The sequence below is a fragment of the Anabaena sp. CCY 9402-a genome (genome assembly GCF_963920945.1).
GTDB lineage: Bacteria > Cyanobacteriota > Cyanobacteriia > Cyanobacteriales > Nostocaceae > Trichormus > Trichormus minutissimus.
This window is the reverse complement of the sequence record NZ_CAWUDL010000002.1, coordinates 113698-164242: the sequence shown is the minus strand read 5'-3', so window position 1 is coordinate 164242 and position 50545 is coordinate 113698. Positions and strand designations below refer to the sequence as shown.

The following is a 50545-nucleotide window of genomic DNA, read 5'->3' as shown; positions in this document are numbered from 1 at the left end:
ACGACCTATATTCATCAATTCACTATTTTGTTATTCTGTCAATGCGTAAGTCCTAGTCAACTGTTGTTGACTAAATTGTTACAAATTCGTTACATTAGTTTATATAAAGTAATAACTTGACCTGACAAACTAAAGACTTACTCAACTGCTCATCATTAAGTAAGGCAGTGAAATTGACTCAACTAAGCAAAAAGGGTTATACACTCAGTTGTCACCAAAATCAGAAATGTTTCTTGTGCAGTTAGTTCATCAAGGCTTAATTCAGTATTACTATCTTTCATTGACATTTGGACTTCTCATAATCACCTCGGTTTAATTACCGAGGTTTTTTGTTGGTTTAGCAGGCTATATATTTTAATAAGTTTTTACATTTTTTGGCAGTATACATTAAATTATCTACTTGTTATATCAATATAGGAAATATTTTCCCAAATAAAGTTAATATTTGTGATTGGTATTTTTCCAAATCTAGCTAAAGTAAATATTTTAACGCTGAAATTTGATATTTTATAACAGCGATCGCTCGTCAATCAGGAAATGATATTTCTTTCCTTGTAGTATTTTAATGAACACATTTCAAGTAACTGGATCAATCAAATAATCATACCCTTTAAAATTGGTAAATTTCCCAGTTTTTGTCAGTATTTTTCACATATTCTAAGTTTATCCTGATCAGTCGCAAGTATCAGTGAACCCGTTATTTATAACTCTGTTGATGCGTAAATCTGAGAAATTTTGAATAAAAACCAGGAGTTTTACATATAAATATATGCAAACAGAGACAGTAGCACTGATTTTAATTGTGGATAATAATCTGGATAATTCGAGATTTTTGTCTACCTTATTAACAGACTCAGGGTTTAGAGTTTTGGCCGCTACTAGTGGACAAGATACCTTCCAAAAACTAGATCATATTATTCCTGACTTAATTCTGCTAGAAGCGATGATGCCTGGAATAGATGTTTTTGATCTTTGTCGTCGAATTAAAATTGATCCGATATTGCAAAAAATTCCAGTCCTTTTAATGATTGCTAGTAATGAAATACAAAGTAGATTTTTAGAATTGAATTTAAAATCAGTTGATTATATAAATAAATCATTTATGCCAGCAGAGCTTTTAATTCGTATACGTTTGAATTTGAACTTACTTAACTTAACTCGCTCTCTTGATCAAAAAAATAGTCAACTTAATCAAGAGATTGTGGCTCGTCAGATAGCAGAAGCACAATCATACCAACTCAGCCAAGATTTAGAACAAAGAGTAATTGAGCGTACTCAAGAACTTACCTTGGTAATAAATGAGCTACAAGCACGAGAGGAGAAACTAACCTATGCAGCCTTTCATGATTCATTAACAGGCTTATTTAATCGTGCTTGGTTAATGCAATATTTATCAGACATTTTTGCACAGCAGCCACCACAACAGGGATACGCAATTTTATTTTTGGATCTAGATCGCTTTAAGAGTGTTAATGATCATCTAGGACATCTTGTTGGTGATAAATTATTACAACAAGTTGCCCATCGCCTGAAAAATTGCATCTCTCAGAGAGATAAAATTGTTCGGTTAAGTGGGGATGAATTTTTAATTTTTCTTGTCAATCAAGATGGCATTCAATCTGTTGAGGTAGTTGCAAACTTTATTTTGCAACAATTACATATACCTTTTGAGATTGACACGTATCAAATTTCTATTGGCGTTAGTATTGGTATTTTACCTTCTACTCTCAGTTATCAACAACCAACTGATATCCTCAGAGATGCTGATGCCGCAATGTACCAGGCCAAACGAGCCGGAAAAGGTTGTCATATAGTCTTTACGTCAGAAATGCAGCAGCAAACATTGCAACGCATTCAGCTAGAAAGTGAACTACGTCAAAGCATAGAAAAAAATGAGTTTTGCCTTTACTATCAACCTATATTTTGTTTAGCATCTCAAAAGCTAGTTGGTTTGGAAGCTCTAATTCAGTGGCAACACCCACAAAAGGGACTAATCTCACCAGATAAATTCATCAAAATTGCTGAAGAAATGGGCATCATTTCAACCCTGGACTTACTAGCATTACAGTTAGCGTGTCAGCAACTATATCTGTGGCGACAAGAATTTCCAATTGCGAATTCATTAGTAATACATATCAATATATCTGCCGTACAATTGCAACAGTTAGATTTAGTAGAACAAATTAAAAAAATTCTCAATAATAATCATATATCACCATCAGCAATGAGGTTAGAAGTTACAGAAAATGCTTTCATTAAAGCATCTAGTATTGTCAATCAAATTTTAGAAAAAATTCATACTCTTGGGATGAAACTATGTATAGATGATTTTGGCACTGGATACTCTTGTTTTAGCCAATTGCATACATTTCCTGTTGATACAATTAAAATTGATCGTTCATTTACCAAAAACTTAAATACTAATTCTAAAGGAACAGCTATTGTGCAGAATATGATTTCCTTTGCTAATGCTCTAGGAATTTCTGTTGTGGCTGAAGGTATTGAAAATCAAACACAGTTAAAAAGTTTGCAAGAATTTGGCTGTGAATTTGGACAAGGCTATTTATTTTCTCGACCTTTACCTAGTGAACAAGTAACTAGTTTTTTAAAATTACAAAATTTTTGAAACCAAAGAAATACTTCCCTTCTATCTCGTTCCCTATCACCTTTTACCGTTCGGACGTTCGGCGTTCTCTCAGTTCCTTGCCGGACGCTTACGCGTAGCACAGTGAAGCTTGTGACTTATTCCTTAAAAACGTAATTATATCAAAAACTCATCTAATGGTAGATACATAGAAAATTCTTATATGACATAATTATAGCTAGACAATTACAACAAGCAATCATCAACCTCAGATATTATGGCTCGGCTAGCTCAAGTTATTCAAAATACATTTATTCGTTTGGTAGCTTTCTTATCGTTTTTTTTCAAAAGAACTTTTGACTTTATTAGCAGTTTATTTAATGGTTTTGCTAATTTGTTTGGATTGAATAAACCTAGTTATTTTTTAGAATCTGAAGAAGTACAAAGTACAAAGAAATATTCAGATCAAGAGTCAATCACAACACAGCTAGATACTAAGCCTGAAATCTTGACTTCTGTTCGTCGCCGTCCTAACACCAAGATGGACTATTACGTCAAAATGGCGCGTGAAATTCAAAACAAATAGCTGAAGTCAAAGATAGTAATTTGGAAGAGGGGGTAGTGAATGCTGAGTCAACTGATATTCCCTACACCCCTCCTACCCTGGGTCTAATTCCACGACATTGGAGGTAAATTTAACTCACTTGATTCTAATGTGGTGAGGTAGTATTTAAACCATTGACCTGCTAATTGCCCTACCTCTTCAATTGCACCGGGTTCTCCAAACTGGTGAGTTGCACCGGGAATAATGTGTAATTTTTTGTGTTGTGCAGAAATTTGCGCGATCGCATCTTCATTCATGGCTATAATCGGGTAGTCATTTTCACCCACTATTAACAAAGTCGGTGCTTGTACCCAGGGTAAGGTTGCACTTACTAAGTCAGTTTGTCCACTACGGGAAACAATTGCTTTCACAATCATTGGACGTGCTGTAGCCGCTAATAATGCTGCTCCACTACCCCTATTTACACCAAAGTAGCCAACTTTGAGATTTTGGGTAGCAGGGTTTTCAGATAGCCAATCTGTTACAGCTACTACCCGTGTAGCTAAAAAATTAATATCACAGCGAAAATGCTGGGTACGTTGGTCTATTACTTCCTCTTCTTTAGTCATTAGGTCAATCAAAAAAGTTGCTAGTCTCCCTTCCTGACGCAAGATATGGGCAAGATAGTGGTTGAAAGTGCTATATCGACTACTGCCACTTCCTTGAGTAAATAGTATAATTCCCTCTGCATCTGTCGGTATAACTAGCTCTCCCTTTAAATGAATTGAGCCTAGTTCCAGAATGACTATTTGTTCTTCAACGTTCAATAGTGTGATTTTATTCATTGTTATAGCTTAAAAATGGGTTTAATCAGGGTTTAGAGATAATTTATGAGGAATTCTCACACCAGTTAAAATAATTATTAGATGAGGTCTTTCTCATTTCATTGATGAATCAAAACTGTTGATGCGGAGTTTAATTAACACAATTATCAAGATATATAGAATAATGATGATAGTTTCAATTTATAACTAAAATTTGAAGAGCTTGTTAGTCCTGATTTAAGATGATAGCTAGCTTAACAAAAATCAGGACGATACCTGTTAATTTTTCACTCTTTTATTTTATCTAGACTTATTTTATCTATATTAGCTTTATATAATCAATTAATTCAACTATCAAATTTAAGAATAATCATGAGCAAATATCTAAGAAATATATTTTTGTTAGATAAATCTAGTGAGTAGTATCTATTCAAAAGCCTTTTAAGTAAAATGGGAGACTATTAATTATGTATCACCGAATTTTAGTTGCTATTGACCAATCAGAAATGGGTGAATATATTTTCGAGCAAGCTGTATTTTTAGCTAAATCGACTGATGCAGAAATCATGTTGCTCCATGTTCTTTCTCCATTGGAAGACCCTTATCTCAGCCCTATATTTATGCAGCCTGATACCATGTATCCCACTGTACCAGCAGAACCAATGGACAGTTATATTCAACAGTGGGAAAAACTTAAACAAGAAAGATTAGAATGGTTGCGATCGCTCATGAATAAAGCTATCGATGTAGGTGTAAAAACTGGGTTTACTCAAAATATGGGTGATGCAGGTCGGATTATTTGTGAAGTAGCTCGTAGTTGGCCAGCTGACTTAATTATGCTTGGTCGTCGTGGTCGCGCTGGACTCAGTGAGTTTTTCTTAGGTAGTGTGAGTAATTATGTGATTCATCATGCTACTTGCTCAGTCATGGTTATCCAAGGCAAAATTCCTAGCACATCTGAGGCTCTTCAGTAAAAATACATAATTAATGTTTAAATTATACCGTTAAGGGCAAATTCTTAAAATCAGAATTTGTCCTTGATTTCTTGTACGACCCGATAAAAAATTTACATAATACTTTACAAAAGGGAGCTTTTATCAGTACAAATGATAAGATGAGTTCTAAATTTTACAATGACTAAGCTATGCCTTAGTTACTTTTTCACTATGGAAACACTTGCTTATTTGCATCTAGCCGAGAGTTACGAAGGATTTGCCAATTCAGAACAGCAAAGTCTTACTGATGCTATGTGCTTTCTGAAACTAGCATGGATAAAGAAGCACAGTCGAGTTTTTATCCTACTAACTGTTTCCTTTGCTATGGGTTCTATAAGTGTATCGAATCCAGCTATGGCTCTCAAAAGAGGTGATAGAAGCCCTCAAGTTATATCTCTTCAGCAAAAACTGCAAGCAGTGGGGTACTTTCAATCCAAACCCACAGGATATTTTGGCTCGGTGACAGAAACCGCAGTGATCAAATTTCAGCAAGCTCATGGCTTGAGGGGTGATGGAATTGTTGGTTCTAAGACACTGGCGGCTTTAGAGTCTAATTCAGGGTTAGGTGAATCAGCCGCATCAAACACCGAACATAGCACCGCGTCTTCAGTTGTTAATGATCCTCAATTACAGGTAACATCAAAGCGATCGCTAAAAAGAGGCGACAACAGTTATCGTGTGATGTCCCTACAACGCAAATTGCAAGCATCTGGATACTTTAATGCACCCATTACAGGTTATTTTGATGAAGCAACGCAAGCATCAGTAATCAAATTTCAACAAGGTAAGAGACTGACTATTGATGGTATTGCCGGGAGACAAACATTATCAGCTCTAGAGTCTAATTCTGGAGATTTCAACGCTGCACCTTTTTTGGCAACTTCTCCAGAACCTAAAATTACAGATAACTCTCCAGAGTCCAAGAATCAAGTCGAAATCGAACAACCACCAGCGAAAGTTTCCATTCGTCCACAAAAGATGAAACTGGTAAAAACAATTTCTTCTAGTAAAATTTCGCCTAAATCGGTGGTTTATTCGGGTAATGGCCTATTTTTTGCCCAGAACATGATGTATAACCACTCCATTACTGTTTATAACCGGGATTATGAATTAGTCAAAGTGATTCCCGATGAAGTAGATTTATCAAAATATGGTTATACCAAAACCCCAGGTAAATATAGAGGCGCACCAGTTGAGGCTAGTTTTTCCCACAATGGTAAGTATGCTTGGGTGTCTAACTATCAAATGTATGGCCCTGGTTTTAACAACCCTGGTAGTGATAAATGTCATCCATCTCAAAAAACTGACAAGAGTTTTTTATATAGAATTAATACAGACACTCTAGATATTGATAGAGTAATTCAAGTTGGTTCAGTTCCCAAATATGTAGCCACATCAGCTGATGAGCAACTGATATTAGTCAGCAACTGGTGTTCTTGGGATTTAAGTATTGTAGATGCCAATCAAAATCAGGAAATCAAACGGATTAAACTAGGAGCATACCCTCGCGGAATTGCCGTTGATACCAAATCCGAAAAAGCCTATGTTGCTGTCATGGGTTCTCAGAATATTGCTGAAGTCTCTCTGAGAGACTATTCTGTCAAATGGCTGAAAAATATAGGCAGTTCACCACGTCATTTGAACATAGATCCTACTGGTAAATATCTCTATGCTTCTTTAAATGGGGAAGGAAAAATTGCCAAGATTAGTTTATCCCAAAGAAAAGTAATAGATAAAGTCATCACAGGAAAAACGCCGCGTAGTATGGTGTTATCAGATGATGGTCAAATACTTTATGTTGTTAACTATAAAGAACATACTGTCAGTAAAGTTCGGACTAGTGACATGAAAGTGTTACAAAAAGTAAATGTAGATGCTCATCCCATTGGAATTACTTACGATCCACAAACTAGGGAAGTTTGGGTGGCTTGCTATTCTGGAAACATTATGATTTTTCAAGATTAGAGAAGATTGAATTTATTGGGTAAATATTAGGACTCCTATTTGATTTTTGTTGGCGTAGCCTGTGCTTGCGCTTAAGCACTCCGTACAGTCAAACAGCCCCCTTTTTTACTCCCTACTTCCGGATTACACAAATAATTATGGCTACGCTTCCGTAAGGGATACAAAAATCACAGATCATTACTACCTATTTGGTAGATATTTTCGGATAAATCTCTTATTTTGCTTTTAAATCAATGAATTAGCTGAATAACTTTAAAAAAATAGAGTAAAGCTGTCGCGATGAACTTTACCTTTCATCTTGCACCTCATGATTAAAATCGCGGCTACACAAGCGTTTCTGCCGGATGGCCTACTGACCCAGGCTTAAAAACCTGAATTTTGCGTTAAGTCGGTGGGTGGATTTATCTACGAGATGCTACGCGAAGAGTTATATAGCTACGACTTCCAGTCGTTCGGGCTTGATGCAAGTTAAGAGTTCTGAAAAGATGTAAGTTTTGTAACTAAATTTTATTTTTTTAAATTCTTCGACACAACTCATAAATATTTCTGACTCATAGGATTTTTATTGGCAATAAAAATCAGAATTTCCACGGATATAAATCAAATTAACAATCTCTAAAATAGTTACATCTAAATAAAAGCGTTTTAATGTTGGAGCATATAGTGAAGTGTAGCAATTCGATTTGATTCGTGAAAAAATTAACCGTAATTTATACTAGCTTGAGAACAATTTGTATCGTACATACTCAATTGCTGTATTTTTGCAGTGTTTTTAATTAACCTATTTTTTCATGATCAAATTAATTTTGTAACATTACAAAACATAAAAAGATAAAAGTCTACTATTTAAAACAGTAGCCTCAATAAATTTATCAACATTAAACAGCTTTCTTAGGGTATCTGAATAGATGAGCTATTGAAAAAGCTGGCTTGTGAATTAAAACACACAGTATGAACACCTGGAACTGATGGTATCAAATAACATTTTAGATGAATTTAAAAACTGCACTCAACTGCAATATAACGGGCAGTTGATTCTTAGTAGTCCAAAAGAACATCAATGGACTTTCTACTATCGATTAGGAAGGATAGTTTGGGCGGCAGGAGGAACGCATCCTTTTCGGCGATGGCGTAGACTTATGGCTCAACATTGCCCGCAAATTGATGTCGATAAAATCCAATTACGTAAGCAAGACGTAGCAACTAATTACTGGGACTATCGTCTTTTGGAAGTTTTGTATAAAAAACAAAAAATTCAAAGAGAACAAATTCACGCTATTGTAGAAAATACTTTAGCAGAACTTTTATTTGACCTAGCCCAGCAGACAAAGTTTGTTGCAGTCAAGTGCGATCGCAATCAAGGGGTGATCCTAGAAACACCCATGAGTTTTACTAGTGCAGATGTGTCGATGAAACAAATGCAAGACTCATGGAATGTTTGGACACAAGCTGGTTTAGCAAATGTTTTTCCTGACTTAGCACCAGTCATTAGAAGACCAGAACAACTACAGGCTCTAGTCAGTCCGCCAGTATACAAAAACTTTGTAAATTTGATTAATGGCAAGCTGACACTGCGAGAGTTAGCCGCCAAAATGAAGCAAAATGTCTTGCCTGTTTCTCGTTCCTTGCTTCCTTATGTCCTCAAAGGCATCATCGAATTAGTAGAAGTAACCGATTTACCTTTAGTTTTGACAGAACCTGCAAATAACTCTATATCTGCACAGCCGAAAAAAGCTTACGCTCCATTGGTAGCTTGCGTAGATGATAGCCCTCAAGTCTGTAAAATGCTGGAGGAGATTATTACCTCACACGGACTGAGGTTTATCAAAATTCAAGATGCTGTACAGGCTTTACCAATTCTGATTCAGGAGAAACCAGACCTGATTTTTTTAGACTTAATTATGCCTGTTGCTAGTGGTTACGAAATCTGCACACAGTTGCGACGAATTTCTACTTTTGCTAATACTCCTGTAATTATTTTAACGGGCAATGATGGCCTATTAGATAGAGTGCGCGCTAAAGTAGTCGGGTCTACGGATTTTCTCACTAAACCTGTGGCTACAGATAAAGTTATGAGCATTGTACATAAGTATTTGCCTATAACCTCTTCATCTACAGCCAAAAGTAAATCCCATTTAGAGGTTTTTCAACAAGGTATAGCTTGAGTTATAAGCGAAGCAGTATTGGAATTAGCTTGAGCATATTCTCAGGCTTAAATTATGCTTTGGATTTTTAAATGATTTTATTGTGAGAAATAATATCAGATTCGTAATTAGTTATGTTTCCAACAGTCATGGAATTCCACCCCATCCTCGTGAAGGGGGTGGAGTTCTTCGGGTTTCATACGCAATCAATTGGAAATAATATAACAATAAAAAATGTAACATTAGGTAGTTTTTCTGAGCCAGATTTAGCAGTAAACAACCACAATAACAACAAACTAAAATCCTGGTTGTGTCTGGCTTAAATGACCATTTAATTTATATTGGCTAAGTTATCAAAATTTACAAAGGGATACTATGGCTACTGTTTTAGTTATTGAAGATGGCTTGACTGATATGGAAATCCTCACCCGTTATTTACAACAGGCAGGTTGTTCTGTCATTAGTGCAACAAGCAGCGAAGAAGCTCAAATTAAAATGATGGATAATAATAGGCCAGATTTAATCTTTCTAGATGTAATTTTGCCGGGCAAAAGTGGCTTTGAAATTTGTCGAGAACTGAAAAATAACCCTGATACCAGCAAAATACCTGTAGTGTTTTGTTCTACTAAAAATAGTGATGTAGATAAAATCTGGGGAAATATGCTAGGTGCAGAAGCTTATCTTTCTAAACCCATCAATCAGGAAGAGTTAGCATTAACACTGAAGAAATTTTTTAATTAAGCATTGTAATCAAAGGATTAATCATCTTGGAGAAGCCGCAAAAATTTTTAAGTTTTAATTTGGGAGTTCGAGATACAGCAGTAATTTCCTTGGAGCAGATCACAGAGGTTTTGCAAATATCTTTGGGGGATATATGTGGTGTGCCTCAAATGTCTAGTTATATTTTGGGTGTTTATAACTGGCGTGATGAAATGCTGTGGTTAGTTGATTTAGATGAGATGCTCGGTTATCCCCCATTGTCACAAACAGCAAATATGCTGGTTAAAATGATGGCAATTGTACTAGAAGAGAATGGTAAATATTTAGGTTTATTAGTAAGGCAGTTGATGGATATTGAGTGGCTATATACTCATCAAATGAAAGCTCCATCTGCGGAATTATTTTCTCCATCAATATCACCTTTTTTACAAGGATATTTTATTAATGATGATGAGAAGATGATGTTCAATCTTGACGCTGAGGCTATTATTCATTCTCCTGTGTGGACTGGTCATAATTAAATACAAGGGAATAGAGACAAATCAAGTCAAAAGTCAAACTTGTACTCCTAGGTTGTTCGCGGTAGCAAAGCAATCTACGCGCTAACTGTACACAGTGAAGAACTCCTAGGGATTGAGGATGGAGGCTGGGTTATCATTCGGAAATTGCGGAATGGCTTGTATAATTCAGTCCATAATAATTTATTAAATTCATAGTTTATTTGAGGTTAAAAAATGGCAATCACGTATCATAAAAATCATGGAAATGAGCCTTCAGTAACTAAAGTAGAATCAATAGAAAATACAAAAGAAAATGTTGATTTAGATAATCAGGAGATATCTGATACGATCGCGCAGGAATTTAAAGCTTGGCGGCTACAGCTACAGGATATTATCACTCATATCCGGCAAGCATCTAATCTAGATACAGTATTGAAGGTGACTGTTGCGAAAGTTAGAGAGAAAATTAGCTGCGATCGCGCCTTAATTTATCAATTTAACTCAGCCGATGCTGGCACAGTTTTGGCAGAATCTAGAAACTTGGGTTGGACTCCTACTTTGGGTGAAATTCTCCCAGGTATTATGTTTGGTTTACATACCAATTATGACTATGTAGAACCCGTAGCAATTGAGGATGTTAATCAAGTACAACTAACTCCCTATCAAAAACAACTGTTAGATAAATTTCAAATTAGAGATAGTTTGAGTTTACCTATTATCGTCGCTGGTAAAGTTTGGGGACTACTGGCTGTTAATAGTTGTACTTATTCGAGGCAATGGCAAGAAGCAGAAATTACCTTACTATCTCAAGTTATAACAGAATTAACCTACAAGTTGCAGACATTTGACTTTCATCGAGAATTGCAACTACATACCCAGTCTAAACAATCATTAGGCAAAGTCATTGATAGTATTTTGCGGACATCAAATGTTGATAAAATATTTCAAACTACTACTCAAGAAGTCCGCCAATTATTGAAATGTGATCGCGTAGGTCTTTACCGCTTCTACCCTGATTGGGGTGGAGAATTTGTGGCTGAATCTGTAGGTCATGGTTGGGTAAAACTAGTAGGACCAGGGATTAAAACAACTTGGGAAGATAGCTACCTCCAAGAAACAAAAGGGGGACGTTATCGCCATCAAGAAAACTTTGTAGTTAACGATATATACAAAACCACTCATGCTCCCTGTCACCTAGAGATTTTAGAACAATTTGAAGCCAAAGCTTATATGATTGTTCCTGTATTTACCGGGGAAAATTTATGGGGTTTATTGGCAGCTTATCAAAACTCTGGTTCTCGTGAGTGGCAATCCTGGGAAGTTGACTTTTTGAGTCAGATTGGCTTGCAATTTGGTGTTGCCATTGCTCATGCAGAATACCTAGAACAAATGCGGGTGCAATCTGAACAACTGATGCAAATTGCGGAAAAAGAAAAATCCTTCACCAAGATAGTTAACCGCATTCGTCAAGCCCAAGATGTAGATAGTATCTTTAGGGCTACTACCCAAGAAGTCCGCCAATCCTTAAGATGCGATCGCGTAGTTGTTTATCAGTTTACGCCAGACTGGGGTGGTTTGTTTGTAGCTGAGTCAGTTGGTCAAGGTTGGACAAAATTAGTCGGGTTTGATCTCAAAACTGTTCTCAATGATACCTACCTCCAAGATAATCACGGGGGTCGATATGTTAGGGGGGAAAACTCCATCGTCAATGACATCTATAAAGTAGGTTTTAATTCTTGTCATATTGACATATTGGAAACATTTCAAGCCAAAGCTTACATCATAGTACCCATCTTTTTCGACGAAAAATTATGGGGCTTATTAGCAGTTTATCAAAACTCTGGTTCTCGTGTATGGCAATCGTGGGAAGTTGATTTTCTAACTCAAATTGCTGGACAATTTAGCCTAGCTAAATCTCAGTTAGACTATCTAGAAGAAGTGCAAATAAAAACTGAAAAATTAACTCAGATTGCCGAACAAGAAAAAGCCTTTACTAAAATAGTCAACCGTATCCGCCAAGCTTTAGATTTAGAAGAAATTTTCAAAATTAGTACCCAAGAAGTCCGGCAATTATTGAAATGCGATCGCGTTGTTATTTATCGCTTCAATCCAGATTGGGGTGGGGTATTTGTCGCTGAGTCGGTTGGTCATAATTGGGTTAAATTAGTCAGCCCCGATAACCAAACAGTTTGGGAAGATACCTGCATCCAAGAAACTCAAGGGGGTCGATTTGTTAAAGGTGAAAACTGCGTTGTTAATGATATCTATCAAGCTGGTTATGCTGCCTGTCATTTAGAGATATTAGAGCAGTTTGAAGTCAAATCTCACGTCATCGTTCCTATTTTCTTTGGTGAAAAACTATGGGGACTATTAGCAGCCTATCAAAATTCCGCTCCTCGTGATTGGGAAGAATCACAAGTCACCTTGTTAGCCAGAATTGGCGACCAACTAGGACTAGCATTACAACAAACCGAATACTTGCAACAACTCCAGACGCAATCTACCCAACTTGCAGAAGCCGCCGCACGGGATAAAGCAGCCAAGGAACTACTGCAACAGCGTTCTATTCAACTACTGATGGCAGTCCGACCTGCTCTCAACGGTGATTTAACAGTACGTGCGCCGATTACAGAAGATGAATTAGGCACAATCGCCGATGCTTACAATAATACACTGCAAGCACTGCGGCAAATCGTACTGCAAGTACAGACATCTGCCGGCAAAGTTGCCCAAACTTCTAGTACAAGTAATACTTCCCTAGCAGGGTTGAATAATTTAGCCCAACAACAGTCTGACGAAATTAATCTGGCTTTGAGTGAGATTCAACAGATGCTCAATGCTACCCAAGCTGTGGTAAGTAGCGCAGAGTTAGTGCAAGTAGCAGTCAAACAAGCCAACCAAACTGTTGAGTCTGGTGATGCAGCCATGAACCAGACAGTGCAAGCCATCCAAGCAATTCGTGAAACTGTAGCTCAAACCAGCAAAAAGATTAAACGCCTGGGTGAGTCTTCCCAGAAAATCTCCAAAGTAGTGAATTTGATTAGTAACTTTGCGACTCAGACAAACGTACTAGCTTTGAATGCTGCCATTGAAGCCACACGCGCCGGGGAATACGGTAAAGGCTTCGCAGTGGTAGCTGATGAAGTCCGTTCCTTGTCTCGCCAGTCAGCCGCCGCCACCATCGAAATTGAAAAACTAGTCCAGGAGATTCAAGAGGAAACAGGAGAAGTGGCGGTAGCAATGGAAGCTGGGATTCAGCAGGTAGTAGAAGGTACGAACTTTGTCAATCAAACTAGGCAAAACTTAAATGCGATCGTTTCTGCCACTGCGGAAATTAGTCAATTAATTCACCAGATTACTGATGCGACACAAAAGCAAATGGGGCAATCGGTAACTGTCACTAATTCCATGAAAGATGTAGCAGAAATTGCTAACAAAACTTTTGGCGAATCCCAAGAAATTGCTGCTGTATTTCAGGATTTATCGAATATGGCACAAGATTTATTAACAACTGCTAGTAAGTTTAAAGTGAGTTAAATAATAGGGAAATAGGGAATAGGAAGAGTAGAGAGTGAAAAATTTTTAATATTACCCATTCCCAATTCCTCATTTCCCATTTCCAATTCCCCATTACCCACTCCCCTATATTATGATTACCGACATTAAAATTCGTGAACAGGGCTATATTTATTTTCTAGCAGAAGCCCCTGAATTACTAAAAATTGTTGAGCAAGAACTGTTAAGTTTATCAGAAAGTCATAGCACAGCTAAAGTGCATAACTTAATGCGGGCAACTCATACAATTAAAGGGGGGGCTGCTACCATTGGGCTAGAATTAATTAATAAGATATCGCATTCTCTAGAGGATATATTTAAATCTCTATATAGTCCGGATATCCTTATAGATTTTGAATTACACACACTCTTATATCAAGCTTACGAATGCTTAAAATTAGCACTAAATTCAGAAATAAATAATATTGTAATTAATGAGCAAGAACTTTTACAAAGAGCAAATTTTATATTCATACAAATTCAAGCAAAATTGGGTGATCATTTCGGGAAAGATACTTATATTCCCACATCTCAAGAATTAGGGTTTGATATTGTCCAGTCTATTTTTGAATCCGGAATAAAGCAACGTTTAGAAAATATTCGTGATGCTATTAGCAATATAACAGATAATATTGAATTTATTGACTTTTTGACTTCTCAAGCTGAAGTTTTTATTGGTTTGTCTGAATCTTTAAATTTACCCGGTTTTGAGGAAATTTCTCAAGCGATTTTAGCAGCATTAAAAACTAATCCAAGTCAAGTGCGTCAGATTGCAGAAATTGCTCTAGTTGATTTACAGCAAGCACAAACAGATGTATTAGCAGGCGATCGCACTCGTGGTGGTAGCCCTTCCACTGCTTTATTAAACCTGATAATTACAACAAAAGATCAGTTATCTACAGCAATACAAACACCTGCTAAGGAATTAATTTATACTGAATCATCAGATGTAAAAAATGAGTTTTACCAATTCTTAATTACATCAGAAAACAATACAAATCAGGGTATTAAACCAGAAACTGCTAAGTTTTATTTAAAAGTAATTCATTACATATTTAGCTGGTTTAATCATGAAACGGAAATTCCAGTATCAGAAATGGATATAGATATATTAATTTCCAATCATGAAAATGAAAATTACTTGAATTATGTTGAAAATTGGTTGAATAAATTTTTAGAATTTATCCGCAATGATGATGATAGCGAAAGTCTTTGTCTTTATCGTCAAGGAATGATCTTAATTATTCTTTTTGCGGTTGCCAAATTTCAGTATTCTCGTAAAAAAACTGATAATCGTATATTTTTTATAAAAGCACTACAAAATAAAATTAGCTTATTAGCTACAGAATATAAAAAACATCCTCCTGTAACTCCTCAAGAAAAAGATTGGTCTGATAGTCCAAAACTACAAAAGTTACTGGTTATTCAACCTATACAAAAAACAAATAATGCTGTAGATTCTAACCTTTTAGAATCAATTTGGGGAGGGGAAAACAACCAGGATTTAGCAGATGAATTAGTAAATGATCAAATTCAGCGAGACGATGAAATTAATGATAATGCCCACCCTGAAAAATATTTATCTGTTATTGACCAAGTAAATACAGATGATATTGCTGAAAATGTAATTGATGTTGTTAATAATAAAATAGAAGAAAAATCTCAACCGTCTCATAGTAAGAGAAACCAATCTAGTTCATTTATACGTGTAGATGTAGATAAACTCCAACGCATTAACTACTTGGCTGGAGAGTTATTAGTTTACCAAAAAAGACGAGCATTAAACGATGAACAAATTCAAGATATAATTGAGAGGCTATCTGAGCAACTGAGCAGACATCAAGAAACGTTAAATCAATTACGTGATTTGCCATTACAGATGCAAAGTGTAAAATCACATCATACACAAAATTTTGCATCTGTGAAATTTGATTCATTAGAAATGGATGTTTATACAGAATTCCATTTAACATTACACGAATCCATAGAAGAGACGCTGCAATTACAAGAGACTACCGAATCAATTGATTTACTCTTAAAACAAGCTAGCCAAATTAGTGATAAAAAACAAAGTTTAGCTTTAAATCTGCTAGATAATTTAGTCGAAGCTAGAATGTTACCACTAGGTAATATATTGAATCGCTTTCCCCAGATGGTTAAACAACTGGGTAATGTTTATCAAAAACAGGTGGAATTGCGACTCACAGGTACAGGATTACTAATAGATAAAGCGATCGCCGAAAAAATCTACGATCCCCTACTACAACTAGTACGTAATGCTTTTGATCACGGTATTGAACCGCCGCAAGTTCGCCGGGAACGAGGTAAAGCAGAAACAGGTGTCATCGAAATCTGCGCCTACCATCAAGGTAGTCAAACAGTGATTGAAGTCCGAGATGATGGACAAGGATTAAATTTAGACAAGATTCGCAAAAAAGCTGTTGAACTAAATTTGCATCCAGGAAATGCTCATTGGGATGAATCTGATTTGTTTGATGTCATGTTTGCACCCGGATTTTCCACTGTTGATCAGGTGAGTGAAATTTCTGGGCGGGGAATGGGATTAGATATTGTGCGTTCTCAACTGCAAACACTTAACGCCTCAATTTCAGTACAATCTCAGCCCAATCAAGGTACAAATTTTATATTTAAAATTCCTTTTTCTATGACTACCGATCAATTAATGTTAGTTCAATCTGGTGGTGTTGTTTACGCTTTACTATTGGATAGTATCGAAAAAATTATTATTCCTACACCTCAACAAATCAAAGAATTTGAAGGTAAAAAAGTTTTGCATTGGCATAAAGACAATGATGAAACTATGGTTAGCCTTTATCAACTTTCAGATTTGATATCTTATAATGGTTCGTTATCTCCCAATATCATCGATAGAAATTTGCTAGCTGAACATAACACAGAAATCATGAATAATCCCGTGTTGTTGCTGAGGCACAAATACGGCGTGTTTGCGTTAGAAGTTGACCAAATTATTGGTGAGCAAGAACTAGTAATTAGACCTTTAGGAACTGCGATCGCTCCACCAAAATATATTTATGGTTGTAGTAGTTTGGCTAATGGTAATCTCATCTTAGTGATTGATGGAGCTTTGTTTCTCCAGTCTGTTGAGATGCAAGCTACACTAGATGTCGGCGCATTACCAGAAGCTAATTCTGCGAATAATTCATCCTTGCCAGTCTCAGATTCCACGCTCAAATCAATACCATTATTAGCTGCTTCTAAACCTACAAATCCAAACTCTATAGAAGAACCTCACCCCAATTTCCCAAGAGTAGTTCTAGTAGTAGATGATGCGATCAGTCTGCGACAAACTATCTCTTTAACCTTGCAAAAATCTGGTTATCAAGTAATACAAGCACAAAATGGCATAGAAGCTTTAGAACAGTTACAAAGGTATCCTCAAATTCAAGTTGTGATTTCGGATTTAGAAATGCCCCGCATGAATGGCTTTGAATTATTAAACCATATCCGAAATCACGCAAATTTGGCGAAATTACCTGTAGTCATTCTGACTTCCCGCAATGCCGACAAACATCGGCAACTTGCCCAAGAATTAGGCGCACAAGGTTACTTAACTAAGCCTTATTTAGAGCATGAGTTACTAGCTACAGTTGAACGATTAATCAATACAGAAAAAGAGAAATTAAACCAGTTTGTCACTGTGTAATTCAACAAATTTAATTCAATAGAATATAGAGAGCCGATTTCTTTAAAGAAATCGGCTCTCTGAGTATTTGCTCTCTTAGTGCTTAGGTTTGGTTTCACCAAATCTAATCAGAAGAGCGATCGCAATACTCACGGCTAAAATTAATGTCATACTCAAAGCTGAACCAAAACCCCAGTTTTGAGTCACTCCCAGAAATTGGTTATAAACTAACCGTGCTGCCGTCATACTAGAACTACCACCCAATAATTCTGGATCAATAAAATCCCCTAATCCTGTGATAAATACCAGCAATGAACCAGCCATAATTCCCGGCAAAATTTGCGGAACTGTCACTTTCCAAAAAGTCTGGATGGGATTTGCACCTAAATCTGCTGCGGCTTCTAATAAACGCCGATCTAACTTTTCTAGGGAAGCATATAAAATCAAAACCATATAGGGTAACAAGCTGTAGCTCATACCAATCAATACAGCCGGTACGCTGTTGAGTAATTGTAGAGTAGGTAAGCCTAGACTCGTTAGCAGACTGTTTAATAAACCTGTGCGGCGCAAAATCGTAATCCAAGCGTAGGAACGCAGTAGGGAAGAAGTCCACAAAGGTAAAACAAAACCCAATACCAGCAAATTACGCCAACGTTGCGGTGCGATTTGAGCAATCCAATATGCAACGGGGAAACCGAGAACTAAACACATGATTGTCGTGCTAGCTGCTAACCATAGCGATCGCACAATTACTTTCAAGTATAGAGGATCAACTATACGGATATAGTTATCAAATCCTCTAGGGTTAACTATATCTCCTGGTCGAATATCCGGGACTAAACTTAATTGAAAAATGATTAGTGTTGGTAGCACCAGCAACAACAGTAACCAAACACCAGCAGGTGCAAGTAATGTTAAAGGTTGTAACCAATTAAATCGGGGGCGATTTAATTCTAGGTTTTCAAGATTACGAATTTCAGTAGACACAATTAGGAATTGGGAGACAAGAGAGCAGGGATAAGAACTAATGAATAATGACTATCTCTAACTACTAGTTAATTGAGTCCAATATCGCTCATAAATTTCTTCAAATTGTCCCAAAGGACTAATGCGTTCGCACTTTTCTAAAAGCGGATCTGGAGGAAACAAATTAACATTATTCTTAATGTCATTGGGTAATAGTTCAAATCCTCCAGCATTGGGTGTAGCAATTTTTAATCTTTTGCTAATGGTTGCGGCTATTTCTGGTTGTAAAATAAAGTTAATCCAAGCATAAGCACCATCTATATTTGGTGCTGATTTAGGAATTACCATAGTGTCAGTCCATAGTGAAGAGCCACTGCGAGGAATTACATATTTTAGCTTAGGGTTTTCCTTGCTGACTCTGATTGCATCGGCAGAATAACACATTGCTAAAACCAAATCACCTGCTAACATTTGATTTTGCCAAGCATCAGTATCAAATGCTGCGATCGCAGGCTTTAATTCTGTTAATTTTTCATAAGCTTCTTTAATTTGGGTTTCATTTTGTGAATTGTAGGAGTAACCCAACATTCGCAATACTGCACCCATAACTTCCCGCACATCATTTAATAATGTCATACGCTTATTGAGTAAGGCTTTATTTCGCCACATATAATCCCAATCTTCAGGTGCTTGTTTCAGAACTTCGGAGTTATAAATTAACCCAGTTGTTCCCCAATTGAAGGGGATACTGTAGCTGTTTTTGGGGTCGTAACTGGGATTTTGAAACTGAGGAAATAAATTATCTAAACCAATCAGGCGATCGTTTTGTAATTCTATTAATAAATTTTTTTCTACCATCTTCTCTACCATATAATCAGATGGGTAAATCAGGCTATAAGTACCACCACCTCCAGCTAATAGTTTAGCTAACATTACTTCATTAGAATCATACGGATCTACCAACACCTTCATTCCAGTTTGGGTACTGAAAGCTTGCAATAGTTCTTTATCAGAATATTGCGTCCAAGTATATAGATATAATTGGTCAGTGCGCCCAGAACTAGTAGAAGCCCGCACATCAGCCAATCTCCAGCCACAACCAGCTAAAGATAAAGTGGAAAGTGCTATTACTCCTTGTAAAAAATTGCGTCTGTTAGTCATTTGTTAAGAATCAATCGCTAAACAATCATCTTCTCCCCACCAAGCGTAAATGGGCGTGTCTCGGTCTGGTAAGTTGCCAAAGGTGTTAGGTTGTAAAACATTAATGCTGATACCGTTAATTAATTCCACAACATAATTAACGTGAGTTCCTAAATACATGATATTTACTAGCCTTCCCTCAAAGCAGTTGTTGACTAGAGTTGGCTGATATAAGGAAAGCTGGATTTTTTCTGGACGTACACTTACTACTACAGCTTTTAATAATTCCGTTGGGGTGTCTTCAGTGCGATTTATGACAATAGTGAATCCCGTTTTTGTCACAACTTGCACCAGTGACGCTTCTACGGCTGTGATTTCACCGCTAAATAAATTTGTATCACCGATAAAATCTGCGACAAAAGATGTCTTGGGACGTTCGTAAATTTCGATAGGAGTCCCATTTTGCTCGATTTTGCCTTGATTCATCACGGCGATGCGATCGCTTAATGATAACGCCTCCTCTTGGTCGTGCGTTACCATGACAAAGGTTAACCCTAGCTCTTTGTGTAAATTAGATAACTCGACCTGCATTTCTTTACGCAGTTTTAAATCTAACGCCCCCAATGGTTCATCTAACAGCAAAACAGCCGGACGATTAACTAAAGCTCTGGCCAAAGCTACCCTCTGCTGCTGACCTCCAGAAAGTTGATGAGGAAAACGCGATCGCAAACTTTCCATTTTCACCAGCTTTAAAGCTTCGTTAACTCGACTTTCAATTTCGGCTTTACCGAGGTTCTCTTTTTTGAGGCGTAGTCCAAAGGCGATGTTATTCCACACATTTAAGTGGTTAAACAAAGCATAGCTTTGAAATACTGTATTCACGGGGCGACGGTAAGGTGGTACATCAGTCATAGACTGACCCTGAATTAATAACTTACCCGCATCAACCTGTTCAAACCCAGCAATGAGACGGAGTGTAGTAGTTTTTCCACAACCAGAAGGCCCCAAAATACTAAAAAACTCCCCCTGTCTAATATCCAAATCGATTCCGTGTACTGCCGGTTCTTGGTTGAAAAACTTGAACACATTCCGCAGTTCCACATCAAGCGGCTGAAAAGCCACGATTCCTCTCTGGTGCTGGGTCACAGTTTGAGCCATAATCTTTAGTAGAATGCCACGAGTTTACGTGATTTTGTCACCTAATGTAGCTTATTAAGCAGACAAAATATCACACTTGGGTTTATTGTATCCGTCGAAAACCTCTGTGCCAAAAATCATGTTCCTAATTGTTACACACGCCTCCTAAAGTAGCCATTTATGGGAAATCTACGTAAAAGAGACTGGGTTTAACCTTCCTATGGTGGGAAACCCGCCTACAGAACTTTTGTCTACGACACGCCACGCGTTAAGCTTTGGCGTAGCCTCTTTGACAGGAGAAGCTATGCCGCAGGCTTTACGCAAAATTCAAAATTCAAAAGTAAAATTAGTTTACCTATATATTTTTTTCCTATGGCTACATTCCAACCAACTCCCCTGGGAGGAAAAAAAAATACACGTACAGTCGGACGGAATTACCAGTCTATATTTTTGATTATATTTACCTTATTAATGACGACTGGGATCAGCGTTCGGTTGGCATATTTGCAAATTATGGAAGGAGAATATTACCGCAAACGAGCCGAATCAAATCGGATTCGGATGATTCCTAAACAACCAGAAAGAGGTAATATTTTTGACCGCAACGGCAAACTATTAGCCAGTACGCGTTATCCTCGTTCTGTATATTTGTGGCCAATGGCACATACCAAACCTTCGTGGACAGTCGTCGGGGCGCGTCTATCTAAAATTTTGGAGATTCCTCAAGACGAAATTGAAAAGAAACTCGAAGATGCTGGTGCTAACTCATCTTCTCTTATTCGGATTGCACGTGATTTGAACGAAGCCCAAATCACAGCCATAAAAGAGTATGAAAACGAACTGCAAAATGTGGAAATACATACGGAAGCAGTTCGTTACTATCCCAATGGTCGGCAATTAGCTCATATATTGGGCTATACACGAGAATTAACCGCCGAACAACTCCAAGACAAGAAAAAAGACGGCTACCGTCTAGGAGATGTGATTGGGCAAATGGGCATAGAAAAAGCCTATGAAACCTCACTACGGGGCGAATGGGGAGGTCAGCAGGTAGAAGTTGATGGGGCTGGGCGACCACTGCGGGTATTGGGAGAAAAACAAGCCAAACCAGGTAATGATATCCGCCTGACCATAGATTTAGATATGCAATTAGCAGCAGAGAAAGCCTTGGGAAATCGCAATGGTGCGATCGTTGCTCTTGATCCCAAAAATGGGGCTGTTTTAGCTATGGTGTCTCACCCCACCTTTGATCCCAATATTTTCTCCAAGCAAAAACTGACACAAAAAGATTGGGAGTCTGTACAAGGTGCAGATCATCCGCTAGTCAATCGCGCCATCAGTGCTTTCCCGCCCGCCAGTACCTTTAAGATTGTCACAACAACAGCCGCGCTAGAATCAGGTAAGTTTGCTCCTAACACAGTCTTACAAACTTATGGTTCTTTAACTGTTGGTGGAACTCGTTTTGGTGAGTGGAATCACGCTGGTTTCGGCCCTTTAGGTTTCGTGGGAGCAATGCAGTGGAGTAGTGATACTTTCTTCTATCAAATTGCTAAGGGAGTCGGCGGCCCTACTCTGATTAAATGGACTCGTAAGTATGGCTTTGGGCAAAAAACAGGCTTTGAATTCGCCTCAGAAGAAGCAAAAGGTTTAGTACCCGATGAGGAATGGAAACAGAAAGTTTGGAAAATGCCTTGGACTGTAGGTGACAGCATTAATATGTCTATTGGTCAAGGTGCTTTATTAACTACTCCTTTGCAAGTGGCTGTGATGTTTGCTGTCCCAGCTAATGGTGGCGATCGCGTTCAACCACATATACTTAAAGACAATGAAGAAGCTAAAAGTTGGCGAGAAACTGTCCATATGAAGCCATCCACCGTGAAAATTCTCCGCGATGGATTGCGTAAGGTAATCTCTGACGGTACAGGCAAAGTTTTAAATAAACCGACTATTCCGCCAGTGGCTGGTAAAAGTGGCACAGCTGAAGCATGGAAGCGCGGTGTCAAGCAAAATCATACTTGGTTCGGTGCTTATGCTCCTGCTGACAATCCAGAAATATTAATTGTCGCCTTCACTGAACATTCCGGTGGTGGTGGTGGTAGTCTTGCAGCCCCAATGATTTTAAAAATTATGGAAGACCATTTTCAACGCAAGTATCCCGGTAAGTATCAAAAACCAGTCAATGGTCAATAGTCATTGGGTATTGATCAGAAAAAAGTCAAAAGTCAACATTTTTGCTACGCTCCGTGTTGGCGTAGCCTCTTTGAGAGAACGTAGAGAAGGGAACGGTCAAAAGCCAAAAATTCTTTAATGCAAGAATTTTGTATTTTGAATTGGTTTGTCCCCATTCCCCAAATTACTGCTTCTGGGTAGCGATCGCTAATTTTGCTCCCTTAACTTGTCGTACTTGATCCATCACAGCTACTACTTTACCGTGTCCTACTTTTTCATCGGCATTAATAATTACTAACGGTTCTGAGTTAGAACCAGCTACATTACGTATCTGTTCTGCTAGAGAATTTACGAGAATTAGTTGACGATTCAGACTAACTTCTCCTTTTTCGTCAATGCTGATGGTAATTTTTGTAGGTACTTGCTGTTTATTAGCTGTGGCTGCCTGCGGTAAATTTACTGGTAATCCTTCTGATCTAGTTAAAAACAGCGTTGACATAATAAAAAATGTCAAAATCGCAAATATCACATCAATCATCGGCACAATATTTATCTGTGCAGGAATATCTGGTTCATCTTGTAGACGCATAGGCTTTCTGTCCTCGTTCATAGCGGCGGCGATAGAGTAATTCTAACTGTCCTCCATATTCTTGAAATAAAGCCATTTGCCGACTATAAAGTCCGCGAAAGGAGTTGGCGAAAAACAGTGTAAATATAGCAACTACTAATCCGGCGGCTGTAGATACCAAAGCTTCACTGATCCCATCTGTAACTTCTGCGGTTTTCGTACCTCCTACATCGCCAATATCCAAAGAAGCAAAGGAAGCAATCAACCCTAATACTGTACCGAGTAGACCTAACAGTGGTGCTAAACCAATAATGGTGTCAAAAAGGTTTTGAAAGCGTTTGAGTATGGGGATCTCAGCTTGCGCTTCACTTTCTAAAGCTAAACGAAATTCTTCTGGATTTGGTTCTTCTAATTCCAGCGCAGCTAAAAAAACCCGTGCAAGGGGCAAATCTGCATTTTTTCGGAGTTTATCTATTGCACCCACTACATTGTCTAACCGATAGAGTTTTAATACCTCGGCGATGACACGACTTTGACGATTATTGATTCTCAGCCAAAACCTGACACGTTCAATAATTAGTGCCACCCCCAATATAGAAAATCCCAATAGCGGCCACATAACTACGCCGCCAGCTGTAAACAGATTCGTAATTCCCATGAAGAGCCTCGTTAAACTAAAAACACAGAGACTATTAGCATCCTCAGATAACTTGAGAGGAATTGTCAAGACATTTTAAATAAATATGCAATTTTTTTGCAATTAATTTATCATAATTTTCCTAATAAAAACGCTATAAACGTCTCTGTAACTATTTTATAGTCATTTGATACAGCTAATAACTTGATTAGTTAATTACTTGATATTTGTATCTAAGCGTTCTAGTATGTCTATGTTAGTAATATTAGCTCGCAATAAATTATGACCTTTTCGGGCATAGCTGTTGAGCAGCGTTCCAAGGAAACTGAGGCTCTCAGGTCTTTTCTGGTTTACAGTCTGATTGGCTCAGTGGCGTTGCATATTGGTATATTAGCCATAGGTATAGGCAATCTGTTGCAAAGAACTCCTGATCTAGAAAATGAACCTCTAGAGGTGACAATAGTTGATCCTCCGACGGTAGAAACAGAACCAACACCACTGGAGATTAAACCTGAACCAAAACCTGAACCAGAAACTCGACCACAACCTCAAAAGATTGCTCCCGTGGCGATCGCTCCTGTAAATTTAAAACCTGAGCCAGTACAAAAGATTTCTAATAACCTCAAAACTCCTCAAGTTCAACAGCCGCCTGAGAAAATTAGCACCCCAACCCAAAAACTACAGTCAACAACACAACCCCAACCAGTCCTCACATCTGAACCTACTAACACACAGCAAACTGCAATCCAAGCTGTAGAGCAAAGCAGTAACAAATTAAGAGGGTTGTTAAGTGGAATTAGAGATACTAGAGCAAATAGTGCTGCTGTAGGAGAGTCAAATAATTCTACTACTACAGGCTCTAACGTCCCTGTACAGTCTAGTAATAATAGGCGAAGCAGAGGCATTGAAACACAAGCTACAGCCCCAAGTCCTGCAAAAATAGAAAGTCCCTCCAGCAGTAATAATACTAATAATTCTTCCAGATCAGGAAATGGCCGTGCAGCTTGTCGTGATTGCGGTATTAAGTATCCAGAGGCAGCTAGAAGAAGAGGCGTAGAAGGCAAAGTTGAAGTAGCTGTTGATACTGATGAAAAAGGTAATGTTACTAACGTCAGGATTGTCAACTCCAGTGGTAATCGTGACTTAGATCAAGAAACTCTGAGACAAGCACGTAACTGGAAATTAAAACCTGCGGCTAATGGTAGAAGTGGAGTATCCATCGCCACTGAATATGCCATCACAGGTTCTCGGCGTTACCGCGAACTGCAAGAACGCAAAAGACAAGCACAAGCAAGACAACGATCTGCTGCTGCTAATAGAAATACAACAGAAGCAGAATCTAGTAGTCGGCAAACTTCCAGAGCATCAAATAATACAGAAACTTCCACAAGAAGTAATACAGAAACTAGAGTCAGACGCAGGCGATTATCTCCTACATCCCAACCATCAACAGCATCAAGCACCAACAATACTAGAACCTCTGAAAATCAAAGAAGGATCAGAAGTTCTTTCATTAGGGCGCGACGTGAGCGTACAGATACGCAATCTTCACCCCGATCGCAACCAACGGCAACTCGGCGGCAGCGACGTATTCCCACACAAGAAGCCTCATCTTCTAGCGCAAGTAAGCTGAGGAATGCTTTACGTCGTTCTCGTCAGCCATCTCAATCCTCATCACCAGAGGCTTCTACATCTAGTGGAGAATAAATCTGGTAAGCGATCGCGCTGATAAACTATCAGGATGATTTTGAATTTTAAATTTTGAATTGATTCATTGATCGCGCGTAAAACCCCATCCCCTTGTGGATGGGGTTTTACGTGCGGCAAAAGCGGTAGCGTTAGCGACGTAGGAGCGTCGGAACGAGCGTCTCGTCTGCCCCTTATTTTGCATTATGCTTTTCCTTCTCTACGTTCCCTTGCACGTCACCTTGCTAGTCCCGTATGAGCTTTCTGTACTAATAGCTGTAATACAAGTCAGTTGAGTAAAAGCCTTGGCACTGCTCAATATCCGATCGCTCGTTTAGGCAATGCCGTAAGCTAGTTGGGTATGTAGATTTGGCTGACTCAAATACTATTATGTAGAATCGATGTTTGCGATCGCGTTCAGTTTTTGTAGAACTTCGTGTATAAATTGTATGATTTATATTTTTATCGGGAATTAAGTATTGTAGTTTGGTGGCAAAGTAATGGCAAAGCGATCGCTCCAAGCATCGGATGAAGGGATTAGAAAGGCTAAACAAGCTTTCAAACGCAAAGGTTGGACACAAGAATACTTAGCCTCTGAGGTAGGTTTAGAAACTCGCCAACCAATTTGGAAGTTTTTTAGTGGTAGACCTGTTGATCGCCATGTCTTCCATGATATCTGCTCTGTGTTGGATCTAGACACATCGGAAATTGCCCAAAATCCTGCTGTTGATGAAGCTGCGCCTTTAGACACCCTTGACAATAACACCTTAGAGATTGATGTCTTAGTACAAAAATTGCGCTCTGTTCATCATGAGAGGATTCAAGCTCAGTGTGGCACTTTGCACCTTTTAGATATTGCCAAGCCGATCAACCTCAATGATTTATATATTGATGTTAATATTTACGAGGAAATCAGCAGCAGAAGATGGCTGAACATTGCTGATTTACAAAATTTAGACTCCCCTGAAGTAAACCGTGGTGCTTTAAGTAGAGTTTGCCAAGAAAGAATTTCTGGCTTAGATGCTGTCAAAAAACATTCTAAACTGCTGGTGTTAGGCAAACCAGGCTCTGGAAAGACTACATTTTTACAATCAATAGCGATAAGTTGCGATCGCGGAATTTTTCAACCTAATTATTTGCCCGTTTTTATTAATCTAAAAAACTTTGCTGGAGAAATTAGAGAGTGCAGTCAACTTAGTTTATTACACTATATACATGAATATTTTATTAATTTTGGTTTTTCTGAAACTGATTTAACTACAGTTTTTTATCATGGGAGAGCTTTAATTTTTTTAGATGGCTTAGATGAAGTTATAGGAGAAGTTTCAGAAATTCTGATTAATAAAATACGCAGTTTTATTAATAAATTTTACAAAAATCAGATAATTATTACTTGTCGTCTGGCATCTCAATATCTTAATTTATACGGATTTACAGAAGTAGAAATTGCTGATTTCAATAAAAAGCAAATAGCAGCTTTTGCTCATCGATGGTTTTTGTCCTTTACAAAAAATTCGCCCGTGCAAGCGCATATATTGGCACATAATTTTATGCAAAAACTAGAATTTGCAGAAAATGCGCAACTTTTAGAATTAGCTAATACACCAATTCTCTTGAATCTCACCTGCTTAGTATTTAAATCTGTAGAGGATTTTCCGGTTAACCACTCGGAACTTTATAAACAAGCATTGGATGTGTTACTGGTACGCTGGGACGAAGCCAGAGGAATCAAACGAGATCAAGTTTATCGTCACTTGTCTTTGCTAGATAAAATTAAGTTGCTTAGTCATATTGCTGCCATTAGTTTTAAGCAAGGAAATTACTTTATTACTGCCACCCAAATCCAGCAAATTATTGCCAATTACCTATCTAATTTACCTAATGCCATCACTGATACCGATGCTCTAGAAATAGCAAGTGCGATTGTTTTAAGAGCCATTGAAATTCAACACGGGTTACTGATTGAAAGGGCAAGAGGAATCTATTCTTTTTCTCATTTGAGCTTTCAAGAGTATTTCACTGCAAGAGAAATTGTCTCTAATACCAACAGCGCAATACTAGAAGATTTTGTAAATCATTTACATGAACAGCGTTGGCGGGAAGTTTTTTTGATCAGTGTAGGGATGTTAAATCCAGCCGATGATTTATTGCAATTAATGAAGACAAAAATTGATATCTTGGCACAACAGAATGATCAACTATATAATTTTCTGCAATGGTTAAAACAAAAATCTTCTCAAGTAATAGCTGCTTATCACTGTGCTAGTGTGCGTGCGTTTTATTTGACAATTGCTCTCCCTCCAGAACATCCTCTAGCCTGCAATCAAGATTTGGCTATATCTTTGGATCGTCAACTTGCTGGTAGTTTGGCTGGAGACTTAGCGATAGATTTAGCATTGACTCATGCACTGGCTGTGAGCCTAACTATGACTGCTGATATTTTTTTTCAACGACTAGTGGTTTTAAGATTGTCTCTTGATTTAAAATATTTACTAACTCATCAACCATCTTGGGGAATTTATCTACAAGACTTGGCCAATCAACTGCCTGATCCAAATCAAGATAGAGATACACTAAAAATATGGTGGCAAACTTATGGTAAAGCTTGGACTGAGGAATTGCGATCGCTCATGATTAACACTCGCCAAATCGGTTATCATTGGCAGTTTAATGAGCAGGATTGGCAGTGTATACAACAGTATTGGGATGCTAATAAATTACTGTTAGAGTGCCTCAATAGTGCTACTAATGTTAGTCCTAATGTCAAAAGAACAATAGAACAAAATTTGTTTTTAATAGGATAATATTTATAACATTATGTCTCAAATAAAACTGAAGCATGGATTACTTAAGTAGCTAAACAAAATTAATTACACAAAGTTAAGCCATAAAACCCTTATCCAGAATAGAAACTCATGTGTAAATAATTCTGTGCGATTACTTATTAGTTTAATGTTGACTTTATTTTCTACTACTCCAGCCATTGCTCAAGAAGTATATATTGACAGTACCTGTAAACAAAATCAGCAATTAGACGAGTTTGATAGATTTACAGTTATAGGACTCCTATTTGATTTTTGAAAAAACTCGGTACATCTGAAGAGTTGTGAAATCAAAGGTAGTGTGTCGAATAAACCACTCAAACATCCACTTTAAATGAGAGAATGTTGGAATCAAAGCACAAAAACGTCTCTTCGAGACACTGCGCGAACGAACCCATGTTTTAGCCTGCAACCAGATATCTTCAATAGGATTTTGCTCTGGACAATTAGGAGCAAAACGAACGCAGTGAATTTTCCATTTTTCTGGTGGTAAACCTTGGTTAAGTTAGTCTAAAAAGCTTTGAATTTCTTTGGAACGATGGTAAGTAGCACCATCCCAAAAAATCAGCAATCGCTGGTCTCCAGATTCGGTGAGCAGATATTGCAGGTAATCAATGGTATTTTCTGAATTTCCCCTATCGTAAGCTTTAAGCAGGAATTTTCGTTGAAGATAGTCTACTGCTCCGTAATATGTTTGCTTCTCTCGCTCATTTACGACTGGAACCGTGATTTCCTGATCAGTTCTCAATACTTCTCGGTTAAGAATTAAGCAGTATTGAGAATAAAAAAAGTGAGTGGTTGACGTTGAGTACCCGCTCCTGAGTGGATTGGTTTTCTAGATGGAAACTTAGAACGAGGTTTTTTGACTACTCTGGGATTTGTTCTGCCCTGTCTCTGAGGGATTTTTTGCTCCAAAATTTCCCGGATTAGTTTGGAGAAAAAAAGGTTAGCTGCTCACTGTTAGCATCTTGAAAATCAGCAATAGCGCGGCGAATAACTTTGAGGGTACTCAATACAGCATTTTCACTTAAATGATGCACAGCACTATTGCCGTGTAACCATGCCACACAGTAGACTCCCTTTATACATTAAGTATCAGGCTAGCATAATAATATCTCTAGAGACGAGAAAACAGCAATCAATTGTAACTAAAGAATATGTGGTAGCCCTACTTCCTTTGGCTCTACAAACTCACCATCAAAACCTATCGTTTTATTTTCTACAGTTCTCGCATTAGCCAAAGCCTTGCGAAGTTCCGCAACTTCCATTGGGTCTTGAAGTCCACCCAGAATATAAATTAATAACTTAGCAGCTAAATCTCTACCAGCAACCTGTACCCGCTTTTTATTCGGGTCATATAAAACCCCATACCAAAGAGACTGGGGATACTCCATACCAGAAAATCCACCTTGCTGGTCAAACTTCCGCAACTTCTTAAAAATGCTAGCTAAGGAAAAACGCTTTTTAAATACTAATAATCCTAAAGCTTGCGCTAAAGCAACTTGCGCTACAGGACGGAAAAGTATATTCGCTTCACCACCACCCTTTTCAAAACTAAACCTTCTTAAAACAGGCGTATCTTCATGTTCTAAAATTTTCAAACTAGGTAGGCTAGCCAAATTATCAAAAAGTTTTCTGAATTCTTCAATTCCCTGTTCAATTTCCTCATCTTCTGGACGCATGGGAATTAAACCCTTCTCAAAAGGTTTCCAGTGGGGGAACTTTTGACCCAAATATCTCTGCGACATATCTTGTAATGCTTGCAGCGTTGTCAACACTGTAGAATTCGCCGCTACTGTTGCACTGTTCCAATTAACGCGAGGGTTACGATTTGGTTTTTGTTCTAAAAGCGGATGAGTAACAGCAATTTTTCGCGCCACAATTGCAAAACCATCATCTTCATTTAGCTGTGCTAACTGACCTTTGGTTAACGGTGCAGCCATCAAGTTAACATGAACAAAAACCGAACGCACCCTCCGTCTTGCTTCAGTGCGAGTTTCCCCAGCATTCACCGCACAAATAAATTCAATCCCGATTTTTTCCTTGGGTAAGCTTTGTAAATAGGTAGGGTCTACTTGATACTGCTCTGTTAAATCTGACACCGTGATAAAACTATCATCAGCCGCTTTATCTTTTTTATATCGCTGGAGTTTGCCGGTTTTGATTAACTCTATTAACCCTTGCACCCCCATTAGTCGATGTTGACCATCTAGTGCATAAATGGTGACGTTCTCTTCAGAAACACTAAGTAAACCGACCTTCCCATCTTTATCTAGAGGGGTGAAATCAGTTGTAGATTTTTTCGCACGTCCTTCACCGTCCCACTCAGAAGCTTTGGGGTCATCCACCCAAGCCTGATTAATTACCACCAGCACCGGCGGAAACTTATGATTTTTTCTAGCAGCTAAATATTGAACTAACGGTGCTTGACGCGACCAGTCAAGAGGACGTTGTTGAATCTCATCGATACTATCTGCGTCAATTTCAATATTATCTGTCTCTGGGTTATAGTTTTTTTGCAGTAGCGGTAAACCAGAAGCGAAGTGAACCCGACCTGCAAACCATTCTAGAGTCACAGAACCCACATAAGCCTCAGTTCCGCCCATTTGGGTTTTTTGAACTAAAATACGGTCTTTTTTGTCTATTAAGCTGCCTAAAAGTAAAGATAATACCTGTTTTTCCTTGTTTTCTCGTTCTAGATACTCTTGAGCAATATCAGTTGTGAGGTCAGATGCACTATCTCTCATATTAATTTTTAAAAACTCATTAAAATAATGTAGCTATGTTGTCCAAAAAATCAGATACTAGTATACTGGTTTTTAAAAACTTTTTACTAACCCGCGCAGGCTGTTTTTGTCTGTGTAGCCGCGAATTTCATTCGCCCGGATAAAAAAAATGAAGTAACGCTCATATTTCCAGAGATAGGGAGCAATGACTGAAGCACAACAACTAGAAAATAAAGGTCAGCAAACACGTACTGTAGCAGAGTTAGTGGAATACATCCAAGCTCTTACGACTGAAATTCAAGAATTGTATTGTTTAGATGCGATTCCTTGGATTATAGGCGTATCTTGGGGCAAAGACTCAAGCGCAATTTTACAGCTTGTTTGGAATGCGATCGCGGCTCTCCCTCCAGAACAAAGAACTAAACAAATTCATGTAATTACAACAGATACTCAGGTAGAAAATCCTATTGTTGCTGCATGGGTTCGTCAATCTATAAAGCAACTTAAATCGGCCGCAAAAGCAAAAGGGATGCCGATTCAACCACATCTACTACAACCAGTAGTCGAAGACACATTTTGGGTAAATCTTATTGGTAAAGGCTACCCAGCTCCCAGAAACCAGTTTCGCTGGTGTACACCACGGTTGAAAATTAATCCGGCTAATCAATTTATTCGTGAAATAGTTCGAGCTAACGGTGAAACAATACTTGTTTTGGGTACTCGCAAAGCAGAAAGTGCTAAACGGGCTGCGACAATGAAAAAACATCAAGCAGGTAGAGTAAGAGAACGCCTTAGCCCCAATGCTAGTCTTCCTAATTCTTTAATTTATACCCCTATTGAAGATTGGAGTAATAATGATGTCTGGATATACCTTAACCAATCTGATAATCCTTGGGGACATAGCAATAAAAAATTATTCAGTTTATATCGAGGTGCAACAGCAGATAATGAATGCCCCTTAGTAATTGATACTTCTACTCCTAGCTGTGGTGATTCACGATTTGGCTGCTGGGTTTGCACATTAGTTAATCAAGATAAATCTATGCAGGCAATGATCCGGAATGATGAAGAAAAAGAATGGATGCAGCCACTATTAGATATACGTAATGAATTAGATACTGAAGATGATAGAGATAAAAGAGACTTCCGAAGGCTTCGAGGAGAAGTGCAATTATTTGAACGCAATAAAGAGGGAAACATCTCTGTTGAGCCGATACCTGGACCATATACAAAATATTGGCGTGAATATTGGTTAACACGCTTATTAGAAGCACAAACCCAAATTCGACGCACAGCACCAGAAAATATGCGCGATCTTACTCTTATTTCCCTAGAAGAATTAAGTGAAATTCGGCGTATTTGGCTAGAACAAAAGCACGAATTTGATGATAGTCTACCCCGCATTTATCAAGAAATAACAGAGGAAGTATTCAAAGACCCTCGTCCTGGTGCTGACCATAAACTACTAGGTAGTGATGAATGGTCTGTGTTAGAAGAAATATGTGCAGATGATGGTATGCACTTGGAACTGATGGCGAAACTTTTAGACACAGAACGCCAATTTCGCAAGAAAAGCAAGCGCGTAGGAATTTACGAAAGCTTAGAGAAATGCTTTGATACTAGTTCCCGTTCCCCGGAAGAAGCCATTAGAAATGCTCATTTAAAACGAGACTTAAGAGAAGCTGTGAGTCAAGGCGACATAGCCACAGTGAAAGAAAAAGTCAAGCAATTGACTTTAGGTGATGCTGTCGATGAACCTAAAAATGAAACTGATAAGCCTTTAACTTGGGGAAATATGAAATTCAAAAAATAACTATACCCCATCATTTCTCCGTGTCTCTGTGACTCTGTGGTTAAAAATCAATTTCACCACAAAGACACAGAGAACACAGAGGAAAAATCTCAACTATACGAAATTAAATCCATCTATTAATGATATTTCTAGAACTCGTATTACAAAACTTTGGCCCTTATTCTGGCAGACAAGTAATAAATCTTGATACAAGAAGTGAAGAAACCCACCGTCCAATTATCTTATTAGGTGGGATGAATGGTGGTGGAAAAACTACCCTGATGGATTCTATCCGCCTTGCTTTGTATGGACAACGCGCTCAATGTTCTACTCGTGGTAACTTGAGTTATAGTGATTTTCTAACTCAATGCGTTAACAATAAAGCAACCCCTGCGGAAAAAACTAGAATTGAATTACTTTTTGAACACATTGAAGACGATAAACCCATCAAATATCGTATTGTCAGAACTTGGGAGAAAAACCCAAAAGATGGTAAAGACACACTAGGGATTTTAGGTGATGATGACACCTGGCCTGTTGATTCTCTAGTAAATATCTGGGATGATTATATAGAAAATCTTCTACCAATAGGTATTTCTAATTTATTTCTTTTTGATGGAGAACAAGTTAAAGAACTTGCAGAACAGGAAACACCACCACCAATAGTTATCGAAGCTATTCGCGGACTTTTAGGTTTAGAGTTAGCGGATAGATTAGCTGTTGATTTAGAAATTTTACTTAACCGCAAACGTAAAGAAGTCGCGGAAATTAAAGATTTAGCTAATTTAGAAGAAATTGAAAAACGACTAACACAATATCAGGAAGATTATCAAGAAATAGAATCAGAATTAGCAAAGCTGAATAATCAAACTGAAGAACTAGAAACTCAACAGCGAGAAGCTTTAGATAAGTTCATTTCTGAAGGCGGTAAAATAGCCGCCGAACGCAATCAATTAGAAAAACAACAGAAAGATAAATTATCAATAGTAGAAGATATCAGACAATCAATGGGTGAATTAGCTGCTGATGTTTTACCCCTAGCATTAATTCCCAATTTACTAAATCAAGTTCAAGCGCAGGGAACACAAGAATTTCGCTATCAACAGGTACAGTTATCTAAAGATGTCTTAATTGAGCGAGATCAACGCTTACTAAATTGGCTGAATCAATTAGCAATTAATTTAGAACAAGTTGATAAAATTCAATCTTTTCTCAAGGAAGATGCAGAGAGTTTATATACAGGTTATGCTCAATCAGAAGCACCTTGGTTATTAGCAGATGAGGAAAGTCTGAGCCAATTAGATAATGTGAGATATCATTTGCAAAATGCTAGAAAAAATGCTCAACAACACTTAACTAAGTTGCAAGGTGTAGAAGAAGAAATTATTACCTTAGAAAGACAAGTACAGACAGCCGCAGAACCGGAAGCATATCAAAAACTGCGGGAGACTGTGGAAGATGCACAAAACCAAGTTTCTCAAGCTAAGGCTAAATGTGAAATCACTCGCCGCAAATTTGCCGAATTAACGGATGTAATTGAACGGACAAAGAAAGAATTAAAAGAATATACAGATAAAAATCTTGATAGTAAAAATAGACAACATATTATTACTTCAGTCGCAAAAGTCCAAGAGACATTGAAACTGTTTCGAGAAAAATTAACTCTGAAAAAGCTGAATAAATTAGAGGAGGAAGTAAAAAATTGTTTTCTCTATCTGCTGCACAAATCTGATTTAGTGCGTAGCATCACCATTGACACCAAAACTTTTAGTTTGTCTATTTATGATTTTAATGGTAAACCAGTTCCCAAACATCGCCTGTCAGCAGGGGAAAAACAACTATTAGCGATCGCATTTCTCTGGGGACTAGCCAAAGTCTCTGGTTTGCGCTTACCAGTAGCCATTGACACACCCCTCGGTAGGCTTGATTCCTCCCACCGCAACAATCTAGTAGAGAAATACTTTCCCTCCGCCAGTCATCAAGTTATTTTGCTGTCCACAGATACAGAAATCGGTAAAAAAGAAGTAGAAACACTACGTAACAATGAAACGATCGCTCGTGAATACCTCCTCAAATACGACTCACACAACCGGGAAACGACAGTCATAGAAAATCAATACTTTTGGTAGTAGATATTGTCTAAAAAAATGACTCTAGCAATTTATTTAAATCTAGATAGTTACAATATATTTAAATAGCATAGGAAAATCAATAACTATGGTATGACCACATTTATTAGAAATAGAGCGTGACTTATGTGCTTTATCATTAGAAGAACTACAATGGCTCTTAGAACGTATTCAAAAGCCAATGCAAGAAAGACAGCAAAGATCAGATAAGTTAACTCATCAAGAATACATAAATGCACAATTAGCAGCAATGGCTATTGATGTAGATATTCAAACAGAAATTACCGCTATCAATCAGGAGTTTATTGTGACTGACATGGATGGATTATAAAATCGCTATTGTTTGGGTTTGTAACCAATAAATTCGATATTTACTTAATATTATGGAATCTCCAATAGAAAGAATTAAAATTTCCCAAACTGCAAAAGAGCAATTACTTAAACTCAAACGCAATACTAAAATCGACCAATGGAATATTCTTTGTCGTTGGGCTTTTTGTCGTTCTCTAGCAGAATCTACCCCACCTTCCCCCGTTCCACTTCCTCAAGATAGTAATGTCGAACTGACTTGGCGTGTCTTTGGTGGTGAAATATCCGATATTCTCCTCCTCGCCCTCAAACAACGCTGTCATAATGATGGCTATCCCACGGATAAAGAAACCCTAGCCATCCAATTCCGTCTACATTTGCATCGCGGTATTGGTTACTTAGCCGGCGACCCAAATATCAAGAAAATTGAAGATTTAATTGAACTGGCAATAAAAGGTGGAAAGGATAATAAGTAACAGTAACTGATAACTGTTAACTGATCATTGACAACTGATACTATGCCTGAAACGGTAGAAATCGAGCGTCATAGAGCCGCGATCGCTCGCAATGAAATCTCTCGTCCTGTACGATTGGCTATAGAATGGGCAATCCTCAACCAAGACACCAGTTTTTTCGATTACGGTTGCGGCTATGGTGGGGATGTGCAACGTGTAGCTAACCTCGGCTACACCAGTTTAGGCTGGGACCCTTATTACTATCCCGATGAACCAATCACCTCTGCTGATGTGGTTAATTTGGGTTACATCCTCAATGTCATTGAAGATATTGAAGAACGCCGCCAAAGTCTCATCCAAGCTTGGGAACTCACCGGCAAAGTTTTGATCGTCGCCGCACAGGTATTAATTAATGCTCCCAGCAAAGCCCAACTAGCTTACAGTGATGGTATCGTCACCAGGCGGAATACTTTCCAAAAATATTACGAACAAGAAGAACTCAAAAAATACATTGATGAAGTCTTAAATGTAGATGCAGTTCCAGTCGCCCTTGGTGTCTACTTTGTCTTCCGAGATGAAGCCGAAAAAGAAAGCTTCAAAGCCATCCGCTTCTTTTCCCGCACCTCTACACCGCGAGTCCGCATCCCCATCAAGCGGTTTGAAGACTACCAAGAACAACTCCAACCCCTGATGGAGTTTTTCACCCAACGCGGTAGATTACCCGTCAAAGGTGAACTAGAAACAGCACAAGAACTACTGGGCGAATTTGGTAACTTTCGCCGCGCCTTTAATGTCATTTTACAAGCCACCGACGAAGCCGAATGGGATGCGATCGCCTACCATCGTTCTTTAGATATTCAAGTCTACCTCGCTCTTACCCACTTTGATCAACGTCCCAGATTTTCCCAATTAGCCCCAGCCATGCGCCACGACATCAAAGCTTTCTTTGGTAATTATGAGGAAGCGTGTGAAGTCGCTGACCAAAAATTATTTAGTCTAGGTAAACCAGGAATAATTAAAACCGCCTGCGACAAAAGCAAAATTGGTAAACATACACGGGGTGCGCTTTACGTCCATGTTTCCGCTTTAGCAGCCCTAGACCCCTTACTACGCATTTACGAAGGTTGCGCCAGCCGCACCATTGGACGTGTCGATGGGGCTACGTTGATCAAATATCACATTGATAAACCGCAAATATCCTATCTGTTTTACCCAGAGTTTGACCCAGACCCCCATCCAGCCCTCACAGCTAGTATCACAATTGACTTAAAAACTTTGTATATTACCCACCGCGACTACAGTGACAGGGCAAATCCTCCTGTCTTGCACCGCAAGGAAACCTTTGTCACACCTAGCTATCCTCTGTATGAACAATTTGCCAAACTCACCCAACAAGAACAGGAATTGGGATTACTGCAACAGAAAAGCGAAATTGGTACGCGTGAAGGTTGGAAGAAATGCCTAGCTGCACACGGAGTAGAAATTAGGGGACATGAAGTTGAACAAATTAGGTAACTGTGAAAGTTTATTAACCCCACTCTCAGGAGAAACAATTATGGAGAGTATTAAAATACGTTCTCATGTAGGCGCAGATGGGATTTTACATCTTGATATTCCCATAGAAATAGCAAATACAGAAATTGAAGTTACAGTAACAATTCAAACAGTCTCACCACAACAACGAGGCTGGATGCCGGGTTTTTTTGAAGAAGTAATTGGTGGTTGGGTAGGAGAACCCTTAGAAAGACCAGAACAGGGAGAACGGGACTCATCACACAGTACACCAACTATGGCAAGATAACTGCAACTCACAAATAAACAGAAATTATGAATCCAGTGCGATCGCTGTTGCAAGTTTTTGGTAGCCGGAAGATGGCGGCTTTGATATTACTCGGTTTTTCATCTGGTTTGCCATTGTTCTTGACTAGCAAGACCTTGCAAGCTTGGATGACCGTCGAAAAGGTTGATTTAACAGCGATTGGTTTATTTAGCTTAGTAGGTTTACCCTATTCCTTAAAATTTCTCTGGTCGCCTTTGGTGGACTGGTTTAAACTCCCATTTTTAGGTAGAAGGCGCGGCTGGTTAATTACCTTGCAAATTGGGTTATTGATTGCGATCGCTTGCATGGGCTTCCAACAACCCAAACAAGCACTGCAACTTTTAGCGATTAATGCAGTAGCGATCGCATTTTTCAGTGCTACCCAAGACATCGCCGCCGACGCTTACCGTACCGATGTTTTAGAAGAATTAGAATTGGGTGCTGGTGCAGCAGTTTTCGTATTAGGTTATCGCATCGCCTTGCTGCTCACAGGTTCTCTAGCATTAATACTAGCCGATAGCATACCCTGGTCATCAGTTTACCTGTTAATGGCTGGTGGCATGGCAATTGGGATTGTAGCCACATTATTTGCACCAGAACCAAAAGAAACTCGACCCCCAGAATCTTTAGCCGCCGCCGTCATTTTACCTTTTGGCGAATTTTTTCAACGCCAAGGCGTAGTTTATGCCGTGTTGACTTTATTGTTCATCGTCCTCTATAAATTAGGCGACTCCTTTGTGAACAATATGTCCACCCCCTTCCTGCTACAAACTGGATTCACTCAAACAGATATTGGTGCAATTCAGGGTGGTATGGGATTAATCGCTACCATTGTTGGCACATTAACAGGGGGAGTAGTTTTAAGTAAAATTGGACTCAACCGCTCACTGTGGCTATTTGGTGGACTACAAGCCCTCAGTAACTTAGCTTACTTATTACTTGCTCAAGTCGGTAAAAATTACCAAGTTCTAGTGTTAACTATTAACATCGAAAACTTTTGTGCTGGCTTAGGAACAGCCGCCTTTGTGGGCTTTTTAATGAGTATGTGTAACCAGAGATTTTCTGCTACACAGTATGCTTTACTCTCCAGTTTTATGGCTGTCAGCCGTGATATTTTAGTTGCACCAGCCGGCAGCCTAGCAAAAAATACGGGTTGGCCTTTATTTTTCGTGATTAGTATTATAGCCGCAGTCCCAGGATTGCTTTTATTACCATTTTTTGCCCCTTGGAATCAAAAACCAGTGGCAGTAAACAGACCAGGAATTGAGCCAGAAGACGAGGATTTATGGGAAACCAAATAGTAATTCTTATCGGCACATTTATTCTTTTACTCACCGGATTGTTACTTGGCTACGTTCTTTCACAATTGGTTTTAGGTTATCTAACATTTAGCCTCCTAACATTTTTCGGAACAATCAGCCTGATTTTAATTTTTGGTACACTCTATTACGTATTGTTCTGGCAATTAAAGCGAGGACAAACCCAAACCCAAACATTACCAGAACCAATTTCTGAGCCACTTAACGAGCCAATCAATGAACCCGGATTTGAGAGCCAAAACTATCTCAAAAACAAACTAATTTCTAAATTATCTGGTGATGCCGCCGCCGCAGAACGGTTAATTGAGCAAGCCAAACAAAACTACCCCGGAATGCCAGACAATTGGTATTGCGAGAGAGTTCTAGACGACATAGACCGTGATACCCGCTAATAACTCTCTGCGTCCCTCCGCGTTTACCTCCGCGTCCCTCCGCGTTTAAAATTTCAACCTCAATTTTCCGCAATGTCCAAAACTCGCTAAAATTGAGTCAAGTAAAATTCACAAATCTTTAATTAGATTTTAAAACCTCAAGCGATCGCAACCAAAAATATGGCTATATTTCGTCAATACATTGCTCCCTTACTAGTCGTGTTAGTATTCATCTTTGCCCTAGTAGCAGTCAGCGCAAGGATATTTTTACCCTCTGATATGGCAGCACCAGCACCGATTGAAGAAGTGGGAATGGTGACAGGTGATAGGTGACAGGTGACAGGTGACAGGTGATAGGTGACTAAAATTTTGAATTTTGTAGGCGCAAGCCTTGCCGTAGGCTATGAGTGAATTTTGAATTGTTAATACCGGGCTATTATATTCGTCGTGGTTCTACCTTAGAGCGATCGCTGCTAGTCAAATTCATGCAGCGCACCTACCAAGACATATATCCAGAACAAGATTTTGCCCATCTAGCTAGAACCGTTGAGCAATACTTCTCCAAAGATACCCCCTTGTGGTGGGTAGATTTTCTAGGCAAGGATGTAGGAGAGCAGGGAAACAAGGAAGATAAGACAACATCATCCCCCTCGTCTCGCCCCTCTCCCATCGCCTGTCTCTGGGCGGGAAATGCCATAGATCAAGTCACCGGAACACGCCATCCTCACATTTTTTTACTTTACGTCGTCCCAGAACATCGACGGCAGGGCGTTGGTACAGCCTTAATGCGCTATATAGAGAATTGGGCAATTCAAAGAGGCGATCACCAAATCGGATTACAGGTATTTAAATCCAACCAAGCCGCCCTAAATCTCTACAATCAGCTAGGTTATCAAACCCAATCTCTATGGATGCTAAAGCAACTTGATAGTTAATAGTTAACGTGAGTTCGTATATTTCTTCAATATTGCCAGGTATATCACCTTCTTCCACAATTTCGCTTAAGCGAGAAGCTATGTGTCTTACTGAGTATTCCTGCTTTTGTGCCATGAACTCCCACGGGCCACCGCAGTCTTCTGGAGGGCAAGCGCGTTTACCATCAATGCACACTGGATAAAAGCAATTTGATTCTGGAGTGAGAATTGCTTCGACCCGAATTTGATGCTGCCAGTTATCACCTTTCGTCATATTCGTATAAAAAACGCTCTCTACTTCGCCAACCAAAATCTGATAATTTGACAACTTTAGGGTCGTCAGAAAACCACATTCCCCCAATTTGAGCAATCCCGTAATGCTTACCGTGGATTATGAAACGATGTAAGTGGGAATCCGTCCACCCCATTACTATCTGGATCATGTAGTGCAAATCGGCGATTGTACTGTTACTGCGGATTTTTATCCTACGCCAAATCATGGGACTGATGTCCAAGATAAAAATATGAAGCTGATAGATGACAAGTTTCTCGGAATCGGTCATTGGGTCATCTTACCGCATTGCCAGTGCCATCTCCCCCAAAAAAAATCGCTCTCCCAGAAAAGGACTTAGTTTTAAAGTAGTGGTGATAATTGCTACTTGCATAATACAGGCTACAGTATAAGTATTAATTATATAGGACAAAGATCCAAGTTTTGACTAGGATCTTTGTCCGATGTGGTCATTGAAGCGATCGCTGTATAATTAATCCCACCACAGCAAAACTTAGGTAAAAACATTACACGTTGTTTCATTTGTATATAAATTTATTAAATTTATGCTGGCAAATATTTCAGAAAGACGAATGCACCAAGTTAGATGGGTGCTTACAATTGGCTGGGGATTGCTGATTGTTTCTTTGTTATACGATCCCCTCTCTCCTTGGTTTACACTTCCTACCAATAGTATTAGTCCTCTAAAAATTAATCCTGAAATTTGCGTGCAAGTCCAGGGAAAGTGTGTAGAACAAAAGAACTATGCTTTGGGCGCACCAATTTTTTGGGGAATTGTTATTCCTGCTGCTATTTTCATCCTCTTGGTATTTGGACATGAAACTTGGCGAAGAATTTGCCCATTGTCTTTTGTTTCTCAAATTCCCCGTGCTTTGGGACGGCAACGACATCAACGGCGCGTGGATGCAAAAACGGGTAAGGAACGCTTTGAGTTAGTAAAAGTTAAACAAAAATCCTGGTTGGCAAACAATTACCTTTACATCCAATTTGGACTGTTTTATATAGGATTATGTAGCCGTATCTTATTTATTAATTCAGATCGCACTGCTTTATTTAGCTTTCTAATTATTACAATCACAGCAGCGATCGCGGTAGGCTATCTTTATGGCGGCAAATCTTGGTGTCAATATTTCTGCCCTATGGCTCCTGTACAAAAAATCTATGCCGAACCAAGGGGATTGTTTAATAGTAAAGCACATGATGGCGAACGCCAAGCGATTACCCAATCTATGTGCCGCACCGTCAACAAAGAGGGAAAAGAGCTTAGTGCTTGTGTAGCTTGTAATAGTCCTTGTATTGATATTGATGCTGAACGTGCTTACTGGGAAAACATTACTAAACCCGAACAACAATGGCTTTATTACGCTTATGTTGGTTTAGTGGTTGGGTACTTTGTTTACTACTATCTTTACGCAGGTAATTGGGAATATTACTTTTCTGGAGCTTGGTCACACCAAAACAATCAACTCGCTACATTACTAAGTCCAGGTTTTTATCTATTCTCTCATGCCATTCCTATTCCCAAAATAATTGCTGTTCCCTTGACGCTAGGAGCATTTACTTTCGGGGGTTATTTTCTAGGACGTAAATTAGAAAAGCGATATAAAGCTTATCTGCTTCGTCAGCACCAATCTGCAAGTATAGAAATAGTTCGCTATCAGATGTTTACGCTTTGCACGTTCTTTATTTTTAATTTTTTCTTTATCTTTGCAGGGCGTAATTTTATCCGCTTGTTACCTCCACTTTTACAATATCTGTTTCCGGTTTTAATTGCTGTGTGCAGTACCATTTGGCTGTGTAGAACTTGGCAACGCAATCCTGATCTTTACCAGCGAGAAAGCCTCGCCAGTCGGCTTCGGAAGCAGTTAAGTAAGCTGAATTTAGATACATCACGTTTTTTAGAAGGACGCTCACTTGACGAACTTAGTGCTGATGAAGTTTATGTCTTAGCAAAAGTTCTCCCAGGTTTTCATAAGGAGAAACGGCTTCAAGTTTATAAAGGAGTTCTACAAGAAGCGCTCAAAGAAGGATATGTTGACTATAGCAGCAGCCTAGAAGTTCTCCAGCAGATGCGTCAAGAACTAGATATTACAAAAGAGGAACACGATCTGATCTTAACCGAACTTGAGGTTGAGTATCCAACTATACTAGATCCCACTAAGCAACATAATCGTGAGGATTTGCTGCGACAGGAAAGCTATCGCGAAGCTTTTTTGGATGTATTTATAGAGGTGGCTAAAAATCATCCTAATCAAACTGTGGTAGCGGAATTAGTTGAGGTAATGACTGGAGAAACACCAATTGAATCTCTTGATGCTGTACTCAACAAGTTATCTAAGGACGAATCTCTTCACCTGCAACAGATCAGAGAGGAATATGCAATTACAGCCTCAGAGGAAGAAGAGATATTGAAAACAACCGAGCCTCGTCAGTTATGGACAACTATCGCTTATACCCTTGATACACTTAATCGGTTAGAAGCGATCGCCATTAAGCGCCAACTCATAAAAGAAGCTACACCTATTACTGTTAAGCAGGAATTAAGCGTTGAGCAAGTTGCTCATTGCCAAGAAATTTTCCAAAAATTTGACAAGGATGGTAATAATCGTTTGTCAAGAGGAGAATTATGCTCGGTTTTAAGAGTTCTTGGTTGCCCGTTTTCACCTCAACGGGTACAAGAAATAATGGATGCAATTTCAGAACACTCTAATAGTGACAGTGTTAGTTTTGAGGAATTTGCTGTACTACTACAAAGCGATCTAGGCTCTACCAATGAAGATCAAATATTACAGTGGTTTCATCTATTCGATGCTGATGGCTCTGGTTATATTAGCTTAGAGGAATTGCACTTATACATCAAAGATATTGTTCCCAATATTACTAAAGCTGAAATTGAAAATATGCTGAAGCTAGCAGACACTAGCGGCGATCAACAAATCAGCTACGAGGAGTTTCGCGATTTATTTCAACAGATGACACAATGACCGCATAATTCATCCCAGCACAGCAATATCTCGGTCATTGCTTAACTCCTGGGATGAGCAAAATTAAAGCCCAACTGCTGTTAAACTCACACGAAACCTTTGGGATCGCCAAAAAAGCAGACTAGATTCGCAAATTTTTTAGGATCTTGTTGGAGTAAAAAAAACTACTATGCTCACATCTTGCACCAACCGTATTAACCAGTAAAGATTAAACAAACCAGCATGAAACTATAACAACAGGCGAATAGAACCAATTAAGTAGCTTTTGTTTTAAATAAACGTGAGTCTCCAAGGAAGGCGCACCTCACGTTAATAGTTAATAGTTCTCCCCCCAGTCCACAGTCCCCAGTCTCCAGTCCCCAGTCTCCAGTCCCCAGTTATTTAATTTTGAATTTTGTTAGCGCAGCGTTAGCGAGTCTGCGAGCGTCATTTTGAATTTTGAATTGATTTGTCCCCAGTCCCCAAATTAACCGCGTATGAGATTGATGAGAAAGTGTACAATGGTTGAGCGATAAAAATAAAGCTTTAATAAATTAGTACGGATGGTTATGTGTAAATACCACTCCGACAGATAAAAGTATATGTATGACGAAGAAGACCTAAGCATACTCGAACTCGATGTCGAGGAGGATTTAGAAAGTCCCTTAGATAAACTAGAACCAATCACGGCTGAGTCAGAATTGCCAAAACCTGACCCAGACGAAATGTTAGCACTGCTGCAAAACCCCCAACGTCAACAAAAGATGTTGGCAGCTCGTGCTTTTTGTGATATTGAAGACCCACGCGCTACACCCCTTTTAATCGACCTGTTGACTGATACTTGTCCATTAGTGCGGGTGAGTGCAGCTTATGGTATTGGGCGCAATCCCAGTACCGATGCAGTTGAACCATTAATTAATCAGCTAAATCGAGACTGGAACGGCTATGTACGCAAAGGTGTCGTCTGGGCTTTAGGGAATTGTCGCGATCGCCGTTGTTTAGCACCCCTAGCAGATGCCTTAAGAACCGATATTTCCGCCGTGCGTTTATGGTCTGCTAGTGCCTTAGCACAAATGGCAGATGTCGGTTACGAAGCAATTATAGGAGCAATACCCCCCCTAATTGCAGCCTTATTTCAAGACCCAGTACCAGCCGTCAGAAGTAACAGTGCGTGGGCAATTGGGCAATTGTGTAAAGAACTACCCTCTAACGTAGTTTATGCCGCAGCGATCGATGCCTTAATTCAGTCCTTTGCCGAAGAGAAAGACTTAGGTGTGCGGGAAGATGCCAAAGCTTCACTACTAGGTGTAGGCGACCCTCGTGGCTTGCAGCTAATTGAAACCTTAGAACAAGAAGGATGGTTTTAGAAGAATTAGGGGTTTAGGGGTTTAGGGGAAGGAGACAAGGGAGAAAGAAAAAATTATTACCCCAGTCCCCAGTCCCCAGTCGCTTCTACTTCTCAGCTACAGGCTTGACCACATTTAAATCATAGGGACGTTCCGTATCATCCTCGCCCAAATATTCACCATTTTGAATTTCCAGAATGACTAAGGGAATAGACCCTGGATTGTCAACTTTATGCAGCGTTGCAGCTGGTACATAAGTTGATTGGTTACGGTTTAGTAAGACTTCCTCATCTCCACAAATCACCTTAGCCACACCAGAGACTACAACCCAGTGTTCATTGCGGTGATAGTGGATTTGTGGTTTGATACCGTGTCTGGGCTTGATTTCAATGCGACTAATTCTATAGCTTTCTCCCTCTTCGATGACTTCCACATTACCCCAATAACGTGAGCCTGAGTGTGAGGAAGACTCATTGCCATTTAATTGAGTATTATCTTCATTCTGAGTCATAACTAAAATTTTTGAGCTAAAAGAATATTACTGTTTTCAAGAAATCTCACCGAAACCAGATAAAACTAAGTGCAATCCGCAAAAAATGTTAGGCCAACATTATCTATAAGTAACGGCTGCTGTCACCTACCCTTAGACCATAAATTGTATCCAATTATTAACTAGTTATTTTTTCTCTCCTGATGCCCAATGCCCAATGCCCTATTCCCTAACTCCTGTATACTGAATCCGATAAATGCGATTATTGGCTTCCTCTGTGACTAATAAACTGCCATCAGGTAAAACTAATAATCCCACAGGTCTCCCCCAAGTGCTGGGAACAGAAGGGTTAAGCAAAAATCCAGTCAAGAAGTCTTCGTAGTAGCCTTGTGGTCTTCCTTGAGCATTAAAGGGAACAAAAGCAATCTTGTAACCAGTACCGCGATCGCGATTCCAAGAACCGCGAAAAGCCACAAAAGCCCCATTCCGATACTTTTGGGGAAAAGTTTCACCATCATAAAATTGCAACCCCAAGGCGGCTGAGTGAGCTTGAAATAATACATCAGGGACACGGGTACGGGCTGCTAAATCTGGACGTTTACTTTTACCATCTGTTGTTTGACGAGGATCAAGGTTGCTTGGTTTGAAGTAAGTATAAGGCCAGCCGTAAAACTCCCCTTGTCGAATACGTGTCAAGTAGTCGGGAACTAAATCATCCCCGATCCCATCCCGTTCATTCACACTGGTGTAAAGTTCCTTGGTGACTGGGTGAAAGTCTAGACCGACTGGGTTACGTAAACCAAAAGCAAAAGTCTTTTGCTCAGAACCATCTAAGTTCATCACCTGTACCGAAGCCCGTGGTAATTCCTCTTCATCCACATTAGAACGAGAACCCACAGAAACATATAGCTTATTACCATCAGGTGAAACTACTACATTCCTTGTCCAATGCTGATTGTAACCACCACCAGGAAGATCAGCGATTTTTTTACCGTTACCAGTTAGTTGCTGTTGTCCTTGACTATAAGGAAACCGTAAAACCTCATCGGTATTACCCAAAAAGAAGGAATCACCACTAAAAGCCATGCCAAAGGGAATATTCAGCCCATTGGACGCACTAGCAAAGGTTTGACGGACATCAGCAACCCCATCACCATTGGTATCTCGCAACAAACGAATCCGATTTTGTCTAGTCTCCGTTACCAACACATCACCACTAGGCGTTAAAGCTAACCAACGTGGTGCATTTAAACCATCAGCAAAAACATTCACTGTAAAACCCGATGGTACTTTGAGTATAGGTTTTTCAGGAATTGGTACAACTTGAGGTGGTTTAGATGCACTGTCTGTGGCGAAGGGTGCAGGTAAATTCTGCAAATTAATGCGGATGGGTTGGGGTGAAAGTGTTTCCGTCGGAATTACATTTTTTACCTGTGTAGAATCCTGTGCTAATTGAGCCGCAGAAGTAGCTGCTTGCGGTATGGGATTATCTAAAGAGGTGCGATTTTGGTCACAACCTGTTGCGATGAATAAGCAACCCAGCAACAATAAATATCTAGAGACATTCATGAAAGTAAAAACATATACACAATTTTATAAATTTAGAATCGAAATCCAGTGATTGTCACCTCTCAAAAGTCCGATTTTTGGGTAGGTGAATAGCCAATTTTTTCTTAACCATTTCAGCAAGGACGCGAATAGCTAGAAATTGTAAAAGATACAATAAATATATCAAATATTAATCAAAAGCTTTGATATAATTGACTTACAAAGCATATTTATTGTTAGTTAGTAAATATAAGAAAATATTTTTGGTGTATTTACAGTCAAGAGCCAGAAAAAAGATATTAAATACTTTGATAAAAGCATATTATTTGTTATCGTAAATTCACAGTTTATCTATTACTAAATAATGTAGCAGTGCTAGTTAGTTGAGCATATTAAATATTATACAGGTTATATAGGGCTGGAGGCGATGGCGTTCCGCCCACCGGAGGCAATCGCTTCCACACTTTCCTCTAAGAAGGGGGAGGGGTTGGACTTGGGTTAAAGTTGTGTCACAATGAATTTTTGCCAAATTTTCTTTAGCAATCTCTAATGCGGGTATGGACAAGTCTATACCATGATAGGAGGCAATATTGGTATTCAATAAAGCAAGACTGATGAAGCTGGCATCACCGCAACCTAAATCCAGTATTTTAAAAGGTTTTTGAAAGTAGCTAACGAGTAATTCGTGTAGTATGCTATAAATTTCCCTGTGTCCCATGTAATTGTTATTCAGCACTTTCTGATAAATTTTCCACTGCTTGCTGAAGAACTCTTTTAGGTAGCTGGATTCATATTCACTGTTTTGTAGATGTGTCATAATTATCACTTGTTCGGTAGACTCTTCTTTCCAAGATAACTATCAAATACGAATTGCAGTTATCTTAGTTATCTTCCCACACTTCTACTGCTAGTTTTCTTCTCTACGAGACACTGAACGCGATCGCTGTTACACACCCAAATCCTGGCACAGCCGTAACACACCCTACTTAATATTTACTTTATAAATAGGCTCTCAGCACTCTTCATCATCCTCTCAAGTTGTTATTTATATATCAGGAAAATAATTATTAAATTTTTCTGTAATATATTTGTTTTTTACCTTTATTTTTTCAACTTCTTAATCGAAACTTAATATAAAGAGTTTAAAAAACATAAAAACTTTATATAAGCACATTCATCTCAACAATAGAAAGATGACTTGAATCAAGATTGAGATTGATCAACTTATGTCAATTAATTACTCTTAATTCTGCCTGATATGACACTATAATTTAGTGTAGGCTTGACTTTCAGCTTAAAAAGCCAAAAATATCTTTATTTTTTCTTTAGAATTAATATAAATTAATTTAATCTCAAACAATAGCAATTTGTATTCTAAAAAAATATGCTTTGGTGTTCATATTTTTTACATAATTACGTAAATGTCTCCAGGTATTACTGACAAAGTTTTGTTACTATTGCGTCAATTCATACCAACAAGACACGATTGATGAGACAGTTACAGCAACTTGATCCTGTATTAGAGGAACTTTTTACTCAGATTCAACCAGATATAAAAGAGACCCTCACAACAGAGCAAGTAACAGCCATTAAAAAAGCTTTCGGCTCTAATACTTGGACTCGTTGGCATCCTTTAGACTTACGAATGACACTCCCCATCCCAGGACTAAGATTTTATATGGTGTTGCTGGGGGGTGAAGAACAACGTTCCAAACAACGATTGCAATATGCAAAAGTTTTATACCCTCTTTGGACTCCGAGCAACATCATATTTCTGTTTGTATTTTTCATTATTCTATCTGTATGTAGCTTTGCTACCTTTTCTTCTCTGTTATCAACCTTTAGTTCCATCTCAAACGCCAATTTTTCCCCATCGCCTACATCTATTCCTTGGATTTTCGATAAATCTGAATGTGAACACACTAGCCGAACTTGGGAGAATGGAAAGTGTTGGGATAGTGAACACAATCCTATGTTCTAAAATATACGCCTATTCATAGAAAACAGATGCCTAACAAAGATTTGAAAAAAGATATTTCTCAAACTGATCCTTTTGTAAAAAAATTTTTCGCGCGTATTCCTCCAGACACAGCAGCTACATTTACTAATACCCAATTGGCAGAACTAAAAAGGATATTTCAGGCTCGCGTTGAACAACGCCACTCTGTAGATATTAGGCTTTCTGTACCAATTTTTAAACGACGCTTTTATCTGGTTTATTTGCTGGGTAAAGAAACCCGCCGTTTAAAACGCGTACAAGCTCCTGTTTCCACACCAGCAAACAGAATTTTAGTGACAATATCGGGTTTTGTACTCATAACATCTTTATTGGGTACGCTCCACATAGTTAATAAACTGTGGGGACTTAATATGTTTCCAGATCAAGCAATTAAAGAATCTATCCGAGTTTTGCTCAACAAAGATTAGATTTAATCAGGATGTATCTACTCAGTTTCTACCTTTTGATCAGTTTTGCATCTTCATTGCGATCGCATCGCATCTCCTCACTATTCTTTACTACTTGTAGTCTATCCCCAGCAAAGCGATAATAAACGCTGTTGGTTTTGAACAGGGGCAACATGGGATACGACTTCACAACACTGGCAGCACTTTACAAAAACGCTCTCCTCAATGATGTCCTGCCATTTTGGGAACAGCATTCTCTCGATCCGCAAGGCGGCTACTTCACCTGCTTAAATCGTGAAGGTCAAGTTTATGACACCGACAAATTTATCTGGTTGCAAAACCGCCAAGTCTGGACTTTCTCCATGCTTTGCAACCAACTAGAAAAACGCGAAAACTGGTTGAAAATTGCTAGCAACGGTGCAGAATTTCTGGCTCAACATGGTAGAGATAGCGAAGGTAATTGGTATTTTGCCTTGAATCGTGAAGGTCAACCCCTAATTCAGCCCTACAATATATTTTCTGACTGCTTTGCCGCGATGGCATTTAGCCAATATGCCTTAGCCTCTGGTGAAGAATGGGCGAAAGATGTAGCCATGCAAGCATACAAAAATGTTTTACGCCGTAAAGACAACCCCAAAGGCAAGTATACCAAAGCCTACCCCGGCACACGCCCCATGAAAGCCTTAGCAGTGCCAATGATTTTAGCCAATCTCACCCTAGAAATGGCTTGGCTACTTCCTAGTGAAACCTTGGAAAGTGTTTTAGCTAGCACAGTACAGGAAGTAATGACGGATTTTCTCGACCAAGAACGGGGACTAATGTATGAAAATGTTACCCCTGATGGTTCTCATATTGATTGTTTTGACGGTAGGTTAATTAACCCTGGTCATGGTATCGAAGCCATGTGGTTCATTATGGATATTGCCAACCGTCACAACGAAAGTAAAACTATTAACCAAGCCGTTGATGTGGTGTTGAATATCTTGAATTTTGCTTGGGATAGTGAATATGGTGGGTTGTATTACTTCATGGATGCAGACGGACAT

42 protein-coding genes and 1 pseudogene (1 of these 43 cut by a window edge) are annotated in these 50545 nt (G+C 38.8%); 28 read left to right on the top strand and 15 right to left on the bottom strand.

Annotation, left to right across the window (positions count from 1 at the left end; translation table 11 throughout):
- Positions 1–769 precede the first annotated feature (769 nt).
- Positions 770–2626 (top strand): EAL domain-containing protein, encoded by a 1857-nt coding sequence (locus ACM0OR_RS01840; RefSeq protein WP_414574771.1) that lies wholly within the window; start codon positions 770–772, stop codon positions 2624–2626.
- A 235-nt stretch (positions 2627–2861) separates the two neighbouring features.
- Complete coding sequence (locus ACM0OR_RS01835; protein ID WP_414574770.1) at positions 2862–3170, top strand: threonine dehydratase; 309 nt, start codon at positions 2862–2864, stop codon at positions 3168–3170.
- An 83-nt stretch (positions 3171–3253) separates the two neighbouring features.
- On the opposite strand, the gene ACM0OR_RS01830 is transcribed toward ACM0OR_RS01835, so the two are convergent.
- Complete coding sequence (locus tag ACM0OR_RS01830) at positions 3254–3973, bottom strand: dienelactone hydrolase family protein (protein WP_414574769.1); 720 nt, start codon at positions 3971–3973, stop codon at positions 3254–3256.
- 446 nt (positions 3974–4419) lie between these two features.
- Here ACM0OR_RS01830 and ACM0OR_RS01825 point away from each other — a divergent pair, with 446 nt between their 5' ends.
- The 7 genes from ACM0OR_RS01825 to ACM0OR_RS01795 all read left to right on the top strand — a co-directional run bounded on the left by ACM0OR_RS01825 (position 4420) and on the right by ACM0OR_RS01795 (position 17516).
- A complete protein-coding gene (locus ACM0OR_RS01825) occupies positions 4420–4926 on the top strand; it encodes a universal stress protein (RefSeq protein ID WP_323267438.1) in 507 nt (168 codons plus the stop codon).
- A gap of 192 nt (positions 4927–5118) precedes the next feature.
- Entirely contained in the window at positions 5119–6912 is a 1794-nt protein-coding gene (locus ACM0OR_RS01820; RefSeq protein ID WP_414574768.1) for a peptidoglycan-binding protein, read from the top strand.
- A 968-nt stretch (positions 6913–7880) separates the two neighbouring features.
- Positions 7881–9077, top strand: coding sequence for a response regulator (locus tag ACM0OR_RS01815; RefSeq protein ID WP_414574767.1), 1197 nt, complete (start codon positions 7881–7883; stop codon positions 9075–9077).
- Positions 9078–9431: 354 nt separating this feature from the next.
- Positions 9432–9797: a response regulator transcription factor gene (locus ACM0OR_RS01810; protein WP_414574766.1), complete on the top strand. Its 366-nt coding sequence runs from the start codon at positions 9432–9434 to the stop codon at positions 9795–9797.
- Between the two features lie 26 nt (positions 9798–9823).
- Positions 9824–10297: a chemotaxis protein CheW gene (locus ACM0OR_RS01805; RefSeq protein ID WP_414574765.1), complete on the top strand. Its 474-nt coding sequence runs from the start codon at positions 9824–9826 to the stop codon at positions 10295–10297.
- Positions 10298–10510: 213 nt separating this feature from the next.
- Positions 10511–13813 carry a GAF domain-containing protein gene (locus ACM0OR_RS01800; RefSeq protein WP_414574764.1) on the top strand — a complete coding sequence of 1101 codons (3303 nt, stop codon included), beginning with the start codon at positions 10511–10513 and terminating at the stop codon, positions 13811–13813.
- A gap of 112 nt (positions 13814–13925) precedes the next feature.
- Entirely contained in the window at positions 13926–17516 is a 3591-nt protein-coding gene (locus ACM0OR_RS01795) for a response regulator (RefSeq protein ID WP_414574763.1), read from the top strand.
- 75 nt (positions 17517–17591) lie between these two features.
- Here the strand turns inward: ACM0OR_RS01795 and ACM0OR_RS01790 are convergent, their stop codons facing one another.
- Genes ACM0OR_RS01790 through ACM0OR_RS01780 form a run of 3 tightly spaced genes read right to left on the bottom strand, consistent with a single transcriptional unit; the run spans position 17592 to position 20759 of the window.
- On the bottom strand, positions 17592–18482 hold the full coding sequence (locus tag ACM0OR_RS01790) for an ABC transporter permease (protein ID WP_414574762.1): 891 nt from the start codon (positions 18480–18482) through the stop codon (positions 17592–17594).
- A gap of 57 nt (positions 18483–18539) precedes the next feature.
- Positions 18540–19622, bottom strand: a complete 1083-nt coding sequence (locus ACM0OR_RS01785; protein ID WP_323267412.1) for a spermidine/putrescine ABC transporter substrate-binding protein — start codon at positions 19620–19622, stop codon at positions 18540–18542.
- Between the two features lie 3 nt (positions 19623–19625).
- Complete coding sequence (locus tag ACM0OR_RS01780; RefSeq protein ID WP_323267411.1) at positions 19626–20759, bottom strand: ABC transporter ATP-binding protein; 1134 nt, start codon at positions 20757–20759, stop codon at positions 19626–19628.
- Positions 20760–21110: 351 nt separating this feature from the next.
- Between ACM0OR_RS01780 and mrdA the strand changes: the two genes are divergently transcribed.
- On the top strand, positions 21111–22928 hold the full coding sequence (gene mrdA / locus ACM0OR_RS01775; RefSeq protein WP_414574761.1) for a penicillin-binding protein 2: 1818 nt from the start codon (positions 21111–21113) through the stop codon (positions 22926–22928).
- A gap of 163 nt (positions 22929–23091) precedes the next feature.
- Here mrdA and ACM0OR_RS01770 read toward each other — a convergent pair whose 3' ends face one another.
- Positions 23092–23496, bottom strand: coding sequence for an ExbD/TolR family protein (locus tag ACM0OR_RS01770; RefSeq protein ID WP_190702628.1), 405 nt, complete (start codon positions 23494–23496; stop codon positions 23092–23094).
- The gene (locus tag ACM0OR_RS01765) at positions 23480–24133 is read right to left on the bottom strand and encodes a MotA/TolQ/ExbB proton channel family protein (protein WP_190702625.1); all 654 of its coding nucleotides are present in this window, start codon (positions 24131–24133) and stop codon (positions 23480–23482) included. Before ACM0OR_RS01765 ends, ACM0OR_RS01770 begins: the two co-directional genes overlap by 17 nt.
- Positions 24134–24394: 261 nt before the next feature.
- Between ACM0OR_RS01765 and ACM0OR_RS01760 the strand changes: the two genes are divergently transcribed.
- The 3 genes from ACM0OR_RS01760 to ACM0OR_RS01750 all read left to right on the top strand — a co-directional run bounded on the left by ACM0OR_RS01760 (position 24395) and on the right by ACM0OR_RS01750 (position 28879).
- Entirely contained in the window at positions 24395–25819 is a 1425-nt protein-coding gene (locus ACM0OR_RS01760; RefSeq protein WP_414574760.1) for a TonB family protein, read from the top strand.
- A 479-nt stretch (positions 25820–26298) separates the two neighbouring features.
- A complete protein-coding gene (locus ACM0OR_RS01755; protein ID WP_414574759.1) occupies positions 26299–28602 on the top strand; it encodes an NACHT domain-containing protein in 2304 nt (767 codons plus the stop codon).
- 127 nt (positions 28603–28729) lie between these two features.
- On the top strand, positions 28730–28879 hold the full coding sequence (locus tag ACM0OR_RS01750) for a hypothetical protein (protein ID WP_414574758.1): 150 nt from the start codon (positions 28730–28732) through the stop codon (positions 28877–28879).
- On the opposite strand, the pseudogene ACM0OR_RS01745 reads toward ACM0OR_RS01750, so the two are convergent.
- The 3 genes and pseudogenes from ACM0OR_RS01745 to ACM0OR_RS01735 form a co-directional block, all read right to left on the bottom strand.
- Positions 28865–29365 (bottom strand): annotated as a pseudogene (locus ACM0OR_RS01745) (transposase); the annotation flags it as partial. The gene ACM0OR_RS01750 and the pseudogene ACM0OR_RS01745 overlap by 15 nt on opposite strands.
- 181 nt (positions 29366–29546) lie before the next feature.
- On the bottom strand, positions 29547–29687 hold the full coding sequence (locus ACM0OR_RS01740; protein ID WP_414574757.1) for a hypothetical protein: 141 nt from the start codon (positions 29685–29687) through the stop codon (positions 29547–29549).
- Between the two features lie 81 nt (positions 29688–29768).
- Positions 29769–31367, bottom strand: coding sequence for a DGQHR domain-containing protein (locus ACM0OR_RS01735; protein WP_414574756.1), 1599 nt, complete (start codon positions 31365–31367; stop codon positions 29769–29771).
- A 184-nt stretch (positions 31368–31551) separates the two neighbouring features.
- Between ACM0OR_RS01735 and dndC the strand changes: the two genes are divergently transcribed.
- The 10 genes from dndC to ACM0OR_RS01685 all read left to right on the top strand — a co-directional run bounded on the left by dndC (position 31552) and on the right by ACM0OR_RS01685 (position 40475).
- The gene (gene dndC / locus ACM0OR_RS01730; RefSeq protein WP_414574755.1) at positions 31552–33159 is read left to right on the top strand and encodes a DNA phosphorothioation system sulfurtransferase DndC; all 1608 of its coding nucleotides are present in this window, start codon (positions 31552–31554) and stop codon (positions 33157–33159) included.
- Positions 33160–33278: 119 nt separating this feature from the next.
- Entirely contained in the window at positions 33279–35267 is a 1989-nt protein-coding gene (gene dndD / locus ACM0OR_RS01725; RefSeq protein ID WP_414574754.1) for a DNA sulfur modification protein DndD, read from the top strand.
- Positions 35268–35448: 181 nt separating this feature from the next.
- A complete protein-coding gene (locus ACM0OR_RS01720; protein ID WP_414574753.1) occupies positions 35449–35598 on the top strand; it encodes a hypothetical protein in 150 nt (49 codons plus the stop codon).
- A 52-nt stretch (positions 35599–35650) separates the two neighbouring features.
- Positions 35651–36052: a DNA sulfur modification protein DndE gene (gene dndE / locus ACM0OR_RS01715; protein WP_414574752.1), complete on the top strand. Its 402-nt coding sequence runs from the start codon at positions 35651–35653 to the stop codon at positions 36050–36052.
- A 42-nt stretch (positions 36053–36094) separates the two neighbouring features.
- Positions 36095–37546 (top strand): DNA phosphorothioation-associated putative methyltransferase, encoded by a 1452-nt coding sequence (locus ACM0OR_RS01710; RefSeq protein ID WP_414574751.1) that lies wholly within the window; start codon positions 36095–36097, stop codon positions 37544–37546.
- A gap of 40 nt (positions 37547–37586) precedes the next feature.
- Positions 37587–37832, top strand: coding sequence for a hypothetical protein (locus tag ACM0OR_RS01705; protein WP_414574750.1), 246 nt, complete (start codon positions 37587–37589; stop codon positions 37830–37832).
- 26 nt (positions 37833–37858) lie between these two features.
- Complete coding sequence (locus tag ACM0OR_RS01700) at positions 37859–39151, top strand: AmpG family muropeptide MFS transporter (protein WP_414574749.1); 1293 nt, start codon at positions 37859–37861, stop codon at positions 39149–39151.
- A complete protein-coding gene (locus ACM0OR_RS01695; protein ID WP_190702583.1) occupies positions 39136–39561 on the top strand; it encodes an ABC transporter permease in 426 nt (141 codons plus the stop codon). Before ACM0OR_RS01700 ends, ACM0OR_RS01695 begins: the two co-directional genes overlap by 16 nt.
- 159 nt (positions 39562–39720) lie before the next feature.
- Entirely contained in the window at positions 39721–39873 is a 153-nt protein-coding gene (locus tag ACM0OR_RS01690; RefSeq protein ID WP_414574748.1) for a hypothetical protein, read from the top strand.
- Positions 39874–39947: 74 nt separating this feature from the next.
- Entirely contained in the window at positions 39948–40475 is a 528-nt protein-coding gene (locus ACM0OR_RS01685; RefSeq protein WP_414574747.1) for a GNAT family N-acetyltransferase, read from the top strand.
- Here ACM0OR_RS01685 and ACM0OR_RS01680 read toward each other — a convergent pair.
- From ACM0OR_RS01680 to ACM0OR_RS01670, 3 genes are all read right to left on the bottom strand, one after another.
- Complete coding sequence (locus ACM0OR_RS01680; protein WP_323269085.1) at positions 40387–40728, bottom strand: IS1096 element passenger TnpR family protein; 342 nt, start codon at positions 40726–40728, stop codon at positions 40387–40389. The two genes, ACM0OR_RS01685 and ACM0OR_RS01680, sit on opposite strands and share 89 nt — an antisense overlap.
- A complete protein-coding gene (locus ACM0OR_RS01675; protein ID WP_323269086.1) occupies positions 40715–41017 on the bottom strand; it encodes a plasmid pRiA4b ORF-3 family protein in 303 nt (100 codons plus the stop codon). The genes ACM0OR_RS01680 and ACM0OR_RS01675 overlap by 14 nt, the downstream gene beginning before the upstream one ends.
- 128 nt (positions 41018–41145) lie before the next feature.
- On the bottom strand, positions 41146–41268 hold the full coding sequence (locus ACM0OR_RS01670; protein WP_414574746.1) for a hypothetical protein: 123 nt from the start codon (positions 41266–41268) through the stop codon (positions 41146–41148).
- Positions 41269–41291: 23 nt separating this feature from the next.
- Here ACM0OR_RS01670 and ACM0OR_RS01665 point away from each other — a divergent pair, with 23 nt between their 5' ends.
- Positions 41292–43730 carry an EF-hand domain-containing protein gene (locus ACM0OR_RS01665; protein ID WP_414574745.1) on the top strand — a complete coding sequence of 813 codons (2439 nt, stop codon included), beginning with the start codon at positions 41292–41294 and terminating at the stop codon, positions 43728–43730.
- A gap of 581 nt (positions 43731–44311) precedes the next feature.
- A complete protein-coding gene (locus tag ACM0OR_RS01660; protein WP_323267402.1) occupies positions 44312–45076 on the top strand; it encodes a HEAT repeat domain-containing protein in 765 nt (254 codons plus the stop codon).
- A gap of 85 nt (positions 45077–45161) precedes the next feature.
- Here ACM0OR_RS01660 and ACM0OR_RS01655 read toward each other — a convergent pair whose 3' ends face one another.
- The 3 genes from ACM0OR_RS01655 to ACM0OR_RS01645 form a co-directional block, all read right to left on the bottom strand.
- Entirely contained in the window at positions 45162–45566 is a 405-nt protein-coding gene (locus tag ACM0OR_RS01655) for a phosphomannose isomerase type II C-terminal cupin domain (protein ID WP_323267403.1), read from the bottom strand.
- A gap of 201 nt (positions 45567–45767) precedes the next feature.
- Positions 45768–47114, bottom strand: a complete 1347-nt coding sequence (locus ACM0OR_RS01650) for a PQQ-dependent sugar dehydrogenase (RefSeq protein WP_414574744.1) — start codon at positions 47112–47114, stop codon at positions 45768–45770.
- Positions 47115–47472: 358 nt separating this feature from the next.
- Complete coding sequence (locus ACM0OR_RS01645; protein WP_414574743.1) at positions 47473–47910, bottom strand: class I SAM-dependent methyltransferase; 438 nt, start codon at positions 47908–47910, stop codon at positions 47473–47475.
- Positions 47911–48582: 672 nt separating this feature from the next.
- Between ACM0OR_RS01645 and ACM0OR_RS01640 the strand changes: the two genes are divergently transcribed.
- The 3 genes from ACM0OR_RS01640 to ACM0OR_RS01630 form a co-directional block, all read left to right on the top strand.
- Positions 48583–49074: a hypothetical protein gene (locus ACM0OR_RS01640; RefSeq protein WP_414574742.1), complete on the top strand. Its 492-nt coding sequence runs from the start codon at positions 48583–48585 to the stop codon at positions 49072–49074.
- Positions 49075–49100: 26 nt separating this feature from the next.
- The gene (locus tag ACM0OR_RS01635; protein ID WP_414574741.1) at positions 49101–49520 is read left to right on the top strand and encodes a hypothetical protein; all 420 of its coding nucleotides are present in this window, start codon (positions 49101–49103) and stop codon (positions 49518–49520) included.
- A 152-nt stretch (positions 49521–49672) separates the two neighbouring features.
- Positions 49673–50545, top strand: the 5' portion of a protein-coding gene (locus tag ACM0OR_RS01630) for an AGE family epimerase/isomerase (protein WP_414574740.1). Its footprint extends 324 nt past the window's final position; only the first 873 of its 1197 coding nucleotides appear in the window; it begins with the start codon at positions 49673–49675; the stop codon falls past the right edge of the window.

Coding starts and splice junctions, on each gene's coding strand:
- ACM0OR_RS01735 (WP_414574756.1), bottom strand. CDS start 31,367: ATGAGAGATAGTGCATCTGACCTCACAACTGATATTGCTCAAGAGTAT.
- ACM0OR_RS01650 (WP_414574744.1), bottom strand. CDS start 47,114: ATGAATGTCTCTAGATATTTATTGTTGCTGGGTTGCTTATTCATCGCA.
- mrdA (WP_414574761.1), top strand. CDS start 21,111: ATGGCTACATTCCAACCAACTCCCCTGGGAGGAAAAAAAAATACACGT.
- dndE (WP_414574752.1), top strand. CDS start 35,651: ATGGAATCTCCAATAGAAAGAATTAAAATTTCCCAAACTGCAAAAGAG.
- ACM0OR_RS01670 (WP_414574746.1), bottom strand. CDS start 41,268: ATGAAACAACGTGTAATGTTTTTACCTAAGTTTTGCTGTGGTGGGATT.
- ACM0OR_RS01720 (WP_414574753.1), top strand. CDS start 35,449: ATGCAAGAAAGACAGCAAAGATCAGATAAGTTAACTCATCAAGAATAC.
- ACM0OR_RS01810 (WP_414574766.1), top strand. CDS start 9,432: ATGGCTACTGTTTTAGTTATTGAAGATGGCTTGACTGATATGGAAATC.
- ACM0OR_RS01640 (WP_414574742.1), top strand. CDS start 48,583: ATGAGACAGTTACAGCAACTTGATCCTGTATTAGAGGAACTTTTTACT.
- ACM0OR_RS01660 (WP_323267402.1), top strand. CDS start 44,312: ATGTATGACGAAGAAGACCTAAGCATACTCGAACTCGATGTCGAGGAG.
- ACM0OR_RS01710 (WP_414574751.1), top strand. CDS start 36,095: ATGCCTGAAACGGTAGAAATCGAGCGTCATAGAGCCGCGATCGCTCGC.
- ACM0OR_RS01665 (WP_414574745.1), top strand. CDS start 41,292: ATGCTGGCAAATATTTCAGAAAGACGAATGCACCAAGTTAGATGGGTG.
- ACM0OR_RS01815 (WP_414574767.1), top strand. CDS start 7,881: ATGGTATCAAATAACATTTTAGATGAATTTAAAAACTGCACTCAACTG.
- ACM0OR_RS01690 (WP_414574748.1), top strand. CDS start 39,721: ATGGCTATATTTCGTCAATACATTGCTCCCTTACTAGTCGTGTTAGTA.
- ACM0OR_RS01700 (WP_414574749.1), top strand. CDS start 37,859: ATGAATCCAGTGCGATCGCTGTTGCAAGTTTTTGGTAGCCGGAAGATG.
- dndD (WP_414574754.1), top strand. CDS start 33,279: ATGATATTTCTAGAACTCGTATTACAAAACTTTGGCCCTTATTCTGGC.
- ACM0OR_RS01835 (WP_414574770.1), top strand. CDS start 2,862: ATGGCTCGGCTAGCTCAAGTTATTCAAAATACATTTATTCGTTTGGTA.
- ACM0OR_RS01755 (WP_414574759.1), top strand. CDS start 26,299: ATGGCAAAGCGATCGCTCCAAGCATCGGATGAAGGGATTAGAAAGGCT.
- ACM0OR_RS01680 (WP_323269085.1), bottom strand. CDS start 40,728: ATGACGAAAGGTGATAACTGGCAGCATCAAATTCGGGTCGAAGCAATT.
- ACM0OR_RS01675 (WP_323269086.1), bottom strand. CDS start 41,017: ATGACCGATTCCGAGAAACTTGTCATCTATCAGCTTCATATTTTTATC.
- ACM0OR_RS01780 (WP_323267411.1), bottom strand. CDS start 20,759: ATGGCTCAAACTGTGACCCAGCACCAGAGAGGAATCGTGGCTTTTCAG.
- ACM0OR_RS01785 (WP_323267412.1), bottom strand. CDS start 19,622: ATGACTAACAGACGCAATTTTTTACAAGGAGTAATAGCACTTTCCACT.
- ACM0OR_RS01760 (WP_414574760.1), top strand. CDS start 24,395: ATGACCTTTTCGGGCATAGCTGTTGAGCAGCGTTCCAAGGAAACTGAG.
- ACM0OR_RS01635 (WP_414574741.1), top strand. CDS start 49,101: ATGCCTAACAAAGATTTGAAAAAAGATATTTCTCAAACTGATCCTTTT.
- ACM0OR_RS01695 (WP_190702583.1), top strand. CDS start 39,136: ATGGGAAACCAAATAGTAATTCTTATCGGCACATTTATTCTTTTACTC.
- ACM0OR_RS01765 (WP_190702625.1), bottom strand. CDS start 24,133: ATGGGAATTACGAATCTGTTTACAGCTGGCGGCGTAGTTATGTGGCCG.
- ACM0OR_RS01820 (WP_414574768.1), top strand. CDS start 5,119: ATGGAAACACTTGCTTATTTGCATCTAGCCGAGAGTTACGAAGGATTT.
- ACM0OR_RS01770 (WP_190702628.1), bottom strand. CDS start 23,496: ATGCGTCTACAAGATGAACCAGATATTCCTGCACAGATAAATATTGTG.
- ACM0OR_RS01795 (WP_414574763.1), top strand. CDS start 13,926: ATGATTACCGACATTAAAATTCGTGAACAGGGCTATATTTATTTTCTA.
- dndC (WP_414574755.1), top strand. CDS start 31,552: ATGACTGAAGCACAACAACTAGAAAATAAAGGTCAGCAAACACGTACT.
- ACM0OR_RS01645 (WP_414574743.1), bottom strand. CDS start 47,910: ATGACACATCTACAAAACAGTGAATATGAATCCAGCTACCTAAAAGAG.
- ACM0OR_RS01655 (WP_323267403.1), bottom strand. CDS start 45,566: ATGACTCAGAATGAAGATAATACTCAATTAAATGGCAATGAGTCTTCC.
- ACM0OR_RS01830 (WP_414574769.1), bottom strand. CDS start 3,973: ATGAATAAAATCACACTATTGAACGTTGAAGAACAAATAGTCATTCTG.
- ACM0OR_RS01840 (WP_414574771.1), top strand. CDS start 770: ATGCAAACAGAGACAGTAGCACTGATTTTAATTGTGGATAATAATCTG.
- ACM0OR_RS01800 (WP_414574764.1), top strand. CDS start 10,511: ATGGCAATCACGTATCATAAAAATCATGGAAATGAGCCTTCAGTAACT.
- ACM0OR_RS01825 (WP_323267438.1), top strand. CDS start 4,420: ATGTATCACCGAATTTTAGTTGCTATTGACCAATCAGAAATGGGTGAA.
- ACM0OR_RS01705 (WP_414574750.1), top strand. CDS start 37,587: ATGGAGAGTATTAAAATACGTTCTCATGTAGGCGCAGATGGGATTTTA.